Below are 56,092 nucleotides of genomic sequence, written 5' to 3'. Positions count from 1 at the left end.
CGTCACCCACAACTTCCTGGTCGCCTGGCTGGTGCGGGACGCGCTGGAGGCGCCGGAGCGCCGCTGGATCGGGCTCAACCAGCAGAACTGCGGGCTGACGGTGATCCGCTACAGCTCGGGTGGCCCGCCGACGCTCGTCGCGCTGAACGACGTCGCCCACCTGCCACCCGAGCTGCGCGCCACCGGCCTGCCCGACGACTACCGGATCTGACCCGGCCTCAGGCGAGCAGCTTCACCACGGCGTCGGCCACGGCGCGGGCGGACTGCGGGTTCTGGCCGGTCACCAGGCGTCCGTCGACCACCACGTGCTCGGTGAAGTCCGGTGCCGCCACGTGCTGCGCGCCGGCCTCGGTGAGCTTGTCGGCGAGCAGGAACGGCACCTCGTCGGTGAGGCCGACGGCCGCCTCCTCGCTGTTGGTGAATCCGGCGACCCGCTTGCCGGCGATCAGGCGCGAGCCGTCGGTGAGGGTCAGGTTCACCAGCGCCGACGGGCCGTGGCAGACGGCGGCCACCACGCCGCCGCGCTCGTAGACCGAGCGGGCGATCCGGGCCAGGTCGGGGTCGTCGGGAAAGTCCCACATGGTGCCGTGCCCGCCGGCGAAGACGATCACGTCGTACCCGGCCGGGTCCACGTCGGCGGCCTTCGGGGTGTCGGTGACGCCTGCGGTGGCGAGGAAGTCGTTCTGGGTGCTGTCGTTCTCGTCCCGCCCGTCGACCGGCGGCTCGCCGCCGGCCACGGATACCAGGTCGACGTCGTATCCGGCGGCCCGGAACACCTCCCACGGCTCGGCGGCCTCGCCGACGTAGTAGCCGGTGGAGCGGCCGGTGCCGCCCAGCTCGGAGTGACTGGTCAGGGCGATGAGTGCGCGAGTCATGCCTTCCATGCTGGCCCCGCCGCCGGTCGGCCGGCCATAGGCCGATGTCACAGCCGGATCGGGTTTGAAATCGGCGCCGGTCAGCCGGTGGCGCCGTTGAGCAGGTCCACCACCTGCGCGGTGACGGCCGGCGGCTTGGCCTGCGGCGGGCAGTCCACGTAGCTGACCTGGTTGGGTCCGACGGTGAGCCGGTAGCTGAACGCGTCGGCGCACATGGTCGCCGGCACGGTGACGGCGGCTTCGGCGGCCAGCCGTGGGTCGGCCGCGAGCTGCCGCAGCCGGGTGAGTTTCTCCGCGGCGAGCTGCCCCTCGCGGGAGCCGCCGGCGCGGTCGGTACGGGTCCAGTGGCCGTCCGGCCCGACCCGGACGGTGTCGGTAAGCCCGGCGATGCCGCCCGACTTCACGAGTACGACCTCGGTGGCCAGCGGCGAAGGGCCGTCCGTGATGACGGGTGGCGCGTCGGTGCGGGCGCAGCCGGCGAGCGGGACGAGAAGGGCGGCGACGGCCGCCATGGCGGGGGCAGCTCTCATACCGGTTCGGACGCGCGACGGGACCACCCGGTTCCGGCCCACCGGTCCTCCTCATCCGTTCGGTCAGTGTCTCCGGCGGGTTCTCGCCAGCCTCTTTCACGTTCTTCGATGTATCGCTATATCTACATCAGTGACTACCCCCGTCACAACTTCGCCTTCCAGGAGGGCCCGTGAAAAGATCCGTCGCCGCCGTCAGCGCAGCGCTGCTCACCAGCAGCGTGCTGGCCTGCGTCACCACTTCGGCGCAAGCGGCAGCGCCCAGCGCCCCCAGCCCCGAGACGTCGGCCGTAGCCCAGGCCGCGAGCCTGCTGCGCGCCAACCCCGGCGTCGTCAAGGGCGCCAGCGGTGAGGCCTATCAGGCCGTCCGCACCAAGGTCGACCCCTCCGGGGCGGCGCACACCCGGTACAGCCGGACCTACCAGGGCCTCCGGGTGTACGGCGGTGACTTCGTCATCCACACCGCCCCGAACGGCACCATGACCAGCGCGTCGGTCAGCCTCGACGCCCCGCTTACCCTGAGCACCACCGCGAAGGTCGGCGCGGAGGCGGCCAAGGCCAGCGCCCGCAAGACGTTCTCCGGCTCGCTCACCTCGGTCGGCGCGCCGGAGTTGTTCGTCGACGCCAGCAGCGGCAAGGGCCGCCTCGCCTGGGAGACCGTCGCGACCGGCTGGAAGGCGGACAAGCAGACCCCGTCGAAGCTGCACGTCGTCACCGACGCCACCACCGGCAAGGTGATCGGCTCGTACGACGAGATCGAGACGGTGGCCGGCACCGGCCAGGGCATCTACACCGGCTCGGTCACCATCGACACGACGCTCTCCGGCAGCACGTACCAGATGATCGACCCGGTGCGTGGCAACGGCCGTACCTGCGACATGAACAACGGGACCTCCAGCTGCACCACGTTCACCGACGCGGACAACGCGTGGGGTAACGGCGCCACCTCGAACCGGCAGTCGGCCGCGGTGGACGCCCACTTCGGCGCCGCCAAGACGTTCGACTACTTCAAGAACGTGCACGGCCGCAACGGCATCTTCGGCAACGGCCAGGGCGTGCCGAGCCGGGTGCACTACGGCAACAACTACGTCAACGCGTTCTGGGACGGGGCCCAGATGACCTACGGCGACGGCTCGGGCAACTCCCGCCCGCTGGTCTCGCTGGACGTCGCCGGCCACGAGATGAGCCACGGCGTCACCGAGGCGCTGGCCGGTCTGGTCTACTCCGGCGAGTCCGGTGGCCTCAACGAGTCCACCAGCGACATCTTCGGCAACATGGTGGAGTTCTACGCCGCCGCGCCGAGCGACCCGGGTGACTACCAGGTCGGTGAGAAGATCAACATCAACGGCAACGGTACGCCGCTGCGCTACATGTACAACCCGTCGCTGGACGGCTCGTCCGACTCCTGCTGGTCCACCAGCACGAAGAACAAGGACGTGCACTACTCCTCCGGCGTCGGCAACCACTTCTTCTTCAACCTCGCCGAGGGCACCGGCGCCACCGCGTACGGCACCTCGCCGGTCTGCGGCTCGGCCCCGGCGGTCACCGGCATCGGCCGCACCAAGGCGGAGAAGATCTGGTACCGGGCGCTCGACGTGTACTTCACCTCGAACACCTCGTACGTCAACACCAGCAACCCGGCCAACACCGCCCGCGCGTACACCCTGCGGGCCGCGACCGACCTGTACGGCAACTGCTCCACCGAGTACAAGACCGTCCAGGCCGCCTGGACCGCTGTGAACGTCGCCGGTAACGACGCGCCGTGCAGCTCCACCGGCAACGACTTCTCCGTCTCGCTCTCGCCGACCGCCGGGTCGGTCACCGCGGGCGGTTCGGTCACCGCCACCGTCGCCACGGCCACCACCAACGGCAGCGCGCAGACCGTGACGTTCTCCGCGTCCGGCCTGCCGACCGGCGCCACCGCGTCGTTCAGCCCCTCCTCGGTGACCTCGGGCGGCTCGTCCACGCTCACCATCTCCACCAGCTCCAGCACGCCGACCGGCACCTACTCGGTGACCGTCACCGGCAGCGCGGCGTCCGGCACGAAGACCGCCACGTTCTCGCTGACGGTGACCGGCACCGGCGGCGGCTGCACCGGCGCGGGCCAGAAGCTCGGCAACCCGGGCTTCGAGTCCGGCAACACGGTCTGGACCTCCACCTCCGGCGTGATCGGCCAGTACGGCTCGCAGGGCCAGCCGACCCGCACCGGTACGTGGAACGCCTGGCTGAACGGCTACGGCAGCACCCGCACCGACTCGCTGTCGCAGTCGGTGAGCCTGCCGAGCGGCTGCTCCGCGTACACCTTCTCGTTCTGGCTGCACATCGACTCGGCCGAGACCACCAGCAGCGTTCAGTACGACAAGCTGAACGTGCAGGTGCTCAACTCCTCCGGTTCGGTGCTGGCCACGCTGGCGACCTACTCGAACCTGAACAAGGCCAGCGGCTACAGCCAGAAGTCGTTCTCCCTGGCGTCGTACGCCGGGCAGACCGTCACGCTGAAGTTCACCGGCACCGAGGACAGCTCGCTGCAGACCTCGTTCGTGCTCGACGACACCGCTGTCAACGTCTCCTGACCTGACCGCCCGACCCCGGGGCCCGGCGGCCACCCCACGCGGGTGGTCGCCGGGCCCCGCCCGTTACGGTCGCACCATGTCCGACGCGGAACTCACCGTCAGGGTGGACGGCCCGGTGGCAACGGTCGTCATCCACAACCCGGCCCGGCGCAACGCCATGACCCCGGCCATGTGGCGGCAGCTTCCGGTGCTGCTCGACGGCCTGGAGGCCGACCCGGCGGTACGGGTACTGGTGCTCACCGGCGCGGCCGGCACGTTCTGCGCCGGGGCCGATCTGGGCGACCTGGACGAGTTGCTGGCCGCCGGTGACGGCAGCATCGCGGTGGCCGCCGAGGAACGGCTCGCCGCGTTCGGCCGTCCCACGGTCGCCGCGGTCGAGGGCGCCTGCGTGGGCGGCGGCTGCCAGCTCGCCGTCGCCTGCGACCTGCGCCTGGCCGCCGCGGATGCCCGGTTCGGCGTACCCCCGGCCCGGCTCGGCCTGGTCTACCCGGCGCCGACCACCCGGCGGCTGGCCGCGCTCGTCGGCCCGTCCGCCGCCAAGCACCTGCTGTTCAGCAGCGAGCTGGTCGACGCCGAGCGGGCGCTGCGGATCGGCCTGGTGGACGAGGTGCTGCCGGGCGGGGAGCTGGCCGGGCGGGTGGCGGCGCTGACCGCCACCATCGCCGAGCGTTCCCGGCTCACGGTGGCCGCCGCCAAGGAGATCATCGACGGGCGCGCCGACGCCGACCGGCTCGCGTGGTGGCACGGCCAGGTGCGGGACAGCGGCGAGGCCCGCGAGGGCGTGGCGGCCATCAACGAGCGGCGTCCGCCGCGCTTCGGCTGGACCCCGCCGGAAACCCACTGACCGCCGTTTGCCCGGCACCCCCCGGCGGGTACGTCCCGACCGGCGATCCGGCGGTCAGCGTGTCGACCGGCTCCCGCTGACCTGGGTCAGCAGCTCGTCCACCGACCACTGGTCGGAGGCGTGTTCGCCGTGCTTCGCGGCGAGCACCCGCCCGTCCGGCCCGATCAGGAAGTCGGCCGGCAGCCCGAACCGGCCGCCGTGCGGCGTAAGGGACGGCGACCGCTCCCGTCCGCGCAGGATGTGCCAGGTGCTGATCGCCACGCCACGCAGGATCGGCAGCCAGGCGCGCGGGTCGAGCAGCGACCGTCGCGCCGACTCCACCCCGAACTCCCGGTAGAGCCGCCGGTCCGGATCGGCCACCACGGCGAACGGCAGGTCGGCGACGTGCTCGCGCAACTCGTCGGCGGGGGAGTGGAAGAGCACCACCTCGCGTACGCCGGCTGCCTCGATCTCGGCGTGCCGGCGGACGATCGAGCGCAGGTGGAGGTTGCAGACCGGGCAGCCGGCGAAGCGACGGAACTGGAGGTGGACCAGGCGGTCCGGGTCCGGCAGGGCGACCTGGGCGCCGGTCACGCTGGTGAGATGGCGAGGGGTGACGACGTCCATGCGCGCTCCCGTTGTTGGCGTACGACGTACTCTTACAACCGTAGGCGTATCTTGTACGCTGTCAAGGCCATGCCCCGTCCCCGTTCCCTGACCCACGCCCAGATCGCCGACGCGGCGCTCGCGGTGCTCGACCGGGACGGCCTCGCCGGCCTCACCATGCGCGCGGTCGGCGCGCAGCTCGGCACCAGCACGATGGGTCTCTACCGCTACGTCGCCGACCGCGACGAACTGGAGGCGCTCGTCGTCGAGCGGGTCCTCGACCGGGTGGACACCCGCCCGCCGCTCGACGTCCCGTGGCCGGACGGCGTCCGGGAGCTGTCCGGCCGGGTACGCCGGGCGGTCGGCGCCCATCCGGCAGTCGTCCCGTTGCTGCCCGCACACCGGCACCGCTCACCGGCGATCCTGCGCTGGGGCGAGGCGGTGCTCGCGGTGCTGACCCGGGCCGGCTTCACCGGAACCGGGCGGGTGGTCGCGTTCCGCGCCCTGCTCGGCTACGTGGTCGGCGCGATCCAGATGGAACACCTCGGCGCGCTGGCCGGGCCCGGCACGGCTGTCATCGCGGCGCTGCCCCGCGACGAGTTCCCCCTGCTCGCCGAGACCGCGCGCGAGGCCGGCGCGGTCGGACCGGAGGACGAGTTCGGCGGCGGGCTGGACCTCCTGCTCGACGGGCTGGCGCGTCGCCTCGACACCTAGGGCGTGGTGGGACCGGCGGGCGCGGCGCCGGGGAGTACCCCGGCACCGCCCCCTGTGCCCGCCGGCCGTCCGTCACCGCGCCAGCGCGGCCCAGCTCGGCGTCACCGGCGCCCGCCGCAGCGGCATGCCCGCCTCGGCCGGGGTCCGGTCACCCTTGCGCTGGTTGCACGCGTAGCAGGCGGCGGTGGTGTTCCCCCAGGTGTTCCGGCCACCGCGCGAGCGGGGCAGGATGTGGTCGATCGTGCTGGCCGCGCCGTCGCAGTAGGCGCAGCGCCGCCGGTCGCGCGCGAGCACCCCGGCCCGCGACCAGGCGGGGCCGGCGCTGAACCGCCAGCGGGTCACCACGTACCGGACGAGGCGCACCACCCGGGGCAGCGGGAAGACGCCGATCACCCGGTCCGGCTCGGCCTCGTGGATCTCGGCGACCCGGCGGCACAGCATCCGGATCGCGTGCTTGACGGTGACCCGGTGCAGCGGGCCGAGGTCGGCGTTTATGACGAGGACGGCGTCCACCGGGCTCTCCCTTCACGATCGGCGGTACGGCGACGAAAAAGCCGCCCGGTCCACGGGACCGGGCGGCGACGACGGGGACGCGCGAGGCGTCAGTCGTGCTCTCCGGGCCAGGGACCGTGTTCCCGGCAGCCGTCGCCGAGCGGCCACGACGTCATCGTGGTGGCGGATCGCAGCGACATGGACGGCTCCCGTAGCGGTGGTTGACCTTGCGTGGTCACGGTAGATCGATTCGGGAATCCTGGGCAACGTATTTCGATCCTTCGTCGACGGGCCTCCGCTGCCGTCCGGCCCGTCCGGCGCTTCGGGCCGCGGCGAGCGGGCGGTCGATCCGGGCGGTCATCTGCACCACCAGCTCGCTGTCCAGCAGCGGGCGGTTCACCTCGGCGGCCACCGACAGCGTCGGCGTGGAGATCGACCGCCAGATCGCTGTGAGCCCGGCGCCGAGGCCGACGAGCGCCACCGCCGCCCGGGTGGTGGGGGACCCGGCCGCCGCGGCGGCGCTGACGCCCACCACCGCCAGCAGCACGGTCGGCGTCGCCGCGCCGCACGGTGTCGGCGAGTGAGCGCCCCAGCCGGTACGCCACGCCCACCCGGTGGTTCGTCGCCATCGTCCAGCGCAGCACGTCGATGTTGAGGTCGTCGAGCGCGCGCAGCAACGGTTCCCGGTCGGGGCCGGTGGCGCGGCGGGCGGCGGCGGTGGACGGCGCGGTACGACCGGCCGGGGTCAGCGGCGCGATCTGGGCCAGCGCCACGTCCACGCCGTCGAGGTACATGCCGAGCCGGTGCCACCCGGCCAGCTCGGTCAGGTTCGACAGTTTCGGCGGCGCGGCCACCGGCCGGTTCCCGCCGTCGGTCAGGTCGGCGTTCTGCGCGTGGTGGTAGGCGTCCGCCATCGACCAGCCGAGTCGCAGCGCGGTGACCACCACGGTCCGTTCGTCCCGTGGTGTCCCGTGCTCCTCGTTGCGCCGCTCCCGCGTCGCGGTGCTCACCGCCCGACCTCCCGTGTCACCGGATCAGCCGAGCGTAGAGCGGTATTTGTCCGCTTAGCGCTGTTTCGGGCCTGCCTTGCCGGCCAGCAGGCCACGCGGACGGATCGAGCGGACCGGCTCGGCCGCCGCACCCTCGGCGCGCAGGATGTGGTTCGCCGCGATGATCCCGGTGGCCGCCGACCGTTCCATCAGCGCGCTCGGGAACTCCGTCCGGATGCCGTCCCCGGCCAGATAGAGGCCCGCCGCGTCGGTCTCCACCCCCGGACGCCCGGCGTGGCTACCAGGTGTGAACGCCGGGGCCTGCGCCTCGACCCGGGCGCGCAGCTCGCGTACCCGCAGCTCGGCCACCTCCGGCCAGAGCGCGGTCAGCTCCCGCAGCATCCGCGCGGCCAGCTCGTCGGCCGGCACGTCCGGCTCGCAGGCGTACGCGTGCAGCTCCACCACCGAGCCGCCGGTCCGCTCGGCCCAGCGGCGGGGCTCGTCCTCCAGCCGGTGGTAGAGCGTTACCGAGTCCAGCGTGGGCTGCCGGGAGACGCCACTGAACACCGCCCGGTCCGGGCCGACGTCCCCGTCCATCCAGTACCGCGCCACCGCGTACGGCGGCCCGGGCGTGCCGAACGCGGGCATCCGCGCCACCATCTCGGGCGCCGCCGCGACCAGGCCGGGCGAGGCGGCGACCAGCGCGGCGAGCGCCGGCGGGTCCACCGCGAGGACCACGTGCGGCGCCTCCCAGACGTCGCCGTCCGCGCCGGTGACGCGCCAGCCCGCCGGGGTGCGGTCCAGCCGGGTGGCCGGAGCGCCGGTCAGCACCCGGCCGCCGTGCTTCTCCACGTGGCGGGTCAGCGGCTCCCAGATCGCCGTCGCGTAGTCCCGGTCCGGGCAGTCGAACGCCAGCCCTTCCGGGTTTCCGAGCAGATAGAAGTGGAACTGGGCGATCATCTCGGCGGCCGACATCTCCGCCTCGTGGTTGAAGAACGAGTGCGAGAAGACCTCGAACAGCATGGCCCGCGCCCGGTCCGGCAGCCGCAGCGAGGTGAGCAGCTCGTCCGCCGTGCGCTCGTCGAACTCCTCGTAGGTGCGTACCGGGTCGTAGGTGAGCAGCGGCAACGCGGCGTCCCGGTCCATCGCGCGCAGGTCCGCCAGGCGCAGGCTGGGACTGCGCAGCAGCAGCGCCAGCAGGTTCGCCGGTGGCGCTGGCGGCAGCTTGCCGAACTCCTCGGTCGGCCACTGCTCGGACAGGATCGGGTAACCCGGGATCGGCTTGAGGAAGCCCAGCTCCGGGTCGACCCGGCGCAGGATCGACCGCCAGTTCCAGTACTGCCGGAAGAACGCGTGGAAGCCGTGCTCGTTGCGCTGGACGCCGTCGGGCAGCTCCTCCGGCCAGGCGCCGAGCCGTCCGCCGAGGTGCGGCGCGGCCTCCAGCACTGTCACCGCGACCCCGCGTTCGGCCAGCACCACCGCCGCCGACATGCCGGCGATGCCGCCGCCGACCACCAGCGCCGGCACCGGTCGCGGCACGCGGGGGGCGCCACCGCCGCCCGGGTCCACCACGTGCTCGCGTACGCCGATCAGGCGACCTACCACTTGCGACAGACCCACGGGGCTTCCTCCAGTCGGCGGTCCCCCCAGTCTGCCTGAGGTGAAAGGAAGGGGCCCTTTTTAACGCATACGGATGTGCGGGGGCCCTTCTTGACGCCGGGCGGTCCGCGCGCTGCGTGCGCCGCGCGGGGGCGTTGGGGGAGGTGTTAACAAGGGGCCCTTCCTCTACCGGAGGCGTTAACAAGGGGCCCTTCCTTTCACCCCAGGCAGCGGCGGGGGCGGTCGGACGGGGGCCAGACGTACTCCAGGTCGGGGGAGACGTCGGTGAACAACGATGCATAGTGGACGGGGTCCTTGCGCAGCAGCGACGACCGGTGGCTGCGGTGCAGGTCGTCGAGGCCCAGCCAGGGTGGCAGCTCACCGGCCGCGGCCAGCTCGTCCTGGGTGCGGATCACCGCGATCCCGCACGCGGCGGCGAGGTCGGTGGCGAGCGTGCCGGCGCAGGTGTCGGCCCGGCCCGGCTCGCACCACACCGCGCACATGTCCAGCCCGTACCGGGTCAGCGCCTCCTCGTACCCGGCCCACATCTTCACCGCGGGATGGTTGCGCCAGCCGTAGTCCGGCCGGGTCAGGCCGCGCAGCACCTGGATCGCCTCGACGCGCTGCTTGCCCAGCCGCTTCTGGTCCAGCGTCCGGGCGCTGGCCAGGAAGTCCGGATACGGCAGGAACGTCTGCATGCCGGTGCTCTACCCGTACCCGGCCCCGCCATGCGTTCATGATCGCCGGGGCTGCGCACATCGCGAGCGGCTGACTACGATCCGGACATGGCCGAGCCACTGCGTGACCGCGCGCGCCGCGCGACCGGCTGGCGGCTCCGGATGAACGGTGACGAACGCCCCCACTTCGTGGTCTGCGGGTCCGATCCGCTCGCCTACTGGGTGGTCCGGTCGCTGCTCGCCACCGACAGCGCCGAGGGGCGGGTGCGGGTCACGCTCGTGGTGCCGGCCCGCCGCCGGTCCGATGGCCCGGACGGGCGGGACGTGCCGGGGGTACGGGTCGTCACCGCCGAACGGCTCGACGAGGCGGCGTTCCGCCGGGCCGGGCTGGCCGGCGCGGCCGGGCTGGCCCTGCTGAACCAGGACGACGTGGGCAACATGCACGCCGCGCTCTGCGCCCAGGAGGTCGAGTCCCGGCTGCGCCTGGTGGTGCGCATGTTCAACACCAACCTGGCCGACGGGCTGCGGCAGCTCTTCCCCGACTCGGCGGTGCTCTCCGACGCCTCGATGGCCGCGCCCGCCTTCGTCGCCGCCGCGCTGGGCGAGGTGGCGCCCACCCATTTCCGGCACGCGGGGCGCACGCTGTACGTGGCGCGCCGCGACGACGTACGCCCGCAGGACGTGGTCTGCGGCCTGGCCGTCACCACCGACCCGGACCTGGTGCGGGTGCTGCCCGCCGACGAGGCGGCGGCCGACGTGGTGCTGGCCGAGGCGACCGGGCGGCCGGCGGGCACCGAGGTGGCCGCGCGGCGGCTGGTACGGGCGCGGCGGCGACGGCAGCCGGGGGCGGTGCTGCTGCGCGCGGTCCGCCACTTCGCCACCCGCAAGATCGGTATCGCGGTGCTGGTGCTGCTCGGGGTGATCGCGGTGCTGGGCTGGCTCAACGCCCGGGCGGCCGACGTCAGCTGGAGCGAGGCGGTCTACCTGACGCTGGTCACCACGCTCACCGGCCAGGACCCGGACGTCAACAAGCCGGTCGCCGCCCAGGTCATGCAGGTGGTGCTCAACCTGGCCGGGCTGGCGCTGATCCCGCTGATCACGGCCGCCGTGGTCGACGGCGTCGTCAACGCCCGGCTGGCCCTGCACGCCGGGCGGGTCCAGCCGGACCGTTCCGGGCACGTGGTGCTGGTCGGGCTGGGCAACATCGGCACCCGGGTGATGGCTCAGCTGCACGACTTCGGCGTCGAGGTGGTGGCGATCGACAGGAACGCCGACGCGCGGGGTGCCGCGCTGGCGCACCGGCTGGGGGTGCCGCTGATCGTCGGCGACGCCGGCCGGGAGGAGACGCTGCGGTCCGCCTCGGTCGACACCTGCCAGGCTCTGGTGGTGGTCTCCACCGACGACGGGACGAACCTGCGTGCCGCGCTGATCGCCCGGTCGCTGGACCCGGACCTGCGGGTGGTGCTGCGGTTGTTCGACGGCGACTTCGCCGAGCGGATCCAGCAGGCGTTCGGCATCGGCATCTCGCGCAGCGTGTCCTATCTGGCCGCGCCGTCGTTCGCGGCGGCCCTGCTGGACCGCGCGGTCGTCGCCACCATCCCGGTCGACCGGCACGCGCTGCTGGTCACCGAGGTGCCGGTGGTGGCGGGTTCGCCGCTGGACGGGCGTCCGCTGAGCGCGGTGGCCCGGCCCGGCGAGGTACGCCTGCTCGCGTACACCCGGCCGAACCAGAAAGCCGACTGGACGGCCGATCCGCGGATGGTGATCCAGGCCGGTGACCGGTTGACAGTGGTGGCCCGGCGGGCCGGGCTGACCGCCCTGCTCCGGGAGACGACGCCCGCGCCGCCACCGGCGCCCGCCGGTCCACCCGCCGCGCGGCGCCCGGAGGAGTGACCGGCCGCGTCAGGCAGGTCGCCGGCGGCGGACCGCGTACCCGAGCGCGCCGAGGGCGAGCACGCCGAAACCGGCGAGCACGCTCGGCAGGGGCAGGTTGACCGCCAGCACCAGGCAGCCGACCAGCCCCAGTGTGGCGAGCAGCCGTACCGGGACGCGCCGGGCCGGGTCCGGGCCGAGCGTCAGCGCCGCCGCGTTGGTGATCGCGTAGTAGACCAGCACCGTGCAGCTGGAGAAGCCGATCGCGCCCCGGACGTCGCCAACCGCGACGACGGCGACCACCACGGCGGCGACTGCCAGTTCGGCGCGGTGCGGCACCCGGTGGCGCGGGTGCACCGCCGCGAGCACGCCCGGCAGGTCCCGGCGGCGGGCCATCGCGAGCGAGGTGCGGCCGACGCCGGCGAGCAGGGAGAGCAGCACCCCGGTCACCGCCACCGCCGCGCCGGCCCGGACCAGCCAGGCCAGCCCCGGTTGCCCGGCGGCGGTCACGACCTCGACGAGCGGCGCGTCGGTGGACGCCAGCCGGTCGGCGCCCAGTACGCCGAGCGCGACCACCGCCAGCGTCAGGTAGATCGCCAGCACCGCGCCGAGCGCCAGCGGCACCGCCCGGGGGATGGTGCGCTCCGGGTCGCGTACCTCCTCGCCCAGCGTGGCGATGCGCGCGTACCCGGCGAACGCGAAGAACAGCAGCCCGGCGGCGGTCAGCACGCCGCCCACCCCGAGGTCGGCGGGGGCGGTGAGCCGGTCGGCCGCCACCTGCGGCGCGCCGGTCACCGCCACCACGGCGAGCACCGTCAGCACCACCGCGACGAGGACCCGGGTGGCGGCGGCGGTCTTGCCGATGCCGCGCAGGTTCACCACCGTCACCGCCACCACCGCGAGGACGGCGACGAGCCGCGCCCGCCCCGGCCACAGGTACGCCCCGACGGTCAGCGCCATGGCCGCGCAGCTCGCCGTCTTGCCGACCACGAAGCCCCAGCCGGCCAGGAAACCGGCGAACGGGTGCAGCCGTTCCCGGCCGTACACGTAGGTGCCACCGGACTCGGGGTAGCGGGCGGCGAGCCGGGCCGAGCTGGTGGCGTTGCAGTAGGCGATGAAGCCGGCCAGCGCCAGCGCCACGAGCAGGCCGACGCCGCCGGCCGCCGCCGCGGCGGGGGCGAAGACCACGAAGACGCCCGCGCCCAGCATCGAGCCGAGACCGATGACGACCGCGTCCGGTACGCCGAGTCGCCGTGCCAGCTGTTCCACACCGGCAGCCTAGGAGCGTGCGGTGAACATCGGGTGCCGTCGTTCGCTCAGCGCGGCGCGGACCAGCCGACCGGCCGCCGCCAGTCGCCGAGCCGGCGCGGCAGCGGCAGGTCGTCCCAGGGCACCCGGCGCAGCAGCCGGTCCAGCAGCAGGCCGAGCAGCAGGCCGGCGATCGAGTCGGTGAGCCAGTGCCAGCCCAGGTAGACGGTGGTGCAGAAGACCACCGCCGGGGGCACCACCCGGATCACCGTGACCAGCCGGGGCGGCATGGTCCGGCCGAGCGTGCGCACGAGCGGGGCCAGCAGCAGGGCCAGTACGCCGTACCAGACGATCGCGTTGGCGACGTGCCCGGACGGGTACGACTGCGCGAAACGCACCGGCAGGTCGTGCTGGAACAGCGGCAGCGTCTGCTCGGGCGACAGGAACGGCTCCTTGACCGAGGCGCTCGGCGCCGGACGGGCCGTCCACACCTTCAGCGGGCCGATCGTGAAGAACGTGAGCACGAACCCGACCACCGGCGGCAGCAGCGGCCGTACCGAGCGCAGCCGCAGCGCCAGCAGCACGCCCAGCCCGGCCGCGAGCAGCGTCAGCGGGGTGCCCTGGCCGAGCAGGTTGAGCGTCATCGCCACCCAGCGGGCGGCGGTCGGGCGGTGCTCGTCCGACCAGTCGGCGACCGCCCGGTCGAGCCCGAACAGCTGCCCGGAGGCGAGTGCCACGGTGATCGCCACCACTGCCCCGAGCAGCAGCCCGTCGAACCACCACCCGGCCGGCCGGACCGGCCGCAGCCGCAGGTCACCGCGTACCCCCGAGGTCTGACGCACGCGACCACGCTACCGGCCGCCGGCGGCGCCCGGGCGGCGCGGGCATCGGCGGCTGTGTGCCGAGCCACGAAGGGAAGCGCGGCGCGGGGGTCAGCGGTCACACTGGTTGCCGTGCGGATCACCTCGGCTCTCGTCGACCCGGCGCTGCTCGACCTCCCCTGGTCGACCCCGCTGGAGCAGTGGCCTGCCGAACACCTGGTCGCGTTGCCGCAGGGCATCTCCCGGCACATCGTGCGGTTCGTCCGGCTCGGCGGGTACGTCTACGCGGTGAAGGAGACCGGCGAGCGGGTCGCCGAGCGCGAGTACGACCTGCTGCGGGCGCTGGAACGGATCGACTTCCCGTCGGTCGAGGCCGTCGCGATCGTGGCCGACCGGCAGACCGACGACGGCGAGCCGCTGGACCCGGTGCTGATCACCCGGCACCTCCAGTTCTCGCTGCCCTACCGAGCGCTGTTCTCCAACACGCTGCGCCCGGAGACGATGAACCGGCTGCTGGACGCGCTGGCCGCGCTGATCGTGCGGATGCACCTGACCGGGTTCTTCTGGGGCGACTGCTCGCTGTCGAACACGCTGTTCCGGCGGGACGCGGGCGCGTTCGCCGCCTACCTGGTCGACGCCGAGACCGGGGCGCTGCACCCGTCGCTGTCCAACGGCCAGCGCGGCGAGGACCTGGAGATCGCCCGGGTCAACATCTTCGGCGAGGCGCTCGACCTCCAGGCCGCCGGCCTGCTGCACGAGTCGATCGACCCGGAGGTGGTCTGCGAGGAGGTCGTGCGGCGCTACGAGCGGCTCTGGCACGAGATCACCTACGAGCAGCAGGTCGAACGCGCCGCCCGGCACGACATCGAGCGCCGCATCCGCCGCCTCAACGAGCTGGGATTCGACGTGGCCGAGGTGGCCATGTCCACAGCCGACAACGGGCGCTACCTGGTCCGGCCGAAGGTGGTCGACGCCGGCTACCACACCCGGCGGCTGCTGCGCCTGACCGGCCTGGACGCGGAGGAGAACCAGGCCCGCAGGCTCCTCAACGACCTGGACGCCTACCGGCTGGAGAGCGACCTGACCGACGAGCAGCAGGCGGCGCACCGCTGGCTGACCGAGGTCTTCGAGCCGGTGGTCCGGGCGGTCCCCGGGCACCTGCGGCGCAAGCTGGAGCCGCAGGAGCTGTTCGCCCAGATCATCGAGCACAAGTGGCTGCTCTCCGAGCAGGCCGGGCGGGACGTCGGGATGCGTCGGGCGGTGCAGTCGTACCTGGCCGACGTGCTGGTGCACCGCCCGGACGAGCAGGCGGTGCTCGGCGTCGAGGTGCCCAGCGTCTGACGCCCGGGCGGATCACTCCACCCAGTCGCCGCCGCGCATCACCCGTACCACGTTCAGGTCGTCGTCCAGCACCACCAGGTCCGCGCGCAGACCGGTGCGCAGCGCGCCCACCCGGTCGCCCAGCCCGATCGCGCGGGCCGGGGTGGTCGCGACCATGCGGCAGGCGTCCGCCAGGGCCACGCCCGCGCCGACCGCGTGCCGCAGCGCGGCGTCCATGGTGAGCGTGCTGCCGGCGATCGCGCCGTTGTGGGCGAGCCGGGCCACCCCGCCGGCCACGGTGACCGCCTGGCCGCCCAGCTCGTACTCGCCGTCGGGCATGCCGGCGGCGGCCATCGCGTCGGTGATCAGCGCGGCCCGCTCCGGGCCGGCCACCGAGGTGGCGAAGCCGAGCATGCCGTCGTGCAGGTGCACCCCGTCGGCGACCAGCTCGCACACCACGTTCGGGGCCTCCAGCAGCGCCACCACCGGGCCGGGCTCGCGGTGGTGCACCGGGCGCATCCCGTTGAACAGGTGGGTGCCGACAGTGGCGCCGGCGGCCACCGCCGCCCGGGTCTGCTCCCAGGTGGCGTCGGTGTGCCCGACCGCCGCGACCACGCCGTGCGACACCAGCAGCTCGATCGCCTTGGTGGCGCCGTCCCGCTCGGGAGCGATCGTGACCATGCGTACGGCGCCGCCGCCCAGCTCGATCAGCTCGGTCAGCTCGGCGGTCGACGGGTCGCGCAGGAACTCCGGGTTCTGCGCGCCGCAACGGTCGGCCGACAGGTACGGACCTTCGAAGTGGACGCCGGCGAGCACGCCGGACTCCACCAGCGGGCGGTAGGCGGCGGTGGCGTCGCGCATCAGCTCGAACGGGGAACTGACCAGGCTGGCCAGCAGCGTGGTGGTGCCGTGCCCGAGATGGAACACCGCGGCCTGCCGCGCCGCCTCCGGGTCGCCGGTGGTGAACGTGTGCCCGCCGCCGCCGTGGGTGTGCATGTCCACGAAGCCCGGCACGATCCAGTGCCCGTCGCGCACGGACGGATACTCGGCCACGGCGGTGATCCGCCCGTCCGCGATCTCCACGCAACCCTGCCGGATGACGCCGGTCGGGGTCACCACCTTGCCGGTCACGCGCCGGGTCATCGACTCTCCTTCGCCAGGGTGTCCAGGGCCAGCAGGGCGGCGCCGAGGCAGCCGGCCTCGTCCCCGAGGTCGGCCGCGACCAGGCGCGGCTCGCGGTGGAACGTCAGCCGCTCGCGCAACGCCCGCCGCAGCGGGTCGAACAGCCGGGGACCGGCCTGGGCCAGCCCGCCGCCGAGCACCACTGTCGACACATCGTAGAGCGCCTGCCCGGTGGCGAGTCCGTCGGCGAGCGCCTCGACCGCCTCCTGCCACACCTCCACGGCGAGCGGTTCACCGGCCGCCGCGCGCTCGGCCACCTCGGCAGCGGTGGTGGGCGCGCCGGACAGCTCGGCGTACCGGCGTCCGATCGCCGAGGCCGACGACACCGCCTCCAGGCAGCCGGTCCGTCCGCATCCGCAGCGCGGGCCGCCGGGGCGTACCAGGATGTGGCCGATCTCCCCGGCGGCGCCGTGCGCGCCGGTGGCTGCCGACCCGTCGACCACGTGGGCGGCGGCGATGCCGGTGCCGATCGCGACGAACAGCACGTGGCCGGCGTCCCGTCCGGCCCCGAGCCGGGCCTCGGCGAGGCCGCCCACGCGCACGTCGTGGCCGAGCGCCGCCGGCAGTCCCAGCCGCGTGCGCGCCAGCTCTCGCAGGGGTACGTCCCGGAAGCCCACGTTGGCCGACCAGACCGCCACGCCGCGCGCCTCGTCGACCACTCCGGGTACGGCGATGCCGCAGGCCACCGGCGTGTGGCCGTCGGCGCGGGCCTTGCCGGCCAGCCCTTCGGCCACGTCGAGGATCGTGCCGACCACCGCCTCCGGGCCGCGCTGGGCGTCGGTGGCGTGCCGTTCGGTGTGCACAGTCGTGCCGTCCGGCCGGACCAGGGCGCACTTCATCCCGGTGCCCCCCACGTCCAGCGCGACGACGACCTCGTCGCCTGCACTCACGCCGTGGGCTCGCTTCGCTCGCTCACGCCGTGCCGGCTGGGCATGCGCTCACGGCCCTCGCTGCGCTCGGTGCGTTCGCTCATGCCAGGACCACGGACCGGGTCAGGTGACGCGGCGCGTCCGGGTCGAGGCCACGGGTGGTCGCGAGCGCGACAGCGAAGCGCTGCGCCAGGATCAGGTCGGCCATCGGGTCGACCGGGTTGCGGCCGGCCGACCAGCTCGTCAGCACCGTGCGCCAGCCGTGCGTGCGGCTGTGCACGAACGCGGCGCCGGTGGCGGCCACGTCCTCGGGCAGGCCGTCCGGGATCTCGCCGAGCGCCCACACCAGCCGGCCGGGGGCGGCGACCGAGATCGGGCCGTGCCGGTAGTCCATGGCCGGGTACGCCTCGGCCCAGAACGTGGCCGCCTCGCGGCACTTCAGCGCGGCCTCCTGGGCCAGCCCGACGGTCCAGCCGCGACCGAGGAAGGTGACCTGCTCGATGCCGGCCGGGTCGATCGGCAGCGGCGCCCGGACGGCCACCTCCGCGTCGGCGGCCAGCCGGCTGAGGTCCTCGCCGAGGTGGGCGCGCAGCAGCGCGAGCGCGGTGGTGGCGAAGCGGGTCTGCACCACCGACCGTTCGTCGGCGAAGGGCAGCGCGACAGTGGCGTCGGCCGTCGCGACGGCGGCCGAGTCCGGGTCGCCGACCAGGGCCGTGGTGGGGATCCGCCCGCGCAGCGCGGTGAGCAGGTCGAGCACCTCGGTGGTGGTGCCGGAGCGGGTGATCGCGATGAGCCGGTCGTAGTGGCGGCCGGTGGGGAACTCGCTGGCCTGGAAGGCGTCGGTCTCGCCGTGGCCGGCGGCCTCGCGCAGCCCGGCGTACGCCATGGCCATGAACCACGACGTGCCGCAACCGACCACCGCCACCCGCTGGCCGGGGCGCGGCAGGCGCTCGGCGACGGTCGGGGCGAGTCGCGCCGCCTCCCGCCAGCAGTCGGGCTGGCTCGCGATCTCCGCGTGCACGTACGCCATGACAACTCCTCGCCGGGAAAACCCTTGCGCAATACGGCGCGATACTGCCGTCTTTCGCGCGTCATTCTGCGCGAAGCGGCGTGGTTGTGGCAACTGTCTCCAAGTTCGCGCAGCGAAGGCTTTTGCGCGGACTGAGTTTCGCGCACTAGTGTGCACGCAACCGATCACCGTTCACGCATAGTCAGGGGAGGCCCCCGCGGTGGACCGCTACGCGCGCTGGAACGCGCTGCTGGAGATGCTGACCGACAGCGGCCGGGTCACCGTCGAGGAGGCGGCCGACCGGCTGGACGTCTCCCAGGCCACCATCCGGCGTGACTTCGACCAGCTCGCCCAGCAGCAGATGATCACCCGGACCCGGGGTGGCGCGGTCGCCAACGGCGTCTCCTACGACCTGCCGCTGCGCTACAAGACCGCGAAGCACTCGGCCGAGAAGCAGCGGATCGGCACGGCGGCCGCCGCGCTCGTCTCCCCGGGCACCGTGGTCGGCCTCAACGGCGGCACCACGAGCACCGAGGTGGCGCGGGCGCTGGCCGTACGCCCGGATCTCAACACCAGCGCGGAGGGCGCCCAGCTCACGGTGGTCACCAACGCGCTGAACATCGCCAACGAACTGCTGGTGCGCTCGCGGATGAAGGTGGTGGTGGCCGGCGGCGTGGTCCGGCCCAAGTCGTTCGAGCTGGTCGGCCCGCTCGGTGGGGCGCTGCTGCGCGAGGTCACCCTGGACGTCGCGCTGCTCGGCGTGGACGCGATCGACCCGCAGCTCGGCGCCGCCGCGCACCACGAGGGGGAGGCGGCCATGAACAGTCTCATGGTCGCCCGCGCCAAGCGGGTCGTCGTGATAGCTGATTCCTCGAAGCTCGGTGGGCACGCGTTCGCCAGGATCTGCGCGGTGGACCGGGTGGAAACGCTGGTGACCGACTCCGGCGCGTCCCCGGACGTGGTGGCGGCGTTCCGCGAGGCGGGCGTGCACGTCGTCTGCGCCTGACGACGCAAGGAAGGGCCCCTTCTTAACGCCTGCGGTAGAGGAGGGGCCCCCTTTTAACACGCCTCAACACGCCGACACTGCATACCGGGTATTGCCTTCGCTTGCATACCGCGTATGGTGTCGCTGACGCCTACTTATCGGGGGAGGTCAGCTGTGTCGGCTGTCCTGGAGATCGAAGGTCTCCGCAAGACGTACCGGAGCCGGAAGCGCGGGGTCCGCCACGCGCTCGACGGCTTCGACATGCGAGTGGAGGCCGGGCAGGTGCACGGCTTCCTCGGCCCGAACGGGTCGGGCAAGACCACCACGTTGCGTACGCTGCTCGGCCTGATCCGGCCCAACGGCGGCCGGATGGCCATTCTCGGCCAGGAGCTGCCGCACGCGCTGCCGGCGGTCGCCGGCCAGGTCGGCGCCATCGTGGAGAGTCCGCAGTTCTTCCCGAACTTCTCCGCGCGGGACACCCTGGGCCTGCTCGCCCAGGCCGGCGAGCTGCCCAGGCAGCGCGTCGACGAGGTGCTGGAGTTGGTCGGGCTGCGCGACCGGGCCGGCGAGCGGGTCAAGACCTACTCGCTCGGCATGAAGCAGCGACTGGCCGTCGCCTCCGCGCTGCTCAAGAACCCCAAGCTGCTGATCCTCGACGAGCCCGCCAACGGCCTCGACCCGGGCGGCATCCGGGAGATGCGCGGGCTGATGCGGGACCTGTCCGAGGCCGGTATGACGGTGGTGCTCTCCAGCCACATCCTCGGTGAGATCCAGCTCATCTGCGACTCGGTCACCATCATCTCGCTCGGCCGCCGGGTCGCGTTCGGGCCGGTCGAGCAGGTGCTCGCGGCCCACTCCCAGGGCACCGTGCGGGTACGCCTGGAGGCGGTCAGCGACCTGCCCCAGGCCGCCGACGCGCTCAGCCGGGCCGGGGTCCGCGTGGCCGCCGAGCCGGACCACCTGATGTTGTCCGGTGTGGACAAGCCCGCCACTGTGAGCCGGCTCCTCGCCGAGCAGGGCCTGTACGTCAGCGAGCTCACCCCGGTCGCCGTCGACCTGGAGAGCGTCTTCCTGGAACTGACCGCCACCGCGCCGGTTCCCGGCCAGCACCGGCAGGTCGATCAGTCCGCCAAGGTCGACCAGACCGGCACCGCAGGAGGTTGGGGCGCATGAGCCTGTTCGTCACCGAGCTGCGCCGGCTCGGCAAGCGCCGGCTGACCCGGCTCATGCTCGTCCTGCTGCTCGTCGGCCTGGCCACCGTGGCCACCGCGTTCAGCTTCTCCAGCCAGAAGCTCTCGCCGACAGTGGTGGCGGCGGCGGAGGCCGACTCCCGGGCCCAGTACCAGCGGGCGACGGAGGAGTGGAAGCGCACGATCGCCGAGTGCGAGGCCGCGCAGGCCCGCGGTGAGCAGACCGAGGAACGGTACGGCCCGAACTGCGGCAAGGACTACCAGCCGCAGCCGGACATGTTCGACCCGAAGTGGAACCTGCCCTACCAGTTCGACTTCCGGGCCGAGTTCCCCATGTTCATCGCCGTGTTCGCCGCCTCCGTGGCGCTGTTCGGCTTCATCGTCGGCGCCTCCTTCGTGGGCGCCGAGTGGAACACCGGCGGGATGATGAACCTGCTGCTCTGGCGACCGAAACGGCTCGCCGTGCTGAGCACCAAGCTGGCCGCCCTGCTCACCACCGTGTTCGGCCTGACAGTGGTGCTCGGCGCGCTCTGGACGGCGGTGTTCTGGCTGATCGCCAGCCAGCGCGGCACCACCGCCAAGATGACCGCCGGAGTGTGGCAGTCGATCGGGCTGGACGGGCTGCGCGCGCTGGGGATGACGCTGCTCGTGGCGGCGGTCGGCTTCGCGCTGGCCTCGCTGGGCCGGCACACGGCGATGGCGCTCGGCGCGGCGGTGGGGATCTTCGCGGTGAGCGAGATCGGCATCCGGATCGCCGTGGCGATCCTGGGGATCCAGTTCGGGGACCGGTACGTGCTTTCCACGTACGCCCAGTCGTGGTTCCTGAAGCAGGCGGAGCTGTACGACTACGACACCTGCCAGTTCACGCAGGGCGCCTGCGAGCCGGCCAAGTACGTGGTCACGTGGGAACAGTCGGCTGTGGTGTTCGGGGTGGCCCTGGTGGCAGCCGTGGCCGCCGCGTTCTGGACGATGCGCCGGCGCGACATCTCCTGACCTCGTCCGCGCCGCCGGCCCGGCCGGCGGCGCGGACCCCGCGTCCGATGCGGCCGGGGGCGGCCCTGGTTACGCTGGGGTCCCCCGGCCGGCGCGCGTCTCCGCCTGCCGGTCACCCGCCGCCGGAGAGGAGCGCCATGTCCGCCGACGCCTCACACCGGGCCGCCGTCGACCGGCCGGGCCCGCCGGGGCCGGCAGCGGGTACGCGCCACGCGGGCGGGACCGTTCCGCCACCCCGGACCGCCCCGCCCGTCGAGTCCACCCCGCCGCCCGAGGCCGAGCCGGAGTCCGTCGCGCCGGTCGGGCAGGCTGCGCCGGAAGCGGTGACGCCGGCCGGTCTCACCGAGCGGGAGCAGCGCATCCTCGCCTTCGAGGCGCAGTGGTGGAAGCACGCCGGGGCCAAGGAGCAGGCCATCCGGGACACGTTCGGGCTCTCCGCGACCCGCTACTACCAGCTGCTCAACGCGCTGCTCGACCACCCGGCCGCGCTCGCCGCCGAGCCGGTTCGCGTCGGCCGGCTGCGCCGGCTCCGCTCGTCCCGGGCCCGCAACCGGCGCCGCTGACCCGCCTCACTTCTCGTACGTGCGCAGCCCGTTGCCGATGGCGAAGAACGTCGGCGCCCACTCGCCGATGAAGATGCCCCAGCGGTCCGCCCGCGCCACTCCGGCGCGCTCCATGTGCTTGGAGAGGAACCAGCTGGTGACCGAGAGGCCGATGCTGAGGAATCCGGCGAGGTACGCGTGCTCCGCCCGGATGCCCCCTTCGTGCAACCGTTCCAACATCTCCAACCCCCTGTCGCCGGGACCGACCCGGTCGTGTTCGACGCTACCGAAAGTCCGGAGCAGGTGACTGGCGGTTGTCACGATCGGGGTCGCGCGGCGGATGGCCCGGCGTCGCGCGGGTAGGCGGCCGACGGCGACGAACGGAGGACACGATGGGGGCACCAGACCGCCGGTACGCGATCGGCAGCCGACCGACCCGCCCGGCCGGGGAGGCGCCGACGATGCGGGTGCGTTCCGCCTCCGACCCGGCGCCGGGACGCCCGGAGAACGAGGACGTGGTCTTCCGCTTCGGTCCGCTCGTCGGCGTCCTCGACGGGGCCACCGTGCCGGAGGGCTTCGACACCGGATGCGTGCACGGTCCCGCCTGGTACGTCCGGCACCTCGCCGCCCGGATCGGCCTGGCGATCGCGGCCCGGCCCGCGGCAACGCTGATGAGCAGTCTGGCGGCGGCGATCCTCGCGGTCCGGGCCGACCACGGCGGGACCTGCGACCTCGACCATCCGGGTACCCCGTCGTCGACGGTCTGCCTGCTGCGGGAAAGCGGCGACCGGGCCGACTACCTGGTGCTCTGCGACAGCCCGCTGGTGCTCGACACCGGAGGCGGGATCGAGGTGGTCACCGACGACCGGCTGGAGGCCGCCGTGGCGGACCTGCGCCGCAGCGCCGCCGCGTTGCCCGACGGCGAGACCGACCCGGCGACCCGGTTCCGGCGGGCGACGACAGTGCAGCGGACCCGGATGAACCGCACCCACGGCTACTGGGCGGCGGCGAGCGACCCGGACGCGGCGTACCACGCGGTGACCGGGACGGTCCCGCTGAGCGGGCCGGGTGCGCTGCGCCGGGCCGCGCTGCTCAGTGACGGCGCCTCCTGCGCCGTCGAGCAGTTCGGTCTCTTCGACTGGGCCGGGCTGCTGGAGGTGGCGACCGTGGAGGGGCCGGAGGGGCTGATCGACCGGGTCCGGGTGGCCGAGCGGGACCACCCGGAGCGGTTGCGGCGGCGCAAGCGCACCGACGACGCCTCGGTGGTGCTGTGCGAGTTCGCCCCTCCGGCGTGAGCACGCTCACGTCGGAACAACCCGGTCGGATGACAACGCAGCGTGAGGCGGAACACCCCGGGGGTACGACCGGCCGACGCGGTCGGCCATAGCGGCAATCCGGGCCCAAAGGGGTGGACGGCCCGGACGGAGAGCGGCAGACTGCGCCTCGTGACGGGTGCGGTACGGCTGGAGCCGGTGGACGAGCGGAACCTGGAACCGTTGCTCTCCGTAGCGGCGGCGGAGGCAGAACCGGAGGACGTGATGCCTCCGGTGCAGGCGCCCGCGGGTTGGTCGCTCGCCCGCCGGGACGCGTTCCGTGAATTCCACCGGGCGAGCCTCGGCGGACTCAACGGCCCGACACGCACGGCCATGTACGCGATCGTCTCCGGCGGCGAGGTGGTCGGCATGGTCCGGATGACCCGCCGGGACGAGCCCGGCACCGTGGAGACGGGCATGTGGCTGGGCCGCTCGGCCCGGGGCCGGGGTCTGGGCGCCGCCGCGCTCCGGCAGCTGCTGCACGCCGCCGCGGCGGCCGGCATGCACACGGTGGTCGCGGACACCACGCCGGACAACGCGGGCGCGCTGTCGGTGTTGCGGAAATGCGGTGCGGAATTGCGCGAGGAGGGCGGAAAAGTGCACGCCCGAATGTGCCTGGATTCGGCGCTGCCGATCCGCTGACGCCCGTATCAGATTGCGTTCTTGCTGCTCACTAGCGCTCGCTGCGAGGTTTCGACCGCCTTTTCCGTTCCCCTGAGGAAATGTTTTGCCAATGGGGTGACGGGTACTGCCCGCCTCTCCGGGATCGCGATGTCCGCATCCCGGGGGAGTGCGGAGGAGAGCGGATGAAAAGCGGAGCACGGGTGGCGCTGGCGGTGGGCTTCGGCTACCTGCTGGGCCGCCGGAAGAAGATGCGTACCGCGCTGACGCTCGCCGCGGCGGTCGCCGCCGGGCGGGCCAGCCAGCGCCCGGGCGGCATCAGGCAACTCGGCGCGGACCTGATGGGCGCCAGCCCGCAGTTGCGCAACCTCGGCGGGCTCGGGCCGCCGCTCGTGGCGGCCGGGCGGGCCGCGGCGACCGCCGCCGCCGGCAGCGGCATCGACGCGATCGGCGGACGGCTGCGCGACGGCGCCGACGCGCTGCGCCGCAGGAGCGGCCCGGACCGGCCGGACACCGAGCGCTCCGCGCCGGACGAGGAGCCGGAACTGGACGAGCAGCCTGTCGCGCCGGATCGACAGCAGCGGGGGCGGTGACCGTGGCGACGACCAGTCTGACCGACCGGGTACGCGACGAGATCGGCGGCGAGCTGCGCAACCTCGCCTCGGCGTTCGGTGAACGGGCCGTGCAGGCGATCAGCGGCCGGGTCACCGACGCGACGGGACGACTCACCGAGTACGCCAAGCAGGGCGGCGATCCCGGCTTGGTCGCCGCCGCCACCGGCGCGCGGAAGCTCGCCGAGGGCAACTCCCCCGTGAAGGCCATGTTCCATGCCGGCGTGGCCGGCGGTAAGGAGAAGCTGATGGCGGCGTTCGGTCGCAAGGGCGGCGGCGACGGCGGCCGGAAGCTCAAGGTCACCAACATCGTCGAGACCATCGAGGTCGGCGTGCCGGTCCGGGTCGCCTACAACCAGTGGACGACGTTCGGCGACTTCCCGAGCTTCATGAAGAAGGTCGAGCAGGCCGACTGCGACGACGACGAGAAGATGACCTGGAAGGCACAGGTGCTCTGGTCGCACCGGACCTGGGAGTCGACGATCGTGCGGCAGATCCCGGACCGGCTCATCCACTGGCGGTCCAAGGGCGAGAAGGGCTCGGTCGACGGCACCGTCAGCTTCCACGAGGTCGGCCCGGAGCTGACGAAGATCCTGGTCGTGCTGGAGTACCACCCGCAGGGCTTCTTCGAGCACACCGGCAACCTGTGGCGGGCCCAGGGCCGCCGGGTCCGGCTGGAGCTGAAGCACTTTGTCCGGCACGTGATGACCCGGACCGTGCTCGACCCGGACGCGGTCGAGGGCTGGCGCGGCGAGATCGAGGACTCCCAGGTCGTCAAGGACCACGAGACCGCGCTCCGGGAGGAGCGGGGAGAGGCCGGGCCGGCCGACGACGAGTACGCCGCCTACGACGAGGGCAACGACTTCGACGACGACGAGTACGCCGACGAGCCGGTCCGGACGGAGCCGGAGCGCTCCCGCAGCCGGCCGGTACGCGAGCAGCGGGAGCCGCGTGCCGACCGCCCCCGCCGCGTTCCGGAGCGGCCCCGCCGCCCGGCCGCCCGCCGCCGCGACGAGCGCTGACCGCCGGGGCGGCCCGTCAGGACCGGCCGGCCGCGTACGACTCCAGGTGCGCGAGCTGCACCGGGTCCAGCGACGGCCGGACACGGTCACGGGCCGCCCCGACGTGCGCCGCAGTCACAGTGCTCGCGTTGAGCGACTCCCGCATGGCGGCGAGCGCCGCCTCACGTACCAGCGCGGTGCAGTCGGCGGCGGAGAAGCCGTCCAACTCGGCGCCGAGCGCGTCGAGGTCGACGTCCGGAGCGAGCGGTACGCCCCGGGCGGCGGCGCGGAGGATCTCCGCGCGGGCCGGGCCGTCCGGCGGCGGCACGTAGACCAGACGTTCCAGCCGGCCGGGCCGCAGCAGCGCCGGGTCGACCAGCTCCGGCCGGTTCGTCGCGCCGACCACCACCACGTTGCGCAGCGCCTCCACCCCGTCCAGCTCGGTGAGCAGCGCCGCCACCACCCGGTCGGTGGTGCCGCCGTCGCTGGCCTGCCCGCGTACCGGGGCCAGCGCGTCCACCTCGTCCAGGAAGACGAGCGTGGGCGCGGCCTGGCGGGCCCGGCGGAACAACTCCCGGACCGCCCGCTCGCTCTCACCCACCCACTTGGAGAGCAGCTCGGCGCCCTTCACCGACAACACGTTCGCCCGCCCGGACCCGGCCAGCGCGGTGACCAGATAGGTCTTGCCGCAGCCGGGCGGGCCGTAGAGCAGCACGCCGCGCGGCGGCGTCACGCCCAGCCGGGCGAAGGTGTCCGGGTAGGTGAGCGGCCAGAGCACCGACTCGGTGAGCGTCTGCTTGACGTCGTGCAGCCCGCCCACGTCGTCGAGCGTCACCGACGCCAGCTCCAGCGTGGACGCGGACATGGTCGTCGGCCGGACCACCTCCAGCGCCTCGGTGAAGTCCGTCATCGCCACCGTCGGCGTCTCCGCCGTCTTCTGCCGCAGCGCCGCGCGTACCCCGGCCTCGCGGACGAGCGCCGCCAGGTCCGCCGCGACGAACCCGGGGGTACGGCCGGCCACCTCGTCCAGCCGTACGTCGCCGGCCAGCGGCACCTGCCGGGTGAGCACTGTCAGCTGTTCCCGGCGCAGCGCCGCGTCGGGCAGCGGCACGGTGATCCGCAGCGCCAGCAGATCCGGGCCGCGCAGCCCCGGGTCGACCGCTTCGGGTCGCCCGCTGGTGCAGACCACCGCCACGCCGGCCCGCAGCGTCTCGGCGACCACCTGCCGGAACACGGTGGCCAGCGGACCGGGCTCGTCGGCCGGGGCGATCGCCTCCACGTCGGTGACCAGCAGCACCGCAGGTCCGCCGGCGCGTACCGCCGACGCCGCCTCACGGAGTCTGCGGGCCGCGGCGTCGTTCGTGAGCGCGGCCAGCTCCGGTGCCCAGAGCGGGCGCAGACCCGCGCCGACCCGGGCGGCCACGGCGCGCACGAGCGCGGACTTGCCCGAGCCCGCCGGTCCCTCCACCAGCACGCCGAGCGAGACGGTGGTGCCGAGCCGGCCCAGCACCTCGCGGTGGTGGAAGCCCAGGTCCAGCAGCTCGGTCAGCTCCTCGGCCTGGGCACGCAGGCCGGGCAGCTCGTCGACGTCGGGGGCGTCCTCCGGGCCGAGCAGGCCCTCGGCCCGTTCCGTCCCGGCCGGCGTTGCCGTGGGAGCGGAGACGGGCGCGCCCGGGGACACCGGCCCGGAGCCGCGGGTGGCCGGACCGTGCTCCCAGCCCACCACCGTGTCCATGGTGACGAGCGCGCCGGTCGCCGGCTCGGCGGACACGACGTTGAGCAGCGTGCTGGTCCAGGCGTACCCGACGGAACTGGCGAGACTGCGCCGCGCGGCCTCGATCAGGCCGCGCACGGCGGCGTCCGGGAGCACGTCCTGCGGCAGCAGCGAGACGTCGTCGCCGGGGGTGACGACCTTGCCCAGCAGCGCGAGCCGCAGCATCTCCGGCGGGACCGCGGCGACCACCGCGGCCGGGCCGGCCAGCGTGAGCCGGCGTGCCGGGGTGGCCGGCAGCGGGCTCACCGTCACCTGGCCGCCGGCCCGCAGCCCGAGGTTGCCGAGCAGCAGGTCGTCGGCGTGCAGCAGGACGTCGCTGGTGTTCTGGTCGGCGGCGGCTGCGATGCCGGCTGTCGTCCGGCGGCCGGTCAGCCGCACCGGGTCGCCGGGGCGCAGCGCCAGCGCGGTGAGCACCTCGGGATGCAGGCGTACCACGCCGCGGCGGGCGTCGAGCGCGGCCGGCCGCAGCGTCGCGGTCAGGGTCAGGTCGGGTTCCGCCACCCGCCGACAGTAGCCGCCGTGACCACGCCGGTGCCGCCTCAGCGCGGGTCCGGGCCGTCCAGCAACGAGGGATCCTGCCGGATCATCTCCGCCAGCCGGGCCGCCGGGTCCGACTCGAGCGAGTCCTGGCCGGGGGCGGGCACTGTCTTCACCGACATGGGCCACGCCGGTGGGGGCGTCGGCGTCGTGGGCGGGCCCACCGTGACCGCGGGACCCGACCAGGAGACCCGCAGCGGGTACGCCTGGTCGCCCAGCTCCACCCGGAGCGCCACGGCGACGCCGGGGTGATCGGCCACGACCCGCCGGACCGCCTCGGCGACCTCCTCGACCGGGTCACGCCGCGCCGGCGCCGCGCCGCCCCGCAGCCGGTACGCGCCGTGCCCCGCCCGCCCGTTGCCCGGCTCGTCCGGCAGCTCCTCCAGGGGCACGTCCTGGTCGGCACTCCCGGCCGGTTCGCCGGGCGCCCGGCGGCGCATCGCCTCTTCGCGTCGCGCCATCCGGGCCAGTGTCTCGTCCAGATCACCTCTCATGGCGTCCACCCCTTCGCCAGACAACGGATCGAAACGACTGTCGGTGTTTCAGCCCGCCCGTGACTGCGGAGCCGGCCCGTCGCCGCGCCGGCCCGACCGGGTCGCCCGGTCCAGCGCCCGGTCCAGGACGACAAGCAGGGCGTCCCGGACCGAGAGCCGGTCCCGGGCGTCGAACTGTACGAGCGGCACGTGCTCCGCGATCGCCAGCGCCCAGCGGATCGACGGCAGGTCGAGGGCCAGCCGCCCGTCGAAGGCGTTGACGCCGACGGCGAACGGCAGCCCGGACCGCTCGAAGAAGTCGATGGCCGGGTAGCAGTCGTCGAGGCGGGCGCTGTCCACCACCACGAGCGCGCCGAGCGCCCCCCGGGCCAGGTCGTCCCACATGAAGCCGAACCGCGCCTGTCCGGGCGTACCGAAGAGGTAGAGCTTGAGGCTGCGGTCGATGGTCACGCAGCCGAAGTCCATGGCGACGGTCGTGGTGGTCTTCCCGGCGACGCCGCCGGGGTCGTCGATGCCGATCCCGACGGTGGTCATCTCGGCCTCGGTGGTCAGCGGCGCGATCTCCGAGATCGCCCCCACCGTGGTGGTCTTGCCGACCCCGAACCCGCCGGCGATCAGGATCTTGACCGGGATCGGCGGGCGGGGCGCCGGCACCCGGCTGACGATCGGCGCCGGTTCCTGTGGCGGCACCCCGGGCGGCAGGTACGGCAGCGGCGGGGTGGGCGGTGGCGGTGTAGCGCGGCCGATCAGCGGGGCCGGTCCGCCGTAGCGGCTCGGGGCGCTGTTTGCGGACGGCCCGCCCAGGGCCGCCGCCGGCCATTCAGGAGATCGCACGAAGTCCATCAATCACTCGCAGGATGATGTCGGGATCGAGGGCGTCGTCGCCGTCCGCGACGTGCACGTCGAGATGACCGGCGGCGCGAAGGTCGCCGACGAGCACCCGGGTCACACCGAAGTGCATCCGGGTCCGGGCGGAGATCTCTGCCACCGAGACGGGCTCGGCGCAGATCGCGACGATCGCCGCCAGCTCCGGGGCGAGCCGGGCGGTCACCGCCCACGAGGTGCTGCCCGGACGAGCGGTGACCTGGGTCTCCAGACCGATCGCCGGGTCGCCGTCCACCCGTCCGGCGGTCAGCACGAACGGGCGCGGGCCGGTCGGCTCCCCGTCGCCCGCGTCCGGCTCCGGACTCGGAGCGGACGCGTGCAGGAAGGGGCGGACCCGGATGCCGGGTTCCGGCTCCGGGTCCGCGCCGGCGGCCCCCGGGATCATTGCTGGACGGCGTTCTTCAGCTCGGCGATCAGGCGGGGACTCAGGGCGCCGCCGGCCCGGCCGGCGAAGAGCGTCATCTCGTACGCCACGGTGCCCAGATTCGCCGTACGGTCGGCGACGACGCCGAGAACCGAACCACTGCTGATCGCGCTGATCAGCAGGTATCCCTCGGCCATGTCGACGATCACCCGGTTGAGCGCGCCCAGCGCGTACCAGCTCGCGGCGCCCCCGGCGAGGCTGGTCATGCCGGAGACCACGGCGGCGAGCCGTTCCGCGTTGGACCGGTCCTTGATGGCGGACATGGCCATCAGCAGCCCGTCAGAGGAGACCGCGATCGCCTCCATCACCCCGGCGGTGCTGGAGGTGAACGAGTCGAGCAGCCAGTTGAAGGTGCGCGCCTCGGGGCTGAGGTCGCCGGTGGCGCTCTGTTCGATGTTGTCGTGCAGGAACGGGCTGGTCACCGTGATGGGTCCTCTTCGTAATGACGGTCTGGGCTGACTTCGCGCAGAGCACGGGCGACGCCCGCCTCGAACTCGTTGACGAGATTGCGGACCTCGACGGGGTCGCCGGGGTCGGAACTGGTCGGGGGCGTGGACTGGGTCGCGGTGGCGGCCAGGTTCGCGCCCGGCACCCGCCGGCTCAGCCGGGGTCGTTCCGTGGTGGGCGGGGCGGAGACGCTGTGGCCCTCGGCCCGGCGTACGCCGTCCTGGAACGCCTCGACCAGGGCCCGGACGTGGGCCGGGTCGGCGGGGACGCCGATCAGCGGCCCGGCGGTCGCCGGGCCGGCCGGGGCGGTGGGCGCGGGGGCCGGGAGGTTCGCCCCGGGCACCCGCTGCCGGATCGGCGACCGGGCGCCGGGCCGTCCGGCGGCCGGGCCGACCGGCTCCGGCCCGGCCGGGACCGACGGGCGACCACCGGCGGGCGGCGCCGAGCGGACCGGTCCGACCGGTGGGGCCGACGCCGGTCCGGCGGTCGGCACGGGCGCGGAACCGACGCTGGGCGTGCGCACCGGCCGGGCGGCCGGTGGCGACGACGGCCCGGCGGCCAGGCCGGCCCCGGCGGTCGGCGCGAGGGCCGGACCGGCGGGCGGGGTCAGGGCCGGCCCCGCCGGTGGGGTCAGGGCCGGACCGGCCGGTGGGGTCAGGGCCGGACCGGCCGGCGGCGTGCGGGTCGGGCCGGCCGTCGGCCCGGCGGCCGGGGGAGCGACCGGGACCGGGCCGACGACCGGTGTCGGCGGGGAGGTACGGCCGGGGCGCGCCGCCGGTCCGGCCGGCAGGGTGGCGGGCGCACCGGCGGCCGGCGGCCAGGCGGGCGGCGGTCCGGCGGTGGGGAAGTTCAGTTCCTCGGCCGGCTCCGGAGCATCGTCCCGGTTGCCGAAGGCGTTCCACGGGTTGCCGCTGGACATGCTGCGGGTGGCCCGGCTCAGCAGCTCCGCGTCGAAACCGGCGGGCGGTTCGCCGGTCGTCGGTCCGCGATCGTGCCCGCCGGGCGGTACGGCGGCCCGCGCGGCGCCGGCGAAGGCCGGCTCGGCCCGGCGGACCACGAGCGAGGCGGCCGGGACCTCCAGGGTGGCGGTGACGCCGCCCCCGACGGTCGGGGTCAGCCGGACGTGCCAGCCGTGCCGCCGGGCCAGGCGGCCGACGACGAAGAGGCCGAGCACCTCGGTCGGGGCGAGGTCGAGCCGTTCCCGGCGGGTGAACCGGGCGTTCTCCTCGGTCATCCGCTCCTCGGTCAGGCCGATGCCGTGGTCGACCACGACGAGCCGGGCGCCGCCGTCGGTCAGCTCGCCGGTCACCACCACGCGGGTGTGCGGCGCCGAGAAGGAGGTGGCGTTCTCCATCAGCTCGGCCAGCGTCAGGACCAGGTCGCCGACGATCGCGGGCGCCGCCGCCACACCGGGCGGCACCTCCACGTCGACGCGGGTGTAGTCCTCGATCTCGCCGAGCGCGAGCCGGACCACGTCGGCCAGCGGGACCGGGGCCACGTGGCCGTCCGAGCCGGTGGCGCCGGAGAGCACCACCAGGCTGCCCGCGTTACGGCGCAGGCGGCTGGAGATGTGGTCGAGCCGGTACAGGTGCTCCAGCCGGCCCGGGTCCGTCTCCTGCCGCTCCAGCCGGTCGATGAGCGCGATCTGGCGGCCGACCAGGTTCTGCGTACGCCGCCCGACGTGGCCGAACATCTGCGCCACGTTGCGGCGTCCGGCCACCTGGCGCTCGACCAGCCGGGCGGCGGTGTGCTGCACCCGGTCGAACGCGCGGGCCAGCTCGCCGATCTCGTCCCGGGCGCCGACCTCCACCGGGTCGAGGCGTACCGGGGGCACGCTCTCGGACTCGTCGTCGGCGACCCGGGTCAGTTCCGCCTCGGCGACCCGGGCGACCCGCTCGGCGGAGCGGGTGAGCCGGCTCAGCGGGCGGGCGACGGTACGGGCCACCGTCATGCTCAGCAGCACCACGACCAGCAGGATGACGCCGGCCGCCAGGGTGACCAGCCAGGCCGCGGTCAGGGCCTCCCGTTCCCGGGCGCGGGTCTCCGCGATGACGTCCGCGACGACCTTCTTCTCCACGAACTGGCCCAGCGTGATCATGGACCGGGAGGCGGGGAAGAGCACGTCCAGCGAGACCGGCGCGATCGCCGCGTCGGGGTCGCGGAGGCTGTCCACCAGGAACGTCGGGCTGGTCCGCGCGGCCACCGCCGCGTCGTCCAGCTCGGCCACCTTGAGCTGCTCCGGCGTGATCAGCCGGCGGAAGCGCCGGTTGTCGACGTTGAGCGCCGCCATGCACGCCACGAACGACCGCGACATCAGCGGGTCGCCAGTCGCCTTGACCAGCACGATCCGGGTGGTGCAGGAGCTGAGTGCCTCGTCGACGCGCAGCAGCGCGTCCAGGGCGAGCACCTGCCGGCCGGCCGCGGTGTCGGTGTCCACCTGGTACGGCAGCCGCAGCGCGTCGATCAGGGCGGTGTCGACCTCGGCGAACGCGGTCAGGATCTGGTCCGGCCTGGCCCGGCCGGCGAGCGTGGCGGTGCGGACGTCGTCCAGCTTGCGTACCCCGTCGAGGCTCTCGCGGATCGGCGCGGGCAGCGTCTCGGCGCGCAGGTCGGCGACCCGGTCGTCGACGGTGGCCGACTTCTGGATCAGCTCGGTGCGGGCCACCCGCCCGAGCAGCAGCCCGATCGAGAGCAGGCGTTCCTGCTGGAGATCCTGGACCAGGCTGCCGACCCGGCTGGCGATGCGGACCGTCTCGGCGGTGTCGGCGGCCCGTTGCGCGGCGGCCACCCGGTCGATGACCACCGGAACGGCCAGCCCGACCATGCTGAGCAGCGGGATGATCACCAGCAGGGCGAGCTTGCCCCGGATCCGTAACCTAGCGAGCAGCATCGAACGGCCTCCACCGGTCGGCGTCGCCGCCCCGGCCGACGGCGACCGGCTGGCGGTCACCCTCGGACGCGACGATCGGCGGGTCCTCGTGGACCGCCGGTGGCGGTCCTGCCTCGGTCGGCATCCGGCGCGCCGGAGGAGGGCCGGAGGACCGCTCCCGCCGCACCGCGGCGAGGTGCAGCGCGGCGATCCCGGCGAGCAGCGCGACTGCCGTGCCGGCCGCGACCCGGCCCAGCAGCAGGTCCCGGTCGATCGCGTCCAGCCGTTCCTTCAGCAGCGTGTCGAGCTGGTCGAGGATGACCGTCCGGAGCTGCTTGGCGGCGTTCTGCGCGGTGATCCCGGCCTGGGTGAGCTGGTCGGTGCCCGGCGCGGACCGGCCGCCGCCGGGCGCCGAGTAGGCCGAGAACGTCTCCAGCGAGCGCTGGTAGGTGTCCAGCGGGGTGAGCACGTTGGCGCCCAGGTCGGTGCTCTCCGAGCTGTCGACAGCGGAGCGCAGGTCGGCGACGAGGTCGGTGGCCGGGCCGAGCGCGGCGACGCGCAGCTCGGCCAGTTCCGCTCCGGTCCGCGCGCGTTCGGCGGCGGGACGCTTGGCCGCCAGCCGGGCCAGGTCGACGAGCCGCCCGGCCAGTACCGTCGCGGTGGGCAGGTCACCGCCGATGCCGTCCTGGAGGAAGAACGAGTCCGAGCGCGGGTCGCGGATCAGTCCGGAGCTCTCCCGAACCTTGCGGTAGAGGGCCAGCAGCAGGTCGGACGCCTCGCCGTAGGCCCGGAAGGCGGCCTCGGGGTCGCCGAGCCCGCGATCCGGCAGCGCCTCCAGCTTCGCCCGCAGCCCGGCCCAGCGCTCGTGGGTGCGCAACTCGTCGCCGACGGCGTTGTCCACCTCGGCGATGCCCTCGATCGCGGCGGTGAGCGCGGTCCGGGAGACGGACCCCTCGGCGACCGCGATCGCCTGCGCCTCCACCAGCGCGTCGGTGATCGGGCCGAGAGCGCGCAGGTAGCGGACGCCGAGCCGTTCCCGGCTCGCCAGCTCGTGGTCGTCGGCGGCGTTGTTCTCGGCCTGGGCGAAGATGAACCCGAGCGGTACGAGCAGCGCCAGCACCAGCAGCAGGGGAAGCGTACGGCCCGGTACGGCGGGCCGCCGACGGACCCGCGGCGCGGGGACTGTCATGGTGTGTCTCCTCCGGCGACGGCGGGGCGGTCGGTGCCCCGGGAGGTCGCCGTACGCAGTCCCGTGCACCGGACCGGAAAAGTAGCCGAACCGGACGTCGGTGCAACCTCGGTCGATGAGTCGGCTTCACGTCAGTCCATTCTGGGCGACGCTGAGTGAGCCTGGGCGTCACTCAGCGTCCGATCATGTAGCCGAGAAGTGACATCGACGGTGGTTTGCGCGTGTAGATGTGAATTCACATGATCCGAACATGCACCGCTGGGATGTTCTGGACCTTTGGCGGACGACGGTCTGCGAGCGACGAACGGCGCAACCGGACAGACGTACGGCGGATCTCAGCGAATGCACAGCGATCGGCCCGTACCGTGTGCCGCATGAGATCACCAGTCGCGCGGATCCGGCGCGCCCTGGCCGGACGCCCACGCCGGATCGTCGCCGTCGTGGCGGTGGTCGTCCTCGTCGCCGCCGGGCTCGTCTGGGTGGCCCGGCCGCAGACCCCGGACTTCCGCACCGAGCCGGCGCTGGTGACCGTCCGCTCCGGGCCCTCCGGCGACGAGCCGGTCGACCTGGACACCACGCTCTACCTGCCGGACCGCGCGTCGGCCGCGAACCGCGTACCGGCGGTCCTGCTGGCGCACGGCTTCGGCGGCACCAAGGACTCGGTCCGCTCCGACGCCGAGGACCTGGCCGCCCGGGGGTACGCGGTGCTCACCTGGACGGCTCGTGGCTTCGGGCGCAGCGGCGGCCAGATCCACCTGGACAGCCCCGACTACGAGGTGCGGGACGCGCAGCGCCTGCTCGACCGCCTGGCGGAGCGTCCGGACATCCGCCTCGACGCGGCCGGCGACCCCCGGGTCGGTGTGGTCGGCGGCTCGTACGGCGGCGGCCTGGCCCTGCTGCTGGCCGCGCAGGACCAGCGGGTCGACGCGATCGTCCCGATGATCACCTGGAACGACCTGTCCCGGGCGTTCCTGCCGGAGAGCACCGGCCGGCAGGCCACCGACGGCGTGTTCAAGAAGGGCTGGGCCGGCATCTTCTTCGGCGGCGGCGGGAACGCCGGCTCCGGTCCGGCCGGGCTCTCCGGGGCCACCGCCGCCGCGCCGGAGGGCGCGCCCGAGTCCGCCGGCCCGCCGAGTCCGCAGCCGGGCGCCGGGCCGGGTACCGGTTCCGGTCGCGCGCCGGGCGGCGCCGCCGACCCGTCCTGCGGCCGCTTCGCCGCCGACGTCTGCGCCGCGTACCTGCGCATCGCCACCACCGGCCGGGCCGACGCGGCGGCGGTCGAGCTGCTGCGCCGGTCGTCGCCGGCCGGCGTGCTGGACCGGATCAAGTCACCGACGCTGCTGGTCCAGGGCGAGGCGGACACGCTGTTCCCGCTGGCCGAGGCGGACGCCAACGCCCGTGGCATCGCCGCCGCCGGCACGCCGGTGCGGGTCGCCTGGTTCACCGGCGGCCACGACGGCGGCTCCGGACCCACCTCCGACTCCGACCGGGTGAAGTTCCTGACCGCGCAGTGGCTCGACCACTACGTCAAGGGTGACGGAGCTGCACCCGGCGACACGTTCACGTTCTCCCGGATCGCCGGGTTCGACGCGCTCGACCGGGGCCTGGTGGCCACCGGCTTCCGTACCGCCGACTATCCGGGGCTGGCCGGGCAGGACCGCCGCGAGGTGACGCTCGCCGGCCCGCCCCAGCCGGTCGCCGTACCGCCGAACGGCAACCCGGCGGCGATCTCCTCGGTGCCGTTCGCGGGCGCGCTCGGCTCGCTGCTGGACGGCGTGGCGGGGGACATCCCCGGCCAGCACGCCCGCTTCGAGTCGGCGCCGCTGGACGACGCGGTCGACGTGGTGGGCGCGCCCACGGTGCGGATCAGGGCCGCCTCCCCGACCGGCGAGGCGGTGCTCTTCGTGAAGCTCTACGACGTCGACCCGCAGGGCGCGGCCACGCTGCCGTCGGGCCTGGTGGCGCCGGTGCGACTGACCGGCCTGCCGGCCACCGTCGACGCGGCCACGCCGGTCACCGTCACGCTGCCGGGGATCGTCCGGCGGGTCGAGGCCGGGCACCGGCTGCGGCTCGTGGTGGCGACGTCGGACCAGGCGTACGCCTCCCCGGCCGAGCCGGCCGTGCACACCGTGGCGCTGGCCGACGGGCCGCTGACGCTGCCCACCGTCGACGCCTCGCCCATCCCCACCACGGCCGCGGTGTGGCGCTGGGCGCTGGGCGGTCTGCTCGCCGCGATCGTGCTCGGGCTCGTCGTGGTCGTGCTGCTCACCCGCCGCCGGCACCGTCGCCAGGACAGCTCGGTGCACCCGGAGTACGCGGGCGTCCCGCTCGCCGTGCGCAACCTGCGCAAGGAGTACGCGGACGGTTTCGTCGCGGTCTCCGACGTCGACTTCGAGGTGCACCCCGGCCAGGTGGTCGGCCTGCTCGGGCCCAACGGCGCGGGCAAGACCACGACGCTGCGGGTGCTGATGGGGCTGACCCAGCCCACCGCCGGGGAGATCTACGTCTTCGGTCACCGGCTGGTGCCCGGCTCGCCGGTGCTTTCCCGGATCGGCGCGCTCGTCGAGGGGCCGGGCTTCCTGCCGCACCTGTCCGGGCTGGACAACCTCAAGGCGTACTGGCGGGCGACCGGCCGGCCGTGGGAGGACGCGCACTTCGACGAGGCGCTGGCGATCGCCGGCCTTGGCGACTCGGTGCACCGGCGGACGAAGAAGTACAGCCACGGCATGCGGCAGCGGCTGGCCATCGCCCAGGCCATGCTCGGCCTGCCCGAGCTGCTGGTGCTGGACGAGCCGACGGACGGGCTGGACCCGCCGCAGATCGCGGAGATGCGCCGGGTGCTCCAGCGCTACGCCACCGACGGCCGGGCGGTGCTGGTCTCCAGCCACCTGCTGGCCGAGGTGGAGCAGACCTGCACGCACGCGGTGGTGGTCAACAAGGGGCGGATCGTGGCGTCCGGCCCGGTGGAGGAGATCGTCGGCGAGTCGCCGAGCGTGCTGTTCGACGTGAGCGATCCGGACGCGGCGCGTACGGTGCTCGACCGGCTCGGCGGCGTACGGGTGCTGCCCGACGGCGACGGCGGGCTGGTGGTCGACACCAACGGCACCGCCCGCAGCGAGGTGGTGGCCGAGCTGGTCCGGGCCGGTATCGGAGTGGACCGGGTGGTGCCCCGGCGCCGCCTGGAGGACGCGTTCCTCGCCCTGGTCGGCGAGAACTCTCGGGGAAGCGGGGACCGGTGATGGCGGGTTCGTCTGTGGCATCGTCGCCTGGTGGTGGCACGTCCGGGCCCGGCGCGGGCGGTGCGGCGGCCGGTTACCGGCCCTCCGCGACGCTTCCGTTCGCCGCGGAGTTCCGGCGGCAGGCGTCGCGCCGGCGTACCCAGCTCGCGCTGGGGTTCATGGTGGTGCTGCCGCTGATCATCCTGGTGGCGTTCCAGTTCGACTCCGGGGACGACGACCGCGGCGGGCGGGGCGAGTTCTCCAGCCTGGCCGACCTGGCCACGTCGGGCGGGCTCAACTTCACCCTGTTCTCGATCCTGGTCTCCGCGTCGTTCCTGCTGGTCGTGGTGGTGGCGTTGTTCTGCGGCGACACGGTGGCCAGCGAGGCGAGCTGGGGCAGCCTGCGCTACCTGCTGGCCGTACCGGTGCCCCGGGCCCGGCTGCTCGCGGTGAAGCTGGTCGTCGCGCTCGCGTACTCCGGGCTGGCGCTGCTGTTGCTGGCCGGCACCGCGCTGCTGGCCGGCACGCTGCGGTACGGCTGGAAGCCGTTGAGCAGCCAGGTCTCGGCCGAGCTGGCTCCGGCCGACGGGTTGCTGCGGCTGCTCGGGGTGCTCGGGTACCTGGCGGTGGTGCTGCTGGTGGTGGCCGGGCTGGCGTTCCTGCTGTCGGTGACCACCGACGCCGCGCTCGGCGCGGTCGGCGGCGCGGTGCTGCTCTGGATCCTCTCCAGCATCCTGGACCAGATCACCGCGCTGGGCGGCCTGCGGAACCTGCTGCCCACCCACTACAGCAGCGCCTGGCTGGGGTTGCTGTCCTCGCCGATGCAGACCGATGACGTTGTCAAGGGCGCGTTCTCGGCAATCGTCTACGCCACGTTGTTCTGGAGCCTGGCCTTCTGGCGCTTCACCCGCAAGGACATCACCAGCTGAGGTGACCGGCGGGGTACCCACGTTGGCGCGTCCGCCCATATCATGGGAGCGTTCCCAAGCAATTGTCCCGCCTGCAAAGATATCGATTAACATCGATACATGTGATCGCCATCCTGGAGCCGTCAAACATCCGGCCCAGGAGGCTTCACATGATTCCGACCCAGCTCAGCGGCCCTGTCCTGTCCCTGTTCCGCGTGGTTGTGGGGGTGCTTTTCCTATGCCACGGCGCGGCGTCGATATTCGGCGTCTTCGGCGGCAACCGGGGCTCCGGTGAGGCCATCCCGCTCGGCACCTGGCCCGGTTGGTGGGCGGCCCTGATCCAGCTCGTCTGCGGCGTGCTGGTGCTCGTCGGCCTGCTCACCCGTCCGGCCGCGCTGCTCGCCTCCGGCTCGATGGCGTACGCGTACTTCGTGGTGCACCAGCCGCAACACCTGCTGCCGTTGGAGAACGGCGGCGAGCTGGCCGCGCTCTTCTGCTGGTCGTTCCTGCTGGTCGCCGTGCTCGGCCCGGGAAACTGGGCGCTGGACGCGCTGCTCGCCCGTCGCCGCGCCGCCCCGGCCGAGCCCGCCCCCGCGTCGCCCGCCTCGGTCCCGGTCTGATCCGCCGTCCGACGAGATCGCGGTACGGGAGGGCGCTTCCGTGCCGCGATCCGTGTCAGAGCGGGTTGACCGGCGAGGTCGAGGGGGCCGGTGGATCGGACCGCGGGGGCGCCTGCGTCGCCGGGGCGCTGTCGCGGCGCTTCCAGGCGCTGACGCCGAGCCGGCCGGTGTTCCCGAGGTCGATCGGCCCGTCCAGCGCGACCGGGTACGCCGGCCGGCCGGTCGACGGGGCGACGTCGAGCTCCGTGCCCGCGGTGGCCACCACCGTCGGGTCGGTGACGAGGTTGCGCCAGATCAGCGCCGCGCCGGCCCGTTCGCCCGGCGCGAGCACGATCCGGGTGGGCGGGTGGTCGAAGCCGGAGGTGATCGGCGCGGCGCCCGGGATGATCCGCACCCGGATCGCGTCCCCGTCGGCGTCCCGGAGCGCGACCGCCGGATAGCCGCGCAGCTCGTACGGGCGATCGCCGCAGTTGACCAGGTCCAGGCCCATCGCGCGCAGCCCCATCGCCGCGCTCACCCCGAGCCCGGTGATCCGGATGCCCTCCGGGGAGCAGGCGGCGGTGGTGGGCGGGGCGTCGGCGCCGGGCCGGGGCGGCGCCGACGGCAGCCCGTCGACAGGGGCCGGGGCGGGGGTGCAGCCAGCGAGCAGCGTCGCGCCGGTGAGGAGCCCGATCCGGGCCGCCGCCTTACGCATCAGGCGATCATGTCACCCCGCCGGGAGCGGCGGGGGCGCTGATCATTCCGGCCGGGCAGGCGCCGTGAGGACGGCACCGAGCAGGCCCGGGTAGAGGCGGTCCAGCTCGTCGCGGCGCAGCCGCACGTACCGGGTGGTGCCGGCGATGCGGGTGCGGGTCAGGCCCGCCTCGCGGGTACCGGCCGGTCCCGGTCGAGCTGGTGGGCGCCGGGCTGACCATCGCCGCCCTGGTGGCCGCGAACCTCGTCACCCGTACCCGCTCGGCGGCGGTGACCACGACGGCGCCGCAGCCGCTCGCGGTGGTGGACCGGCCCGCGGTGGTGGAACCGGCCGCGGTGGTCGGACGTTGAGCCGGCCCACAGCGTGGGATCCCGAGGTGGCGCGCCCGTGAGCAGCGCATAGACTCGGCGGCACAACTGAATACCTCATCCAGAGGGGCTGAGGGATACGGCCCGACGACGCCCCGGCAACCACCCGCACGCTCGACGACGAGCGACAGCGGGCAGGTGCCAATTCCGTCCCCGCCGCACCCGGCGATGCGGGGAAAGATGAGAGGAAATCCTCGACATGACGTCGACGCTTCCCGCCGAAACCGGCATCGACACCACCCTCAGCCCGGCCCGCGCCCTGGTCTGCCGTGCCTGTTCGGCGCGCTACCCGCTGGCCGCCCAGCACGCCTGCTACGAGTGTTTCGGGCCGCTGGAGGTCGACTACGACACCGCCGCGCTGGCCACCGTCACCCGTGAGCAGATCGAGGCCGGCCCGGCCAACATCTGGCGGTATGCGGCCCTGCTGCCGGCCGGTCAGGACCCGGCCACCCGGGTCACGCTCGACCCGGGGCTGACCCCGCTCGTCGCCGCCCCGCACCTCGCCGCCGAGCTGGGGCTCAGCGCCCCGCTCTGGGTGAAGGACGACAGCGCGAACCCCACCCACTCGTTCAAGGACCGGGTCGTCTCGGTGGCGCTCACCGCGGCCCGGCAGCTCGGCTTCACCCGGTACGCCTGCGCGTCCACCGGCAACCTCGCCAACTCCGTCGCCGCGCACGCGGCCCGGGCCGGGGTGCCGTCGATCGTCTTCATCCCCGGTGACCTGGAGCAGGGCAAGGTCGTCACCACCGCTGTCTACGGCGGTGACCTGGTCGCCATCGACGGCTCGTACGACGACGTGAACCGGCTCTGCGGCGAGCTGGTGGAGACCGACGAGTTCGAGGACACCGCGTTCGTCAACGTGAACGTCCGGCCCTACTACGCGGAGGGCTCCAAGACGCTCGGCTACGAGGTGGCCGAGCAGCTCGGCTGGCGGATCCCGGCCCAGGTGGTCATCCCGATGGCCAGTGGCGAGCTGCTCACCAAGATCGACAAGGCGTTCACCGAGCTGGTCGAGATCGGGCTGGTCGAGGCGCCGGCCGGCGGCTGGAAGGTGTTCGGCGCGCAGTCGGCCGGCTGCAACCCGATCGCCACCGCGCTGCACGGCGACACCGACACGATCACGCCGGTCAAGCCGACCGGCATCGCCAAGTCGCTGAACATCGGTGACCCGGCCGCCGGGCTGTACGCGCTGGAGGCGGTGCGGCGCACCGGCGGCTGGATGGACTACGCCGACGACGACGAGATCCGTGACGGGATCCGGCTGCTCGCCCGTACCACCGGGGTGTTCGCCGAGACGGCGGGCGGCGTGACGGTCGCGGTGCTGCGCAAGCTGGTCGAGTCGGGCCGGCTCGACCCGTCCGCCGAGACTGTCGTGTTCAACACCGGCGAGGGCCTGAAGACGCTCGACGCGGTGGCCGCCCAGGTCGGGCCGACCCACCGCATCAAGCCGTCCCTGCGCGCCGCCCGGGACGCCGGCCTCCTGTCCTGACCCGGAGCCGGCACCTCGGCCGGGTGGGGGAGGCGGGGCTCGCCCGGGTGGGGGATCGGGTGAGACCGGTGGGTAACCGGTGATGTGCGGTGAGTGCCAGAAAACCACCGTCAAGGACTTGACGGCAGTAACCGGACGGCGCAAGATGCTTCGTGCGGGAGGGCATCCGCCGGAGACTTTTCAAGTTCTTGCGACCCAACGCCGGAGGCGTTGTGCGGACGTCCCTCCCGACCAACGTTCGAAGAGGCCAGCGGAAAACCGCTGGCCTCTTCGCTGTCTCCGGCGCACCCTCGGTCGCATGACGCCGACCGTGACACCGCTGGATCCCGCCGACCGGCAGACGCTCGACGCGGCGTACCGGATCGCCTGCGCCGCCCAGGCCGTCGACGAGCCGGACCTTCCGCCGACCTGCCGCCGCCGCTTCGAGGCGCTGCTGTCGCACCCGATGCCCGGCATCGAGGGACGCTGGCTCGTCGCCCGCCTGAACGGCCTGCCGGTGGGCTGGCTCCGGTTGCACCTGCACACGATCGAGAACACCGAGAACGCGACCGTCGAACTGACCGTCGACCCGGCGTACCGGCGGCGCGGCATCGGCCGCGTGCTGCACGAGCACGGCGTGCGGCTGCTCCGCGAGCACGGCGGCAAACGCCTTGTCGGCTCGACCACCGCCGCGCTGCCCGGCGAGGAGGACCGGGTCTTCCCCGGCGCCGCGTTCGCCGCCGCCCTGGGCGCCAAACCGGCGCTGGTCGACGTCCGCCGCCGCCTCGACGTGGCCGGGCTCGACCGCGACCGGCTGGCCGCGTTGCTGGCCGAGGCCCGCGCCGCGGCGACCGGTTACCGGCCGGTGCGGTGGCGTGACCACACCCCCGAGGAGTACGTCGCGGACGTCGCCTACCTCCAGGGCCGGCTGCTGCTCGACGCGCCGATGGGTGAGCTGGACTGGGAGCCGGAGCAGATGGACGCGGCGCGGGTGCGGGACGCGGAGCGGGCGCTTGACGCCCGGGGCGTACGCCGGTACAACACCGGCGTGGTGCACGAGGCTACCGGCCGGCTGGTCGGCTGGACCCAGCTCGGCCTGGACGCGGGCAGCACCGACCACGCCTGGCAGGAGATCACCCTCGTCGACCCCGACCACCGCGGCCACCGGCTCGGCCTGCTCTGCAAGGCCGGAAACCTCGCGTACGTGCTGGCGCACGAACCGGCGTTGCGGGCCGTCGACACCTGGAACGCGGCGGCGAACCGCCACATGATCGCGATCAACGAACAGCTCGGCTTCCGCCCCGCCGCCGGTTCCGTCGACTGGCAGCTGACGATCTGAGTTGTGACACGCCCCTACTGATCTGGTGCCTGACTGTTGCATGATGGCGGGCATGACGGAGACCCCGCACCCCCTGTACGACAGGCACCGCGAGACCCTCGACCGGGCGCTGACCGCCATCGCGGAGCGCGGGTACTGGTCGGCCTACCCCGAGTCACCCAGCCCCCGGGTGTACGGCGAGACCGCCGCCGCCGACGGCAAGGCCGCCTTCGAGGCGTACCTGGGCGGCGACTTCCCGCTGGACCAGGCCGGTGACGGCACCACAGTGGCGACCGAGGTCAGCCCGTTCGGCGTGGCACTGGACGTGCGCTACCCGCACGCGGGCGCCGACCAGCTGGTGTCCGCCGCGAGCGCCGCGCTGCCCGCCTGGCGCGACGCCGGCCCGCAGGCCCGGGTGGGCGTCTGCCTGGAGATCCTCGCCCGGCTGCACAAGAACGTCTTCGAGCTGGCCAACGCGGTGCAGTTCACCAGCGGCCAGGCGTTCGTGATGGCGTTCCAGGCCGGTGGCGCGCACGCGCTGGACCGGGCGCTGGAGGCGGTCGCCTACGCGTACGCCGAGATGACCCGCCACCCGGGGACCGCCGGCTGGGAGAAGGCCGCCGGCAAGGGCGACCCGCTGCGGATGACCAAGACGTTCCACGTGGTGCCGCGTGGGGTCGCGCTGGTCATCGGCTGCAACACGTTCCCCACCTGGAACTCGTACCCCGGCCTGTTCGCCTCGCTGGCCACCGGCAACCCGGTGGTGGTGAAGCCGCACCCGCGCGCGGTGCTGCCGCTGGCGGTCACCGTGAAGTACGCCCGCGAGGTGCTCGCCGAGGCCGGGTTCGACCCGAACCTGGTGCAGCTCGCGCCCGAGGCGCCCGGCGAGAAGCTCGCCACCACGCTGGCCCTGGACCCGGCCGTGAAGATCGTCGACTTCACCGGCTCCACCGAGTACGGCGACTGGCTGGAGGCGAACGCCCGGCAGGCGGCCGTCTACACCGAGAAGGCCGGCCTGAACACGGTGGTGATCGACTCCACCGACGACTTCGCCGGGCTCTGCCGCAACCTGGGCTTCACGCTCACGCTCTACAGCGGCCAGATGTGCACCACCTCGCAGAACCTGCTGATCCCGCGCGACGGCATCTCCACCGACCAGGGGCACAAGAGCTTCGACGAGGTGGCCGCCGGGATCGCGGGCGCGGTCGCCAAGCTCACCGCCGACCCGGCCCGGGGCGTCGAGCTGACCGGCGCGATCGTCAACGACGGCGTGCTGGAGCGGCTGGACGAGGTCACCAAGGTCGGCGAGCCGGTGCTGGAGTCGCGCGTCGTCGAGCACCCGTCCTTCCCCGGCGCGGTGGTGCGTACGCCGACGGTGGTGAAGCTGGACGCGGCCGACACCGCCACCTACTCGCGGGAGTGGTTCGGGCCGATCTCGTTCGCCATCGCGACCGACTCGACCGAGCACAGCCTGCGCATCCTGCGCGAGACGGTGGGCGAGAAGGGCGCGCTGACCGCGGGCGTCTACTCCACCGACGAGGCGGTGCTGGACGAGGCCGAGAAGGCGGCCATCGACGCCGGCGTGCACCTGTCCTGCAACCTCACCGGCGGGGTGTTCGTCAACCAGTCGGCGGCGTTCTCCGACTTCCACGGCTCCGGCGCGAACGCGGCGGCCAACTCGGCGCTCACCGACGGCGCGTACGTGGCGAACCGGTTCCGCATCGTCCAGAGCCGCCGCCACGCCTGAAAGGAGGGGCCCCTTCTTAACGCCTCCGGTAGAGGAGGGGCCCCTTATTAACAACTGCGCCCGGTCGGCGCCTCACGCGGGGCGGCGCATCTGGAGTTCGTAGAGGCGGGGGATCCGGGGGTGCGGCACCCGTACGCCGGTGTCCACGAAGCCCAGCTTCTGGTAGGCCCGGTAGGCACGGTCGTTGCCGACCACCACCTCCATCATCAGCTCGGGGCGCCCGCAGGCGCGCGACCAGGCCGACACCTCGTCGACGAGCGCCGCGAGCAGGCCGCTGCCCCGCCGCGCCGGCGTCACGTAGACCGCGTAGACGAGCGTCAGGCCCGGCTCGTCCGGCGCGGCGGTGCCACCGGCGTGGCCGACCAGCCGACCGCCCGGATCGGCCACGAACTGGGCGGTGTGGTCGCCCCGGGAGACGGCCGCGATCCGGGCCGCGAACTCCGCGTGCGGCCGGGCGGCGGCCTCGGCGACCGTCTCCAGGAAGGCCAGCGGGGAGTCGGCCAGCATCTCCAGCCGCAGCGCCCGCATCCGGGCGGCGTCGGTCGGCCGGACCCGGCGAACGATGGTCGTGGTGGGCGCGCTGGTCATGCCGCATGCATACCGGACGGGCCGGCGAAGGCGTGTGACCGGGGCCGGGGGCCGCCCGGAATATGTCCGGTTTGTGGTCGTGCGCCGTCGTCACGCCTCGTGTAGCGTGCGATTTCGGTCACCGAATTCAGCGACGGTCGCCGATCGCCGAACCGGTGCGCCACCGGTGCCGGTCCGCCGGTTCCCGGGTGTTGGAACGCCGCGCAGAGTGAGGAAGTGCACCGTGGCACAGGGCACCGTGAAGTGGTTCAACTCCGAAAAGGGCTACGGCTTCATCGCCGTCGACGGCGGGCAGGACGTCTTCGTCCACTTCTCCGCGATCGAGATGGACGGCTACAAGGCACTGGACGACGGCCAGCGGGTCGAGTTCGAGATCGCGCAGGGGCAGAAGGGCCCGCAGGCCGAGCGGGTCCGCGTCATCGCCTGACCTCCGCCCGACGGGCGGTTCCGCAGCCGGGTCCGCCGATCGGAGGGCTGCGGCGCGAGCGCGCACAGTGGAAGATCGAGAGCCGTTCCAGCCGTAGCCGCTGAGGAGGGCCCATGTCCGATCTGCCTCCGCCGGGTTCCGAACCGGTGCCGCCGACGCCGTCCGGCCCTCCGGCCGACCCGACCGCGCCCCCGCCTGCGGCCACCGATCCGGCCTCGTCGGGGAGCGCCGGGCCGTCCGTGCCCGCTCCCGGCCCGCCGCCCGCCGACCCGTGGGCCGATCAGACCGGCCACGGCCCGAGCATTCCGCAGCAACCCGGGTACGGCGCGCAGCCGGCCCACCCGGACCCGCCCGACCCGGCCACCCCGCCCGGTGGGGGCGACCCGGCCGGCTGGAACGCGCCCGCCACGAACCCGCCGGGCCAGGCCGCGCCGCACGGCACCCCGCCCTCGGGCTGGAACGCACCGGGCGGCACCCCGCCTTCGGGCTGGAGCACGCCGGACGGCACGCCGACGCCGGGGTGGGGCACGACTGGCGGTACCTCGCCCTCGGGCTATGGCACGCCGGCCGGCACGCCGAACCCGGGCTGGGGCGGCCCGTCCGGCTGGACCGCGCCAGGTGCCGCCCCGCCTCCCGGCTACCCCACGACGCCGGGCTACCCGGCTGGTGCTCCGCAGGCGGGCTGGGGCGGGTACCCGGCTTCTCCGATGCCCGGCGGCGCCTACCCGGTGCCCGCCGGCTCCGGGGCGTACGCCGGCTGGTTTCCCGGCATCGACCCGCAGGACCCGCTCGTCAACCCGCCGCATGCGGGCATCGGTCCCTGGTTCGCCCGTTGCTGGGGGGCGCTGCGGCGCGGCTGGCGGCAGCTCCTGCCGATCGTGCTGCTCACCCAGGTCGTCCCGGCGACGGTGATCGGCGTCCTCACGCTGATCATCAGCCCCGACGGGCAGATGACGACCGCGTCGAACGGCGCGCCGGCGCTGCCGGAGGGCTTCTGGGCGAAGACGCTCGGCTTCTACGGCGCGATCCTGTTCGCCGGGCTGATCTTCGGCGCGCTCCAGGCGATGGGCTGGGCGGCGGGCACCTGGGTGATCGCCCGGCAGGCGGCCGGTCAGCCGGCCGGGCTCGGTGCCGCCTTCCGCTACGGGCTGAGCCGTGCCCTCGGCCTCTGGGGCTGGACCATCGTGGTGTCGCTGCTGGTCACGCTCGGCGCCTGCTTCTGTCTGCTGCCCGGCCTCTACGCCGCGCTCGCGCTCGCCCTGTTCGGTCCGGTCTACCTGTTCGAGCGGCGGGATCCGGTCGGGCGGTCGTGGCAGATGTTCCACAGCCGGTTCGGCATGGTGCTGGGCCGGGTCATGCTGGTGGTGGCGGCGCTGGTCGCGGCGACGCTGCTGGACGTCGTGCTGGCCGGGATCAACGTGGAGCTGTTCGGGGTCGAGCCGATGGGTGCCGTGGGCACCGCGATCGGCGCGGTGACGATCACCGTTCTCAGCGCCGTGGTGGCGGCTCCGACCTACCTGGTGCAGCAGGCCGGGCTGGTCGTCACGTACGCCGAGCAGCGGGCCCAGGAAGGCCCGGTGACCGCGGCCCAGCTGGCTGCGGAACTCGGCTGAGCGGGGCGGTCGTGCTTGCACTCGGCTAGGGAGAGTGCTAAACAAGTCATTGGCACTCGCATACGGTGAGTGCCAGAAGGTCGGGGCGGTAGGGCCACGGCCGCATCGGTGTCCCAGGTGGCGCCGGAGCGGTACGGGGCCGGTCGTCGCGGGCTGTCCGGCCCGACCGAGGAGACGTCGTCGTCGCCAGGTGGCGACGTCCCCAAGGTGCGTACACCAGACGGCCCATCCGGGCATCCCGGGTGGCCCGTGAGTGTCCAGGAGGACAACGCCGTATGGCCAAGATGATCGCGTTCGACGAAGAGGCGCGCCGCGGCCTCGAGCGGGGCATGAACCAGCTCGCCGACGCCGTAAAGGTGACGCTCGGCCCCAAGGGCCGCAACGTCGTGCTCGAGAAGAAGTGGGGTGCCCCCACCATCACCAACGATGGTGTGAGCATCGCCAAGGAGATCGAGCTCGAGGACCCGTACGAGAAGATCGGCGCCGAGCTGGTCAAGGAGGTCGCGAAGAAGACCGACGACGTCGCCGGTGACGGCACGACGACGGCGACCGTCCTGGCCCAGGCCCTGGTTCGTGAGGGCCTGCGCAACGTGGCCGCCGGCGCCAACCCGATGGCCCTGAAGCGGGGCATCGAGGCCGCCGTGGCCAGCGTCTCGGAGGAGCTGCTCAAGCTCGCCAAGGACGTGGAGACCAAGGAGCAGATCGCCTCCACCGCCTCCATCTCCGCCGCCGACCCCAGCGTCGGCGAGATCATCGCCGAGGCGATGGACAAGGTGGGCAAGGAAGGTGTCATCACCGTCGAGGAGAGCAACACCTTCGGCCTGGAGCTCGAGCTCACCGAGGGCATGCGCTTCGACAAGGGCTACATCTCCGCCTACTTCATGACCGACCCGGAGCGTATGGAGGCCGTCTTCGACGACCCGTACATCCTGATCGTCAACAGCAAGATCTCGTCGGTGAAGGACCTGCTCCCGATCCTGGAGAAGGTCATGCAGTCGGGCAAGCCGCTGCTGATCATCGCCGAGGACCTGGAGGGCGAGGCCCTGGCCACCCTGGTGGTCAACAAGGTCCGTGGCACCTTCAAGTCGGTCGCCGTCAAGGCGCCGGGCTTCGGTGACCGCCGCAAGGCCATGCTGACCGACATCGCCATCCTCACCGGTGGCCAGGTCATCAGCGAGGAGGTCGGCCTGAAGCTGGACGCGACCGGCCTCGAGATGCTGGGCCGCGCCCGCAAGGTCGTGGTGACCAAGGACGAGACCACCATCGTCGACGGCGCCGGCGACGCCGAGCAGATCCAGGGCCGGGTGAACCAGATCCGGGCCGAGATCGACAAGAGCGACTCGGACTACGACCGGGAGAAGCTGCAGGAGCGTCTGGCCAAGCTGGCCGGCGGTGTCGCGGTGATCAAGGTCGGCGCGGCCACCGAGGTCGAGCTGAAGGAGCGCAAGCACCGCATCGAGGACGCCGTCCGCAACGCGAAGGCCGCCGTCGAGGAGGGTATCGTCCCGGGTGGTGGCGTCGCGCTGGTGCAGGCCGGCAAGACCGCCTTCGACAAGCTGGACCTCGCCGGTGACGAGGCGACCGGCGCGCAGATCGTCAAGGTCGCGCTGGACGCCCCGCTGCGGCAGATCGCCGTCAACGCCGGCATGGAGGGTGGCGTCGTCGTCGAGCGGGTCCGCAACCTCGACCCGGGTCACGGCCTCAACGCCGCGACCGGCGAGTACGTGGACCTGCTGGCCGCGGGCATCATCGACCCGGCCAAGGTGACGCGTTCCGCGCTGCAGAACGCCGCTTCGATCGCCGCGCTGTTCCTCACCACCGAGGCCGTCGTGGCGGACAAGCCGGAGAAGACCCCGGCAGCCCCGGCCGGTCCGGGTGGCGGGGAGATGGACTTCTGAGTCCAGCTCCACCCAGTACGTCGAAGGGGGCGGGCCGCGTCAGCGGTCCGCCCCCTTCCGCGTGCGTGTCAGGTGGGCAGCGGGCGCTGGTTGCGCCGCTTGTGCGTCCGGTCGTACGGCGGCAGCCGCCGCGGCTCGTCCACCGGCTGCCGTGGCTCCTCCACCGGTGGCCGGTCCGCGCCGGTCAGCTCGGCGAGCTGCTCGGCGTCGCCGATGTCGAGCCGATCGAACGGGAGCTGGCCGGGAAGCTCGTCGGCCGGTTCCTCGGCCCGTTCGTCATTCGTGGTCATGCACCGCCTCCTCTGCCCCGACCGTAGAGCCCGGTCGATGACGAAGGAGGCCGAATGGCGCTATTGGCGTCTATGCCCCTTTGACGGCTTTCCGATAGAGGAAGAACACCCGCTCGATCCGGGCCCCGGCCGCGTTCGAGTAGAACGGCACCGGCCCCACCCAGCCGATCTGCGCCGCGGTGATCCCGGCCGCCGCCTGGTCACGCAGGCAACGGCGCAGCAGCACGCCGCCGATCCCGGAGCCCTCCGCCGCCGGCGCGGTGCCCATCGGACCGAACCAGCTCGGCCGGGCCGACCCGTACGCGGCGAAACCGAGGATCTCACCGTCCCGTTCGGCGAGGTGCGCGCCCGCGTCCGGCCGCCCGACCGAACCGGCCAGCTCGCCGTCCCAGGCGCCGCCGAACGTGGACCGGGCGAACGCCGTGAGCGCCGGCAGGTCGTCCGCGGTGGCCCGGCGTACCGTCACGCCCCGTCCGGCCAGCCGCTGCTCGGCGGCCTCGGTGGGACGCAGCGCCGCCGACCCCTCGGACAGCTCGGCGGTCATGTTCCAGGCGGTACGGTCCTGCCGGTAACCGAGCCGCTGCGCGGCGCAGACCGCCGGGGTGTAGCGCACGTCGATTCCGGGCCAGGCGTAGTACGGCGGGTTGCCGGCGAGCAGCACCTCGCCCGCGCCGAGCGCGCCGAGCCGGCTCTCCGCCTCGGCCAGCAGCGCCCCGCCCACGCCCTGGCGGCGCTCCCGTGGGGCCACCGCGACCAGGTCGACGTGGCCGAGCCGCGGATCGGCGGCCGACAGCGACCCGACGAGCACCCCGATCAGCGCGCCGTCGCGTACCGCGCCGAGTCGCAGCACGGATCGGCCGGCCTCGGCGCGCTCCGCCACAGTGACCACCACCGCGGACGCCTCGAGCGCGTCCTCCGGCAGGTCGAGCGACTCGCGGCACAGCTCGACCATCTCGGGCAGCCGGTCCCGGCCCAGCTCGATGATCTCCACGTCCATGGACGCCGACAGTAGGGCATCGGCAGGTCAATGGACAGGGTTGTTAACCGGTAGCGGCTGCCCGGGCCGCGCGCACGGCCGCGTACGCGTCGACCAGCCCGGCGCCGGAGACGTCCTGCGGCCCGCCGCAGGCATCCGCCCCGGCGGGCTGCGTGACCGGGCCGGCGGTGTCGCGCAGGATGGCCCGGGTCCGTTCCAGGTCCCCGACCAGCGCCGGATTCGCCGACCACATCAGCGCCACCACGCCCGCCACCTGCGGCGTCGCCATCGAGGTGCCGTCCAGAGTGGCGTACCCGCCGCCGGGCATCGCGGAGAGCACAGCCGCGCCCGGGGCGACCAGATCCGGCTTGGCCACACCGTCCGGCGCCGGGCCACGGCTGGAGAAGTCGGTGACGCGGCGCTGCCGGTCCACCGCCCCGACGGTCAGCACGTCCGGGTACGGCGCGGGCGGGTCCACGATCGAGCCGCAGGACGGGCCGGTGTTGCCGGCGGCGGCCACCACCAGGATGCCGGCCGCGGTCAGCGCGGCGGTCGCCGGGCGCAGCGCCCCCGGATCACAGCCCTCCAGCGGCGGGCAGCCCCACGAGTTGGTGAGCACGTCCGGCGCGCGGGAGGGACGGCCGTCGGTGAGCGGGTTCCCGCCCGCCGGGAACGGGGCCAGCATGAACTGGAGACAGTCCAGGTAGCGGGCCGGGCTGCCCAGGTTGCGGTCCAGGTTGACGCAGCCGACCCAGCTCGCACCCGGCGCCACGCCGATGCCGTCCCGGCCCACCGCGCTGCCCAGCGTGTGGGTGCCGTGACCACCCCGGTCGGCCGGGGCGCGGCGGTCCTCCCACGGGTCGAACCAGGAGTCGTCGCCGCCCCGGAAGCCGCCGGCGAGCGCCGGGTGCCGGCCGTCCACTCCGGAGTCGGAACTGCCCACCACCACGCCGGAGCCGGTGACGCCCAGCTCCGACCAGACCCGGTCCGCCCCGATCAGCGAGATGTTCCAGGCCGGTCCGGTCGGTGCCGGGGCGTCGCCGCCCGCCGTCGGGGCGAGCGCGGGCAGCGGACGCAGCCGCTGGCTGATTAGCACCCGGGCCACCTCGGGCCGGCCGGACAACCAGGCGCGCACCGCCGGCCCGCCGTCCGTCTCGATCGCGTTGACCAGGTAGTACGGCGTCGGGTTCAGTCGCATGTCCGCCAGCGTGCGGCGCAGGTCGCCCTGGGTGCGGTCGGCGGTGGCGACCAGCCGCCGGTAGACCTCCGTCGCCCGGGCGTCCCGCCCGGCCCGCCCCGGCGACCCGGCCGGCAACCCGGTCAGGTCGGCCTGCTCGCGCAGCACCACGAGCAGCCGCTCGCCGTGCAGGCCCGGCTGGCCGGGGACCACGTACACCACGGCGACGGCGACGAGCAGCGCGGCGGCGGCGAGCGCGGCCGGGCCGCGCCGGGGCGCGCGGGCGCGGGACCGGGCGAGCAGCACGCCGTACCCGAGGGCGAGCAGGACCGCGACGGCGAACGCGACGCCGGTGCCCACGGCGACCCAGAACGGCGTGTCGCGGGTGGTGGCGAGCAGAAGAGTGATCTCGTCCGGGTCGGTGAACGCCAGCGGCCCCAGCAGCGCCAGCCCGATCAGCCGGCGCACCGGCGCCGGCCCGGCCGGCCGGCCCGCGTGCCGGGCCGCCGCCTCCAGCGCGGCCAGCACGAAACCGAGTGGCGGCAGCAGGAACAGCGCCGGCAGCTGTACGCCGGACTGCCCGGCGGCGGCCGCGAGCGGCGTCAGCGCGACGCCCGCGACCAGGCCGCCGACCAGCACCAGCCGGGCCGGACCGGGCCCGAACGCGGCCCAGAACCGGGCGCCGAGCAGCGCCCCGGCGAGCGCGCCGAGCGCGGCAGCGGCCAGCCCGGCGAGCACCGTCTCCAGCGCTCCGCCCAGCGCGCCCACCCACGCCCAGGGCAGCAGCGACGCCAGCCCGGCCGCGATCGCCAGCAGCGACACCGTCCCGAACCGGCCCTCCGGGACCGCGTCCACGACGACGGGCGGGCGCACGCGGGCGAGCCGGGCGGCGACGAATGCGAGCACCGCGGCGGTCACCGCCAGCGCGGCCAGGTACGCCTCGTGGTGCACCGGCGGCACCGCCCGCAGCAGCGTCGTCGCGCCGAGCGCGACCACGGCGGCGGTCCACGCGCGGCCGGTCACCCGCAGCGCGGGAGAGCGGGGGGCCAGCGCCAGCGCCAGCGACGGCGCGCCGGCCAGCAGCACGGTGGCCACCGCCACCACCGGCCAGACCGCGACCGCCCGGTCCAGGCCCATGATCAGCATGACCTGCTCGACCAGCCAGCCCCCGACCTGACCCGGAACGGTCACCAGCACGACCCAGAACCCGGTGAGCACGGCCGCGACGACCGGCCACGGCCCGCTCTCACGCGGTGGCGGCGGCGGTACGGGCACGAACGGCGGGCCGGTCAGCATGGTCATCACGGTACGGCCGTGCCGTGTCACCGTGCGCCCCGGACGGTTACGGTGGACAGGTGCGCGACCCCAATGTGTCCCGATCCGTGGCCGGTCAGCTCTCCGCCGAGCGCCGCGCCGACGACCTGCGCCGGCTCCGCGCCGAGCGGTTCGACGTCCTGGTCATCGGCGGCGGGGTGACCGGGGCGGGCGCCGCGCTCGACGCCGCGTCCCGCGGGCTGAAGGTCGCTCTGGTGGAGGCGCGCGACTACGCCGCCGGCACCTCCAGCCGGTCCAGCAAACTGATCCACGGCGGCCTGCGCTACCTGGAGCAGCTGGAGTTCCACCTGGTTCACGAGGCGCTGACCGAACGCGGACTGCTCGCCACCCGGCTCGCCCCGCACCTGGTCCGCCCCGTGCCCATCCTGGTGCCGCTCCCGGCCGAGGGCGGCGCGCGGGACCTGCCCCGGCGGTTCTTCCGCCGCTCCTACTACGGCCTCGGCGTGGCCGCGTACGACGCGTTCGCCGGGGTGTTCGGCGGCGGGCGGGGGATGCCGCTGCACCGGCACCTGAGTCGCGAGGGCACCCGCCGGATCTTCCCGAGCCTGCGCCCGGACAAGCTGGCCGGCGCGATCCGCTACTACGACGGTCAGGTCGACGACGCCCGTCTCGTGGTGACGCTGGCCCGCACCGCGGCGAGCCTCGGCGCGACTGTGGTGACCAGCGCCCGCGCGGTCGGCCTGACCCGCCAGGCCCGCGAGGTCACCGGCGTGCGGGTACGCGACCTGGAGGCGCCGGCCGGCTCGCCGGACGCCGAGTTCGAGGTACGCGCCCGCACCGTGATCGCCGCCACCGGCGTGTGGAGCGACGACATGTCGCGGATGCTCAACGACGTCGGGCTCCGTCCGAAGCTGCGGGTCCGGGCCTCCAAGGGGGTGCACCTGGTGGTGCCCCGGTCGGCGATCGTCGGCGAGACCGGCCTGATCCTGCGTACCGCCACGAGCGTGCTCTTCGTGATCCCCTGGGGTGGGCACTGGATCATCGGCACCACCGACACAGACTGGCAGCTCGACCGGTCCCACCCGGCCGCGACCGCGAGCGACATCGAATACCTGTTGTCGCAGGTCAACGAGGTGCTGGACCGGCCGCTGACCACCGCCGACATCGAGGGCGTCTACGCCGGGCTGCGCCCGCTGCTGGCCGGCGAGGCGGACTCCACCTCCAAGCTCTCCCGCGAGCACGCGGTGGTGGAGCCGATGCTCGGCCTGCTGCTGGTGGCCGGCGGCAAGTACACCACCTACCGGGTGATGGCCTCGGACGTGGTCGACCGCGCTATGCACCGGCTCGGCAAGGTCCGCCCCTCGCGCACCGCCGACCTGCCGCTGCTGGGCGCCGACGGGTACGCGGCCCTGTGGCGGGACCGGGCCGACCTGGCCCGCCGGCACGGAGTCGCGGTCGGTGTGGTCGAGCACCTGCTGGAGCGCTACGGCAACCTCACGCTGGACCTGCTCGCCCTGGTCGACGCGGATCCGCTGCTCGGGTCGCCGCTGGCCGGCGCGCCGGAATACCTTGCCGCCGAGGTGACGTACGCCGCCCGCGCCGAGGGCGCGCTGCACCTGGAGGACGTGCTCACCCGGCGTACCCGGATCTCCATCGAGACCAGCCACCGCGGCCTGGAGTCGGCGGAGCACGCCGCGGAGCTGATGGGCGCGGTGCTCGGCTGGGACGCGGCGACCCGGGACCGGGAGGTGGCCCACTACCGGGCGCGGGTGCTGGCCGAGCGGGAGTCGCAGCTCATGACGGACGACATCGCGGCCGACGCGGCCCGCCTCGGCGCGCCCGATGTGCGTGGATTCGCAGCAGACCGAGGGACCGACGGCCCGGGCGTTGAACTTCCGGCCTCCCCCAGGTAGGGGATCCCCACCCCGGGCCACTCGGCCGGTAGTGCGCCCTACCTACGGAAGTGTAGGTTTCCCCGCGTGGTCCGCCCATCATGGTCGTCGCGCGTCTCCGCTCTGTCCGCTGCCGTCCTGCTGGCGACCGCTCTGACCGGATGCGCCTTCGGCCGGGCCGAAGGCGCCACCACGCCCGGAGCAGCGGGAACGGCCAGCCCGACCCCGGCCGGCAAGCGCGTCTCCCTGGTGCAGAAGCTCGGCGACGAGGGCCCGATCCGCAACCTCGACGTGGACCCGTCCGGCCGCTGGCAGTGCCGCGACTGCGCCGGTGACGGGGTCGACGCCACCGGCACGCTGAGCCCCGAGCAGACCCGCCGCCTCCAGCGGATGCTCGCCGACCCGGCGCTGGCGAAGGAGACCGACGAGGCCCGCAGCTACAAGCAGGGCTGCATCGGGGTGCTGACGTCGACGCTGCTCGTCCCGCCCGGCCTGACCGTCACCATCCAGGACTGCCCGGGCGAGCCGAAGCCGAAGCTGGCATACGAGGTGCTGCTGCTCGTCACCCAGGCCACGCCGGCCGAGGACAAGGGCTGAGTCAGATCACCTTGCCGGGGTTGAGCAACCCCGCCGGGTCCAGCGCCGCTTTGATCGCCTGGTGCACCCGTACGCCCACCGGGCCGATCTCGCGGGCCAGCCAGTCCCGCTTGAGCAGCCCCACGCCGTGTTCCCCGGTGCAGGTGCCGCCGAGTTCCAGCCCGAGCGCCATGATCTCGTCGAAGGCCCGCCGCCCCCGGGCCAGGGCGGCCGGGTCGGCCCGGTCGACCACGATGTTCGGGTGCATGTTGCCGTCGCCCGCGTGGCCGACCACCCCGATCGGCACCTGGCACGCCTCGGCGATCCGGGCCACCCCGTCCAGCAGTTCCGCCAGCCGGCCGCGCGGCACCGCCACGTCGTCGATGACCAGGCCCCCGTTGCCGCCGGGGTAGGTCTGCGCCGCGAACCGTTCCATCGCCGGGTGGGCCAGCCGCCGGGCCTGGAGCAGCGCCGCGGCCTCGGTCGCGTCACTGGCCGCGTAGACCTCGTCGGCGCCCGCCGCGGCGCACACCTCCGAGAGCCGGGCCAGGTCGTCGGCGGCCCGGGCGCCGGTGTCCACCGCTGCCAGCAGCAGCGCCTCGGCGTCAGTGCGCAGACCCATCGGCCGGTACGCCTCGATCGCGCGCAGATGGGTCCGGTCCAGCAGTTCCAGCAGGCTCGGGGTGAGACCCCGCTCGGCGATCCCGGCGACCGCGCCACCGGCGGTCGCCACCGTGGGGAAGACCGCGACCAGGGTCAGTGACTCCTCCGGGGCCGGCCGCAACGCCACAGTCACCTCGGTGATCACGCCGAGCGTGCCCTCCGAACCGACGAAGAGCCGGGTCAGGTCGTACCCGGCGACCCCCTTCGCGGTACGCCGCCCGGTGCGCAGCACCTCGCCGGAGGCGAGCACCACCTCCAGGCCCAGCACGTACTCGCCGGTCACGCCGTACTTCACGCAGCACATG

At 73.9% G+C, this 56,092-nt stretch carries 52 protein-coding genes and 1 riboswitch (2 of these 53 cut by a window edge); of the genes, 26 read left to right on the top strand and 26 right to left on the bottom strand.

The features are described from left to right. Nucleotides 1-211, top strand: partial view of a histidine phosphatase family protein gene (locus AMK25_RS16145; protein ID WP_073829357.1) — the 3' end only. 401 nt of this gene lie to the left of the window's left edge; the window shows 211 of its 612 coding nt (coding positions 402-612); its start codon lies off the left edge, out of view; the stop codon is at nt 209-211. Nucleotides 212-218: 7 nt separating this feature from the next. On the opposite strand, the gene AMK25_RS16140 is transcribed toward AMK25_RS16145, so the two are convergent. Beyond that, nucleotides 219-875, bottom strand: coding sequence for a type 1 glutamine amidotransferase domain-containing protein (locus AMK25_RS16140; RefSeq protein WP_241826372.1), 657 nt, complete (start codon nt 873-875; stop codon nt 219-221). An 80-nt stretch (nt 876-955) separates the two neighbouring features. Beyond that, on the bottom strand, nt 956-1,387 hold the full coding sequence (locus AMK25_RS16135) for a hypothetical protein (RefSeq protein ID WP_073829167.1): 432 nt from the start codon (nt 1,385-1,387) through the stop codon (nt 956-958). A gap of 188 nt (nt 1,388-1,575) precedes the next feature. On the opposite strand from AMK25_RS16135, the gene AMK25_RS16130 reads away from it, so the two are divergent. Continuing rightward, nucleotides 1,576-3,975 (top strand): M4 family metallopeptidase, encoded by a 2,400-nt coding sequence (locus AMK25_RS16130; protein ID WP_073829166.1) that lies wholly within the window; start codon nt 1,576-1,578, stop codon nt 3,973-3,975. A 76-nt stretch (nt 3,976-4,051) separates the two neighbouring features. Then, nucleotides 4,052-4,819, top strand: a complete 768-nt coding sequence (locus tag AMK25_RS16125) for an enoyl-CoA hydratase/isomerase family protein (protein WP_073829165.1) — start codon at nt 4,052-4,054, stop codon at nt 4,817-4,819. Between the two features lie 54 nt (nt 4,820-4,873). Here AMK25_RS16125 and AMK25_RS16120 read toward each other — a convergent pair whose 3' ends face one another. Further along, nucleotides 4,874-5,425, bottom strand: coding sequence for a peroxiredoxin-like family protein (locus AMK25_RS16120; RefSeq protein ID WP_073829164.1), 552 nt, complete (start codon nt 5,423-5,425; stop codon nt 4,874-4,876). Nucleotides 5,426-5,494: 69 nt separating this feature from the next. On the opposite strand from AMK25_RS16120, the gene AMK25_RS16115 reads away from it, so the two are divergent. Then, nucleotides 5,495-6,118 carry a TetR/AcrR family transcriptional regulator gene (locus AMK25_RS16115; RefSeq protein ID WP_241826371.1) on the top strand — a complete coding sequence of 208 codons (624 nt, stop codon included), beginning with the start codon at nt 5,495-5,497 and terminating at the stop codon, nt 6,116-6,118. Nucleotides 6,119-6,190: 72 nt separating this feature from the next. On the opposite strand, the gene AMK25_RS16110 is transcribed toward AMK25_RS16115, so the two are convergent. The 4 genes from AMK25_RS16110 to AMK25_RS16095 all read right to left on the bottom strand — a co-directional run bounded on the left by AMK25_RS16110 (nt 6,191) and on the right by AMK25_RS16095 (nt 9,896). Continuing rightward, entirely contained in the window at nt 6,191-6,631 is a 441-nt protein-coding gene (locus tag AMK25_RS16110; RefSeq protein ID WP_030502810.1) for an HNH endonuclease, read from the bottom strand. Between the two features lie 89 nt (nt 6,632-6,720). Beyond that, nucleotides 6,721-7,620 (bottom strand): hypothetical protein, encoded by a 900-nt coding sequence (locus tag AMK25_RS16105; protein WP_241826370.1) that lies wholly within the window; start codon nt 7,618-7,620, stop codon nt 6,721-6,723. A gap of 54 nt (nt 7,621-7,674) precedes the next feature. After that, complete coding sequence (locus AMK25_RS16100) at nt 7,675-9,219, bottom strand: FAD-dependent oxidoreductase (protein ID WP_073829162.1); 1,545 nt, start codon at nt 9,217-9,219, stop codon at nt 7,675-7,677. Nucleotides 9,220-9,416: 197 nt separating this feature from the next. Beyond that, nucleotides 9,417-9,896: an MSMEG_6728 family protein gene (locus AMK25_RS16095; RefSeq protein WP_073829161.1), complete on the bottom strand. Its 480-nt coding sequence runs from the start codon at nt 9,894-9,896 to the stop codon at nt 9,417-9,419. An 87-nt stretch (nt 9,897-9,983) separates the two neighbouring features. Here AMK25_RS16095 and AMK25_RS16090 point away from each other — a divergent pair, with 87 nt between their 5' ends. Further along, complete coding sequence (locus tag AMK25_RS16090; RefSeq protein WP_443189914.1) at nt 9,984-11,768, top strand: potassium channel family protein; 1,785 nt, start codon at nt 9,984-9,986, stop codon at nt 11,766-11,768. A gap of 9 nt (nt 11,769-11,777) precedes the next feature. On the opposite strand, the gene AMK25_RS16085 is transcribed toward AMK25_RS16090, so the two are convergent. Both AMK25_RS16085 and AMK25_RS16080 read right to left on the bottom strand, forming a co-directional pair. Next, nucleotides 11,778-13,016, bottom strand: a complete 1,239-nt coding sequence (locus tag AMK25_RS16085; protein ID WP_073829160.1) for an APC family permease — start codon at nt 13,014-13,016, stop codon at nt 11,778-11,780. Between the two features lie 47 nt (nt 13,017-13,063). After that, on the bottom strand, nt 13,064-13,837 hold the full coding sequence (locus AMK25_RS16080) for a phosphatase PAP2 family protein (RefSeq protein ID WP_073829159.1): 774 nt from the start codon (nt 13,835-13,837) through the stop codon (nt 13,064-13,066). A 111-nt stretch (nt 13,838-13,948) separates the two neighbouring features. Between AMK25_RS16080 and AMK25_RS16075 the strand changes: the two genes are divergently transcribed. After that, entirely contained in the window at nt 13,949-15,157 is a 1,209-nt protein-coding gene (locus AMK25_RS16075; protein ID WP_073829158.1) for a DUF4032 domain-containing protein, read from the top strand. 12 nt (nt 15,158-15,169) lie between these two features. Here AMK25_RS16075 and nagA read toward each other — a convergent pair whose 3' ends face one another. From nagA to AMK25_RS16060, 3 genes are all read right to left on the bottom strand, one after another. After that, nucleotides 15,170-16,279, bottom strand: coding sequence for an N-acetylglucosamine-6-phosphate deacetylase (nagA, locus tag AMK25_RS16070; protein ID WP_073829157.1), 1,110 nt, complete (start codon nt 16,277-16,279; stop codon nt 15,170-15,172). Next, nucleotides 16,276-17,208: an ROK family protein gene (locus tag AMK25_RS16065; RefSeq protein ID WP_073829156.1), complete on the bottom strand. Its 933-nt coding sequence runs from the start codon at nt 17,206-17,208 to the stop codon at nt 16,276-16,278. Before AMK25_RS16065 ends, nagA begins: the two co-directional genes overlap by 4 nt. Nucleotides 17,209-17,287: 79 nt before the next feature. Further along, complete coding sequence (locus tag AMK25_RS16060; RefSeq protein ID WP_073829155.1) at nt 17,288-18,217, bottom strand: SIS domain-containing protein; 930 nt, start codon at nt 18,215-18,217, stop codon at nt 17,288-17,290. 199 nt (nt 18,218-18,416) lie between these two features. Between AMK25_RS16060 and AMK25_RS16055 the strand changes: the two genes are divergently transcribed. The 4 genes from AMK25_RS16055 (at nt 18,417) to AMK25_RS16040 (ending at nt 21,927) form a co-directional block, all read left to right on the top strand. Beyond that, entirely contained in the window at nt 18,417-19,202 is a 786-nt protein-coding gene (locus tag AMK25_RS16055; RefSeq protein WP_073829154.1) for a DeoR/GlpR family DNA-binding transcription regulator, read from the top strand. A 153-nt stretch (nt 19,203-19,355) separates the two neighbouring features. Continuing rightward, nucleotides 19,356-20,354: an ATP-binding cassette domain-containing protein gene (locus AMK25_RS16050; protein ID WP_073829153.1), complete on the top strand. Its 999-nt coding sequence runs from the start codon at nt 19,356-19,358 to the stop codon at nt 20,352-20,354. Further along, the gene (locus AMK25_RS16045; protein WP_073829152.1) at nt 20,351-21,364 is read left to right on the top strand and encodes an ABC transporter permease subunit; all 1,014 of its coding nucleotides are present in this window, start codon (nt 20,351-20,353) and stop codon (nt 21,362-21,364) included. Before AMK25_RS16050 ends, AMK25_RS16045 begins: the two co-directional genes overlap by 4 nt. A gap of 137 nt (nt 21,365-21,501) precedes the next feature. Continuing rightward, complete coding sequence (locus AMK25_RS16040) at nt 21,502-21,927, top strand: DUF3263 domain-containing protein (protein WP_073829151.1); 426 nt, start codon at nt 21,502-21,504, stop codon at nt 21,925-21,927. Between the two features lie 6 nt (nt 21,928-21,933). Here AMK25_RS16040 and AMK25_RS16035 read toward each other — a convergent pair whose 3' ends face one another. Next, nucleotides 21,934-22,146: a hypothetical protein gene (locus AMK25_RS16035; protein WP_073829150.1), complete on the bottom strand. Its 213-nt coding sequence runs from the start codon at nt 22,144-22,146 to the stop codon at nt 21,934-21,936. Between the two features lie 152 nt (nt 22,147-22,298). Between AMK25_RS16035 and AMK25_RS16030 the strand changes: the two genes are divergently transcribed. From AMK25_RS16030 to AMK25_RS16015, 4 genes are all read left to right on the top strand, one after another. After that, complete coding sequence (locus AMK25_RS16030) at nt 22,299-23,201, top strand: hypothetical protein (protein WP_073829149.1); 903 nt, start codon at nt 22,299-22,301, stop codon at nt 23,199-23,201. 150 nt (nt 23,202-23,351) lie between these two features. Then, a complete protein-coding gene (locus tag AMK25_RS16025) occupies nt 23,352-23,861 on the top strand; it encodes a GNAT family N-acetyltransferase (RefSeq protein ID WP_073829148.1) in 510 nt (169 codons plus the stop codon). Nucleotides 23,862-24,025: 164 nt separating this feature from the next. Further along, nucleotides 24,026-24,433, top strand: a complete 408-nt coding sequence (locus tag AMK25_RS16020) for a hypothetical protein (RefSeq protein WP_073829147.1) — start codon at nt 24,026-24,028, stop codon at nt 24,431-24,433. A gap of 2 nt (nt 24,434-24,435) precedes the next feature. Then, a complete protein-coding gene (locus AMK25_RS16015) occupies nt 24,436-25,473 on the top strand; it encodes an SRPBCC family protein (RefSeq protein ID WP_073829355.1) in 1,038 nt (345 codons plus the stop codon). A gap of 16 nt (nt 25,474-25,489) precedes the next feature. Here the strand turns inward: AMK25_RS16015 and AMK25_RS16010 are convergent, their stop codons facing one another. From AMK25_RS16010 to AMK25_RS15980, 7 genes are read right to left on the bottom strand one after another with little or no spacing between them, the layout of a single operon-like run. Beyond that, the gene (locus tag AMK25_RS16010; protein ID WP_073829146.1) at nt 25,490-27,727 is read right to left on the bottom strand and encodes an AAA family ATPase; all 2,238 of its coding nucleotides are present in this window, start codon (nt 27,725-27,727) and stop codon (nt 25,490-25,492) included. 38 nt (nt 27,728-27,765) lie between these two features. Next, nucleotides 27,766-28,257 carry a hypothetical protein gene (locus AMK25_RS16005; RefSeq protein WP_073829354.1) on the bottom strand — a complete coding sequence of 164 codons (492 nt, stop codon included), beginning with the start codon at nt 28,255-28,257 and terminating at the stop codon, nt 27,766-27,768. A 48-nt stretch (nt 28,258-28,305) separates the two neighbouring features. Further along, a complete protein-coding gene (locus tag AMK25_RS16000; RefSeq protein ID WP_174534017.1) occupies nt 28,306-29,100 on the bottom strand; it encodes a GTP-binding protein in 795 nt (264 codons plus the stop codon). Continuing rightward, complete coding sequence (locus AMK25_RS15995) at nt 29,078-29,527, bottom strand: DUF742 domain-containing protein (RefSeq protein WP_073829145.1); 450 nt, start codon at nt 29,525-29,527, stop codon at nt 29,078-29,080. Before AMK25_RS15995 ends, AMK25_RS16000 begins: the two co-directional genes overlap by 23 nt. Continuing rightward, nucleotides 29,524-29,988 (bottom strand): roadblock/LC7 domain-containing protein, encoded by a 465-nt coding sequence (locus AMK25_RS15990; protein ID WP_073829144.1) that lies wholly within the window; start codon nt 29,986-29,988, stop codon nt 29,524-29,526. Before AMK25_RS15990 ends, AMK25_RS15995 begins: the two co-directional genes overlap by 4 nt. Further along, on the bottom strand, nt 29,985-32,903 hold the full coding sequence (locus AMK25_RS15985; RefSeq protein WP_073829352.1) for a nitrate- and nitrite sensing domain-containing protein: 2,919 nt from the start codon (nt 32,901-32,903) through the stop codon (nt 29,985-29,987). The genes AMK25_RS15990 and AMK25_RS15985 overlap by 4 nt, the downstream gene beginning before the upstream one ends. Continuing rightward, the gene (locus AMK25_RS15980; RefSeq protein ID WP_073829143.1) at nt 32,890-34,071 is read right to left on the bottom strand and encodes a hypothetical protein; all 1,182 of its coding nucleotides are present in this window, start codon (nt 34,069-34,071) and stop codon (nt 32,890-32,892) included. The genes AMK25_RS15985 and AMK25_RS15980 overlap by 14 nt, the downstream gene beginning before the upstream one ends. Before the next feature lie 374 nt (nt 34,072-34,445). Between AMK25_RS15980 and AMK25_RS15975 the strand changes: the two genes are divergently transcribed. From AMK25_RS15975 to AMK25_RS15965, 3 genes are all read left to right on the top strand, one after another. Next, nucleotides 34,446-37,310: an alpha/beta fold hydrolase gene (locus AMK25_RS15975; protein ID WP_073829142.1), complete on the top strand. Its 2,865-nt coding sequence runs from the start codon at nt 34,446-34,448 to the stop codon at nt 37,308-37,310. Beyond that, nucleotides 37,310-38,218, top strand: coding sequence for an ABC transporter permease (locus tag AMK25_RS15970; RefSeq protein ID WP_073829141.1), 909 nt, complete (start codon nt 37,310-37,312; stop codon nt 38,216-38,218). The genes AMK25_RS15975 and AMK25_RS15970 overlap by 1 nt, the downstream gene beginning before the upstream one ends. A gap of 149 nt (nt 38,219-38,367) precedes the next feature. Next, nucleotides 38,368-38,817, top strand: coding sequence for a DoxX family protein (locus AMK25_RS15965; protein ID WP_073829140.1), 450 nt, complete (start codon nt 38,368-38,370; stop codon nt 38,815-38,817). 55 nt (nt 38,818-38,872) lie between these two features. Here AMK25_RS15965 and AMK25_RS15960 read toward each other — a convergent pair whose 3' ends face one another. Next, entirely contained in the window at nt 38,873-39,511 is a 639-nt protein-coding gene (locus AMK25_RS15960; RefSeq protein ID WP_073829139.1) for a DUF4232 domain-containing protein, read from the bottom strand. 200 nt (nt 39,512-39,711) lie between these two features. Between AMK25_RS15960 and AMK25_RS32205 the strand changes: the two genes are divergently transcribed. The 4 genes from AMK25_RS32205 (at nt 39,712) to paaN (ending at nt 44,412) form a co-directional block, all read left to right on the top strand. Continuing rightward, complete coding sequence (locus AMK25_RS32205) at nt 39,712-39,861, top strand: hypothetical protein (protein ID WP_158070668.1); 150 nt, start codon at nt 39,712-39,714, stop codon at nt 39,859-39,861. A gap of 72 nt (nt 39,862-39,933) precedes the next feature. Then, nucleotides 39,934-40,066: riboswitch (SAM riboswitch) on the top strand. A 12-nt stretch (nt 40,067-40,078) separates the two neighbouring features. Then, nucleotides 40,079-41,368: a threonine synthase gene (thrC, locus tag AMK25_RS15955; protein ID WP_073829138.1), complete on the top strand. Its 1,290-nt coding sequence runs from the start codon at nt 40,079-40,081 to the stop codon at nt 41,366-41,368. Nucleotides 41,369-41,450: 82 nt separating this feature from the next. Then, a complete protein-coding gene (locus AMK25_RS15950; protein ID WP_338013373.1) occupies nt 41,451-42,686 on the top strand; it encodes a GNAT family N-acetyltransferase in 1,236 nt (411 codons plus the stop codon). A gap of 52 nt (nt 42,687-42,738) precedes the next feature. Next, nucleotides 42,739-44,412: a phenylacetic acid degradation protein PaaN gene (gene paaN, locus AMK25_RS15945; RefSeq protein WP_198937526.1), complete on the top strand. Its 1,674-nt coding sequence runs from the start codon at nt 42,739-42,741 to the stop codon at nt 44,410-44,412. Nucleotides 44,413-44,484: 72 nt separating this feature from the next. Here paaN and AMK25_RS15940 read toward each other — a convergent pair whose 3' ends face one another. Next, the gene (locus AMK25_RS15940) at nt 44,485-45,000 is read right to left on the bottom strand and encodes a GNAT family N-acetyltransferase (RefSeq protein ID WP_073829135.1); all 516 of its coding nucleotides are present in this window, start codon (nt 44,998-45,000) and stop codon (nt 44,485-44,487) included. Between the two features lie 223 nt (nt 45,001-45,223). On the opposite strand from AMK25_RS15940, the gene AMK25_RS15935 reads away from it, so the two are divergent. From AMK25_RS15935 to groL, 3 genes are all read left to right on the top strand, one after another. Beyond that, nucleotides 45,224-45,427 (top strand): cold-shock protein, encoded by a 204-nt coding sequence (locus tag AMK25_RS15935; RefSeq protein WP_067305333.1) that lies wholly within the window; start codon nt 45,224-45,226, stop codon nt 45,425-45,427. 113 nt (nt 45,428-45,540) lie between these two features. Continuing rightward, nucleotides 45,541-47,040, top strand: a complete 1,500-nt coding sequence (locus AMK25_RS15930) for a hypothetical protein (RefSeq protein ID WP_073829134.1) — start codon at nt 45,541-45,543, stop codon at nt 47,038-47,040. A gap of 275 nt (nt 47,041-47,315) precedes the next feature. Beyond that, complete coding sequence (gene groL, locus AMK25_RS15925) at nt 47,316-48,938, top strand: chaperonin GroEL (RefSeq protein WP_030502773.1); 1,623 nt, start codon at nt 47,316-47,318, stop codon at nt 48,936-48,938. 68 nt (nt 48,939-49,006) lie between these two features. Here groL and AMK25_RS15920 read toward each other — a convergent pair whose 3' ends face one another. The 3 genes from AMK25_RS15920 to AMK25_RS15910 form a co-directional block, all read right to left on the bottom strand. Then, nucleotides 49,007-49,228, bottom strand: a complete 222-nt coding sequence (locus AMK25_RS15920; protein ID WP_073829133.1) for a hypothetical protein — start codon at nt 49,226-49,228, stop codon at nt 49,007-49,009. A 70-nt stretch (nt 49,229-49,298) separates the two neighbouring features. Next, nucleotides 49,299-50,225 carry a GNAT family N-acetyltransferase gene (locus AMK25_RS15915; protein WP_073829132.1) on the bottom strand — a complete coding sequence of 309 codons (927 nt, stop codon included), beginning with the start codon at nt 50,223-50,225 and terminating at the stop codon, nt 49,299-49,301. A gap of 43 nt (nt 50,226-50,268) precedes the next feature. Continuing rightward, on the bottom strand, nt 50,269-52,683 hold the full coding sequence (locus AMK25_RS15910; RefSeq protein ID WP_073829131.1) for a S8 family serine peptidase: 2,415 nt from the start codon (nt 52,681-52,683) through the stop codon (nt 50,269-50,271). A 68-nt stretch (nt 52,684-52,751) separates the two neighbouring features. On the opposite strand from AMK25_RS15910, the gene AMK25_RS15905 reads away from it, so the two are divergent. Both AMK25_RS15905 and AMK25_RS15900 read left to right on the top strand, forming a co-directional pair. Then, a complete protein-coding gene (locus AMK25_RS15905) occupies nt 52,752-54,569 on the top strand; it encodes a glycerol-3-phosphate dehydrogenase/oxidase (protein WP_073829130.1) in 1,818 nt (605 codons plus the stop codon). Nucleotides 54,570-54,635: 66 nt separating this feature from the next. Next, the gene (locus AMK25_RS15900; protein ID WP_073829129.1) at nt 54,636-55,145 is read left to right on the top strand and encodes a hypothetical protein; all 510 of its coding nucleotides are present in this window, start codon (nt 54,636-54,638) and stop codon (nt 55,143-55,145) included. A 1-nt stretch (nt 55,146) separates the two neighbouring features. On the opposite strand, the gene AMK25_RS15895 is transcribed toward AMK25_RS15900, so the two are convergent. Continuing rightward, a protein-coding gene (locus tag AMK25_RS15895) for an FAD-binding oxidoreductase (protein ID WP_073829128.1) crosses the window boundary here: on the bottom strand, nt 55,147-56,092 show its 3' portion. Its footprint extends 455 nt past the window's final position; only the last 946 of its 1,401 coding nucleotides appear in the window; its start codon lies off the right edge, out of view; its stop codon occupies nt 55,147-55,149.

The organism is Micromonospora sp. TSRI0369, assembly GCF_001905625.1.
Lineage (GTDB): Bacteria > Actinomycetota > Actinomycetes > Mycobacteriales > Micromonosporaceae > Micromonospora > Micromonospora echinospora_A.
Note: the sequence above shows the minus strand (reverse complement) of the source record. Positions and strands in the feature narration are given on the sequence as shown.

Bases quoted from the DNA above. Each gene is read 5' to 3' on its own strand.
- AMK25_RS15940 (WP_073829135.1), bottom strand. From the start codon at position 45,000: ATGACCAGCGCGCCCACCACGACCATCGTTCGCCGGGTCCGGCCGACC.
- nagA (WP_073829157.1), bottom strand. From the start codon at position 16,279: ATGACCCGGCGCGTGACCGGCAAGGTGGTGACCCCGACCGGCGTCATC.
- AMK25_RS15965 (WP_073829140.1), top strand. From the start codon at position 38,368: ATGATTCCGACCCAGCTCAGCGGCCCTGTCCTGTCCCTGTTCCGCGTG.
- AMK25_RS16035 (WP_073829150.1), bottom strand. From the start codon at position 22,146: ATGTTGGAACGGTTGCACGAAGGGGGCATCCGGGCGGAGCACGCGTAC.
- AMK25_RS15985 (WP_073829352.1), bottom strand. From the start codon at position 32,903: ATGCTGCTCGCTAGGTTACGGATCCGGGGCAAGCTCGCCCTGCTGGTG.
- AMK25_RS16125 (WP_073829165.1), top strand. From the start codon at position 4,052: ATGTCCGACGCGGAACTCACCGTCAGGGTGGACGGCCCGGTGGCAACG.
- AMK25_RS16045 (WP_073829152.1), top strand. From the start codon at position 20,351: ATGAGCCTGTTCGTCACCGAGCTGCGCCGGCTCGGCAAGCGCCGGCTG.
- AMK25_RS16000 (WP_174534017.1), bottom strand. From the start codon at position 29,100: ATGGACTTCGTGCGATCTCCTGAATGGCCGGCGGCGGCCCTGGGCGGG.
- AMK25_RS15915 (WP_073829132.1), bottom strand. From the start codon at position 50,225: ATGGACGTGGAGATCATCGAGCTGGGCCGGGACCGGCTGCCCGAGATG.
- AMK25_RS16115 (WP_241826371.1), top strand. From the start codon at position 5,495: ATGCCCCGTCCCCGTTCCCTGACCCACGCCCAGATCGCCGACGCGGCG.
- AMK25_RS15930 (WP_073829134.1), top strand. From the start codon at position 45,541: ATGTCCGATCTGCCTCCGCCGGGTTCCGAACCGGTGCCGCCGACGCCG.
- AMK25_RS16005 (WP_073829354.1), bottom strand. From the start codon at position 28,257: ATGAGAGGTGATCTGGACGAGACACTGGCCCGGATGGCGCGACGCGAA.
- AMK25_RS15950 (WP_338013373.1), top strand. From the start codon at position 41,451: ATGTGCGGTGAGTGCCAGAAAACCACCGTCAAGGACTTGACGGCAGTA.
- AMK25_RS16040 (WP_073829151.1), top strand. From the start codon at position 21,502: ATGTCCGCCGACGCCTCACACCGGGCCGCCGTCGACCGGCCGGGCCCG.
- AMK25_RS16060 (WP_073829155.1), bottom strand. From the start codon at position 18,217: ATGGCGTACGTGCACGCGGAGATCGCGAGCCAGCCCGACTGCTGGCGG.
- AMK25_RS15970 (WP_073829141.1), top strand. From the start codon at position 37,310: ATGGCGGGTTCGTCTGTGGCATCGTCGCCTGGTGGTGGCACGTCCGGG.
- thrC (WP_073829138.1), top strand. From the start codon at position 40,079: ATGACGTCGACGCTTCCCGCCGAAACCGGCATCGACACCACCCTCAGC.
- AMK25_RS16090 (WP_443189914.1), top strand. From the start codon at position 9,984: ATGGCCGAGCCACTGCGTGACCGCGCGCGCCGCGCGACCGGCTGGCGG.
- AMK25_RS16030 (WP_073829149.1), top strand. From the start codon at position 22,299: ATGGGGGCACCAGACCGCCGGTACGCGATCGGCAGCCGACCGACCCGC.
- AMK25_RS16135 (WP_073829167.1), bottom strand. From the start codon at position 1,387: ATGGCGGCCGTCGCCGCCCTTCTCGTCCCGCTCGCCGGCTGCGCCCGC.
- AMK25_RS15995 (WP_073829145.1), bottom strand. From the start codon at position 29,527: ATGATCCCGGGGGCCGCCGGCGCGGACCCGGAGCCGGAACCCGGCATC.
- AMK25_RS16020 (WP_073829147.1), top strand. From the start codon at position 24,026: ATGAAAAGCGGAGCACGGGTGGCGCTGGCGGTGGGCTTCGGCTACCTG.
- AMK25_RS16140 (WP_241826372.1), bottom strand. From the start codon at position 875: ATGACTCGCGCACTCATCGCCCTGACCAGTCACTCCGAGCTGGGCGGC.
- AMK25_RS15960 (WP_073829139.1), bottom strand. From the start codon at position 39,511: ATGCGTAAGGCGGCGGCCCGGATCGGGCTCCTCACCGGCGCGACGCTG.
- AMK25_RS15920 (WP_073829133.1), bottom strand. From the start codon at position 49,228: ATGACCACGAATGACGAACGGGCCGAGGAACCGGCCGACGAGCTTCCC.
- AMK25_RS15975 (WP_073829142.1), top strand. From the start codon at position 34,446: ATGAGATCACCAGTCGCGCGGATCCGGCGCGCCCTGGCCGGACGCCCA.
- paaN (WP_198937526.1), top strand. From the start codon at position 42,739: ATGACGGAGACCCCGCACCCCCTGTACGACAGGCACCGCGAGACCCTC.
- AMK25_RS16095 (WP_073829161.1), bottom strand. From the start codon at position 9,896: ATGCAGACGTTCCTGCCGTATCCGGACTTCCTGGCCAGCGCCCGGACG.
- AMK25_RS15910 (WP_073829131.1), bottom strand. From the start codon at position 52,683: ATGACCATGCTGACCGGCCCGCCGTTCGTGCCCGTACCGCCGCCGCCA.
- AMK25_RS15980 (WP_073829143.1), bottom strand. From the start codon at position 34,071: ATGACAGTCCCCGCGCCGCGGGTCCGTCGGCGGCCCGCCGTACCGGGC.
- groL (WP_030502773.1), top strand. From the start codon at position 47,316: ATGGCCAAGATGATCGCGTTCGACGAAGAGGCGCGCCGCGGCCTCGAG.
- AMK25_RS16120 (WP_073829164.1), bottom strand. From the start codon at position 5,425: ATGGACGTCGTCACCCCTCGCCATCTCACCAGCGTGACCGGCGCCCAG.